Raw genomic sequence first — 55,548 nt, forward strand, 5'->3', positions numbered from 1 at the left:
GTCATGGGCGTGGACGATCCCGGCGCTTTTCAGGTCGCAGAGATGCTCGGCCCGGTCACCGGTCTCGCCGAAGGGGGCGATGCCGCGCTCGTCGCTTTCGTCGAGGGCTACCGCGCCTTTGACGCGGAACAGGCCATGCAATGGCTGCTCGACCGGATGAACCCGCGCGCGCTGGCGGACAAGCTGGCTCTGCTGGACGGCCGATGACAGTCGCGCCCCCCGGCACGGAGCCAATCCTGGCGCGGCTGGACGGCGACGGCCGCATCATCTCGGCCGACGCGCCGCTTGCACGGTTGCAGGCCGATGCAGGCGGCGATCCGCATGGGCCGCTCGCCATTCCTGCGCTGGCCGCGCTCGTCCGCCTCGCCGCGCGGCTGCGCATACCGATTTCCCGCGCGGTGCAGGCTGCACAGGGCGAGGCCGATCTCAGCATGTGGGTGCAGATCCGCCCGGAGGCGGACGGCTATTCCATGTCCATCGTCGACTGGCAGGTGCGCGCTCCGCGTCAATGGCCCGGTGAACTGGGCGTGCTGATGGCGCGCCGTCTGGCGCCCGCCGAGCCGGGCTGGCCGTGGCAAGTGGATACGCAACTGCGCTTCCGGCAGGTCGCTGCCGAGGCTGCCGCCATCGGGCATGAGCCGCCCCGCGATGGCGAGCCGCTGACGGCCTATTTCCGCCTCGATGCGATCATTGCGGACGATGTGTCGCCGATGCCGCTGGTCGAGGCGTTGGCGCTGCGCATGCCGTTTACAGACCAGCATGCGCGCCTGCGGGCCGACGGTGCGGTTTCCTATCGCATATCCGGCGAGCCGCTGTTCGATGAGCATGGCGCGCTGATGGGCTATCGCGGCCGCGCCGTGCCGCAGGAGAGCCAGCCCGCACAGGAACCCCGCGTCGAGGCAGAGGCGCCGTCGGCGGAGATCCACGATCTCTTTGGCGATGGCATGTTCGATGCCGGCTTCGCCCCCCGGCTGGACCGCGCCCTGCGCCAGCCGATCGGGCGGATCATCGCCAATGCTGGCAGCATTGCCGCGCAGGCCCATGGTGAACTGCGCGAGGAATATGCAGGCTATGGCGCGGACATCGCCCAGGCCAGCCGCCATCTGCTAGATCTGGTCGATGACTTGTCCGATCTTCACGCCATCGAGCGCCCTGATTTCCGGGTGGCGAAAGAGCGCGTCGATCTGGCCGATCTGGCGCGCCGCGCGGCCGGTCTGCTGCATGTCCGCGCTGGCGAGCGCGGCATCCGTATCCAGACCCCGCCGCTGGGCGAGAGCGCCATGGCTTGCGGTGAGTATCGCCGTGTGCTGCAGATCCTCGTCAATCTCATCGGCAATGCGGTGAGGCACACGCCGCGCGACAGCACCATCTGGGTGCGCGTCGATAGCGAGGGCGGGCGCGCCCGCGTCGTCGTTGCGGATCAGGGAGGCGGGATCGACCCCGCCGATCACCAGCGCATTTTCGAGCGGTTCGAGCGGCTGGGCCTCTCCGGCGGGGATGGCAGCGGGCTGGGGCTCTATATCTCCCGCCGTCTCGCACGCGCCATGAACGGCGATCTGACGGTGGAAAGCGCGCTGGGGCAGGGCGCCCGCTTCACGCTCGATCTGCCGGTCTGGGCTGACGCCTGAGCGGAGACGGCCTGCTCAGGGCACCCGCAGCCCGCGCAATTCGTAGCCGATCGACTGTTCGATCTCACAGGTCTTGCGCACGGCTGGCAGCGCCATCACTCGGTCGTAATGGGCGGTGAGGCCCGGCCAGTTCTCCACCGGCAGGGCGAGCGTGTGTCGCATCCGCCAGAATAGACGGAAAAGGTGGATGTCGGCCACCGAAAGCCTGCCGCCTACCGCCCATTTCTGACCCGCAAGCCGATGCTCCGCCTGTTCGAGCGCGGCCTCCGCGCGCTCTTGCCCGGCAATGAAGGAGGGATGCAGCGTTGCCGCCGCGAACGACATCCAGGACAGAGCCTGCGCGGTGCCCATGGGATCATCCGGCAGCAGCGCGGCCTCGGGAAAACGCCGCGCGAGATAGAAGAGGATGGCCGCCACTTCGGTCAACGTGCCCTCCTCGGTCACCAAGGTCGGCACCTTGCCCTCGGGGTTGATCGCGAGATAGGCCGGCTCAGCCTGTTCGCGCTTGGCGAAGGAGAGCGAACGTAGCTCGAACGGCGCCCCGATGTGCACGAGGGCGATGTGCGGGGCCATCGAACTGGCGCCGGGGGCGATGTAGAGTGTGAGCATGGGTTGTCCTCCCTGATGCCGGCAAAGGCTGTGACAAGCTTAATCCTTCTCCCCTTGAGGGAGAAGGATACGAAGCCTTGCCGCTATGAGCGGCTAGGCGCAGTTGGATGAGGGGTGGCGGATCTATGGTCCGCGCGATCCCGTGGATCGCGTACCCTTCTCCCAGCTTCGGCTAGGCAGCACGCTGCCAAGCCTTCGCATCCCTCTCCCTCAAGGGGAGAGGGTATAGGGCGATCCTTGCTGCTTAACGGCAGCCTATTATCATCTCAGGCCGCCTCCACCTGCGCGCGGTCATAATAGCCATGGCCGCTCGCTGCCATCTCCCGCAACTGCTCAGGCGGCGCGAAGCGTTCGCCATGTGCGGCTGTCAGCCGATCCAGCACCTCGACCACCTTCGCAGGGCCGATCGTGTCGATCGCGCTGAACGGGCCGCCGGTATAGGGCGCGAAGCCCCAGCCGAAGATCGCGCCGATGTCGCCGTCCTGCGGCGTCACCAGCACGCCCTCGGCAAAGCAGCGAGCACATTCGACCAACTGGCGATAAAGCAGCCGCTCACGCACCTTGGCCGGCGTCGGCTGTTTGAGCGCGCGCGGGAACTCCGCCGCAAGACCGGACCAGAGCGCCTTTTTCCCGCCGTCCGCCGGATAATCATAATAGCCCTTGCCGTTCTTGCGGCCGAGGCGGCCGATCTCGACCATATGCGCGACGACATCGTCGGCCTTGGCGGGCACATAGGCATCGCCCAGCGCGGCCTTCGCGGCGAGCGTCACCTTGTGGGCCAGCTCAATGGAGACCTCGTCCGAGACGGCGAGCGGGCCGACCGGCATGCCGAGCTGGCGCCCGACATTCTCGATGAGCGCTGGATTGATGCCCTCGGCCAGCATCTGCGCGCCTTCCTGCACATAGGTGCCGAAGCAGCGCGAGGTGTAGAAACCGCGCGAGTCATTGACGACGATGGGCGTCTTGCGGATCTGCGCGACGAAATCGAGCGCCTTGGCGACGGCGGCATCGCCGGTCCCCTTGCCGAGGATGATCTCGACCAGCGGCATCTTTTCCACCGGCGAGAAGAAATGCACGCCAATGAAGTTCTCGGGCTTCGACCACGCCTTGGCGAGGCCGGAGATCGGCAGGGTGGAGGTATTGGAGCCGAAGATCACGTCCGGCCCCAGCACGGATTCGACCCGTTGGGTGATCTCCGCCTTGATCGCAGGATCTTCGAACACGGCCTCGATCACGAAATCGCAGCCCTGCAGCGCATCCACGCTGTCCGCCGGGGTGATGCGGGCGAGGGCTTGTTCCATCTTATCCGGCGTCATGCCCCGGCCGATGCGCTTTTGCATCTGCGCCTGCGCATGGGCCTTGCCCTTGTCCGCTGAGGCGAGATCGCGGTCGAGCAGCACCACGTCGATACCGGCCTGCGCCGCGACATTGGCAATGCCCGCGCCCATCATCCCGGCGCCGAGCACGGCCAGCTTTCTCGTCGGGGCCTTCTCGACACCGACAGGGCGCCGCGCACCGCGTTCGGCGGCCTGCTTGGAGACGAACAGCGTGCGGACCATGTTGCCCGCCTGCGGATCGGCCACCACCTTGGCGAAATATTTGCTCTCGACCCGGATCGCCCGGTCCATCGGCAACTGGATACCCTCATAGACCGCGCTGAGCAGCGCATGCGGCGCATGGATGTTCCGCTGGGTCTGCTTGGTGGTCATCACCGTCGCGGCCATCATCGTCTGGATGAAGCCGGGGTTGAACTGCCCCGATCCGCCGGGGACCTTGAAGCCCTTGATGTCCCATGGCTGGGTGTGGGCATCGGGATTGGCCTTCACCCAAGCCTTGGCGACATCGACGGTCTGGCCGGGGTCGGCCAGTTCATCGACGACCTTCATCGCCGCCGCTTCGGCGGGACGCCAGCTTTTCCCCTGCAGCATGTACATGAGGGCGCCTTGGATGCCGATCAGGCGGGGCAGGCGCTGTGAGCCGCCACCGCCGGGGAACAGGCCGACGAGGATTTCCGGAAGGCCGATCTGCACCTTGGGATTGTTGCTGAGCACGCGGTGATGGCAGGCGAGCGCCAGTTCCAGACCGCCGCCCATGGCCGTACCTTCGATGGCAATGGCGACCGGCTTTCCGCAAGTCTCAACTTTGCGCAGCAAGTCGTTGAGGGTGAAGACATTGTCGAACAGGGCGGCCATGTCGACATCGCCGGTTGTCGCCTCGCGCAGCATGGCCGAGAGATATTTGAGGTCCATGCCCGCCATGAAGCCACTGTCCTTGCCGGAGCAGACGACGGCGCCCTTGATGGCCTCCTCGCTACCGATCCGTGCGATGGCGGCGGCGAAGTCGGTCAGGAAGTCAGGCGTGATGACATTCATCGACTGCCCCGGCACGTCGATGGTGAGAAGGGCGATGCCGTCGCCGTCGATCTCGGTCGTGATGGTCGTAGCCATGTGTGCCTCCTGACTAGTTCAATTTTTTCCTCCGTTCATCCTGAGTAGCCACTGAGCTTGTCGAAGTGGCGTATCGAAGGATCGAGCCACTGAATGCCCCTTCGATACGGGTGTTCGGCAGGCTCAGCCCCTACTCAGGACGAACGGACTTCTGGATTCAAACCCGCTCGATAATAATCCCGGTGCCCATGCCCGCGCCGACGCACAGATTGACCAGCGCCGTGCCCTTGCCGGAGCGTTCCAGCTCATCGAGCGCGGTGCCCAGCACCATGGCCCCGGTCGCGCCGAGCGGATGGCCCATGGCGATGGCGCCGCCGTTCACGTTGATCTGGCTGTGATCGAGCCCCATCGCCTGCATGTAGCGCAGCACGACGCTGGCGAAGGCTTCGTTCAGCTCCCACAAGTCGATATCGCCGACCGACATTCCAGCCTTTTTCAGGAGCTTGTCGGCAATGTTTTCCGGGCCCGTGAGCATGATCATCGGCTCGGAGCCGACCGACGCCATGGCCTTCATCCGGGCACGCGGCTTGAGCCCATATTTCTCGCCCATGGCCTTGCTGCCCACCAGCACAGCCGCCGCGCCATCGACAATGCCGGAGCTGTTGCCGGCATGGTGGACATGGTTGACGCGCTCCAGCTCCGGGTAGCGGAGCAGGGCAATGGTGTCGAAGCCCGGCATCTCCTCGCCCATGGCCAGAAAGCTGGGCTTGAGGCTGGCGAGGCTCTGCATCGTCGTTTCCGGGCGCATATGTTCGTCATGGTCGAGCAGGATCTGGCCGATCATGTCCTTGACCGGGATGATCGACTTGCCGAAGCGCTTGTCGTCCCAGGCGGCCTTGGCCCGCTTCTGGCTCTCGACTGCATAGGCATCCACATCGTCGCGGGAGAAGCCGAACTTGGTCGCGATCACGTCCGCGCCAATGCCTTGCGGCGCGAAATAGCTGGCATAGGCCACATTGGGATCGGAAGCCCAGGCGCCACCGTCCGCGCCCATCGGCACGCGGCTCATGCTCTCCACGCCACCGCCAATGGCCAGCTCCGCCTCGCCGCTGATCACCTTGGCCAGGGCCATGTTCACGGCTTCCAGTCCCGAGGCGCAGAAGCGATTGATCTGCACGCCCGGCACGGTTTCGGCATAGCCGGCCGTCAGCACCGCCATGCGGGCAATGTCCGTCCCTTGCTCGCCGACCGGGGCGACGCAGCCGAGGATCACGTCGTCCACGTCCGCCGTGTCGATGGCGTTGCGATCGCGCACCGCCTGGAGAACCTGGACCGCTAGCTGTACCGGCGTCACCTCATGGAGCGACCCGTCCGGCTTGCCGCGTCCCCGCGGTGTGCGCACGGCATCATAGATGAAGGCTTCCATGGTCGCTCTCCTGTAGGTCTGGCGGGGCCTTTGGTGCGGCCAATATGGGCCATGCCATCGCCTTCGCGCAAGGGCTCGCTGCCGGCTTCGCCACTTGCGTGGTCCATGCAAGCCCAAGAAATCCGCCAATCCTCGGCCTTACCCTAACGTCAACGGAAGGTGCGCGGGCGGGGCATAATTTCCCTATCTTTAGCGCCAAGGCGAGCCGTGCATGCCAAGTCCGCGCTGCCCTTTTGGGCGCAAGCGGCCCGACTCGGGCGTCTGCGGTTGAATAGAAAGTTCCAACGGCCTATCTGCGCCGCATCAGCATATCGACATGCACACCCGCGTGTCTTCTTGTCCTTTTCCCGGGGGTAGGCATGGCCAGCCAGAACGAACTCAGTCCCAAGCCGGCAAAGCCGGACGTTCCCAAGGATGTCGAGGAGGCGATCCGCACCCTCATCCGCTGGGCCGGCGACGATCCAGAGCGGGAAGGCCTCATTGAAACGCCCAAGCGCGTCGCGCGCGCCTGGCGGGAATATTGCGAGGGCTATGCCGAAGACCCGGCCTATCATCTCTCGCGCATCTTTCACGAGGTTGGCGGCTATGACGAGATCGTGCTGCTGACTGACATCCCGTTCCAGTCGCATTGCGAGCACCATATGGCCCCGATCGTCGGCAAGGCGCACATCGCCTATCTGCCGCAGGATTATGTCGTCGGCATCTCCAAGCTGGCTCGCGTGCTGGAGGCGTTCGCCCGCCGCCTGCAGGTGCAGGAGCGGCTGACAGCGCAGGTCGCCGACTGCATCTGGGAGAATCTCAAGCCGCTCGGCGTGGCCGTGGTGATCGAGGCGACCCATGGCTGCATGACCGGGCGGGGCGTCCGCACCCATGGCACGATCATGCGCACCAGCCGGATGATGGGCGTGTTCAAGCGCGACGAAAAGAGCCGAGAGGAAGTGCTGCGCCTCATGGGCGTAAAATGACGGCGCAGGCCCCGCTCGCGCTCGTCACCGGGGGGCACCGCCGCCTCGGCGCGCGCATCGCCATGCATCTGGCACGTGCCGGCTATGCGCTCGCGATCCATGGCCGGCACGACGCGGAGCCGCATCGCTTCCTGTCCGAATGCCTCGCCGAAACAGGCGTGCGGTGGCATGGTTTCGTCGCGGATTTCCTGACGCCGGGGGCAGCCGAAGGGCTGATGCCGGCGGTGATAGATCATTTCGGCCGTGCGCCAGATCTGCTGGTCAACAGCGCCTCGCTGTTCGGCGAGAGCGAACTGGCCAATGTCAGCGCCGGCCAGCTGGCCGATTATCATCAGGTCAACACGGTTGCGCCGGTGTTGCTGACCCAGGCCTTTGCCGCCGCGGCCCGGCCCGATGATGCTGGCGCCTCGATCGTCAATATTCTCGACCAGCGCCTGGCCCAGCCGCATGGCGACCAGCTCGCCTATACGCTGGGCAAGGCGGGGCTGGAGGCTTTCACGCGGATCGCGGCGCGCACGCTGGCGCCTGCCGTTCGGGTCAACGCCGTCTCGCCGGGGCTGACGCTCGCGACCTATGATTATACGCCCGAGCAACTGGAGCGGCTCGCCAGCCACGCGCCGCTCGGCGTGTTGCCGACGCCGGAGGCGGTGGGCGAGGCGGTGCTGTACCTGGCGCGGGCGGAGTCGGTGACCGGCCAGACAATCATCGTCGATGGCGGTGCCCATATGCGCAGCTACGAGCGGGACTTCCTGCATCTGGAGACCTGAACCGCCCGGCAGCGCCCGGTGACGGCCGATCCGATCTCCCACAAAGCAAAACCCCGCCGGACGATCTGTCCGGCGGGGTTTCTAAAGCTTGCCGAGGGAAGGGGCTCAGGCCTCTTCCGTATCCTCGTTGGCAGCCGGCTCGGCAGCCTCGGTCGCGATTTCGCCCGGCTCGGCATTGGGATCGTAATCCTCGGTGAAGCCGGCTTCGTCCTTCTCGAACATGGAGGCCATGACGTCCACGCCGTCCTTCTGCAGGTCGGCTTCCTCAGGCGAACGTGCGACGTTGGCCTGAACGGTGACGGAGACTTCCGGGTGCAGCGAGACGCGCACGTCGAACAGGCCGAGCGTCTTGATCGGGCGTTCCAGCACGACCATCGACTTGCTCACATTGGTGTGGCCGGCTTCGTGGAGTGCTTCCACGATGTCACGGACCGAGACCGATCCGTAGAGCTGGCCGCTGTTCGACGACTGACGGATCAGGACGACCTGAACGCCATCGACCTTCTCGGCCGCCTTGGCAGCGTCGTCACGACGGGCTGCGTTGTCGGCCTCGATCTTGGCGCGGTTGGCCTCGAACACCTTCTTGTTGGCGTTGTTGGAGCGAAGCGCCTTCTTGTTGGGCAGCAGATAGTTGCGCGCATAGCCGTCCTTGACGGTTACGACGTCGCCGATTGCACCCAGCTTTTCGATACGCTCGAGCAGAATGATTTCCATGGGTCCGCCCTCCTTACTTCACGATGTAGGGCAGCAGGCCCAGATGGCGGGCGCGCTTGATTGCCTGGGAAAGCTCGCGCTGCTTCTTGGCCGAGACGGCCGTGATGCGCGAGGGAACGATCTTGCCGCGCTCAGAGACGAAGCCCTGCAGCAGGCGCACATCTTTGTAATCGATGCGCGGTGCGTCCTTTGCGGAGAACGGGCAGGTCTTGCGACGGCGGAAAAATGGGCGTGCCATGTGTCAGGTCTCCTTATTCGCCGTCCGAGGCTTCTTCGCGGTCCCGGCGGGGCGCGCGATCGCCGCGATCCGGGCGGTCACCACGGTCGCCGCGCTCACCACGACGCTCACGGTCACGCTCGTTCTTGCGCATCATCACCGAAGGACCACCCTCCAGCTCTTCGACGCGGACGGTCATGAAGCGGATCACGTCTTCGTTGATCTGCGTCTGACGCTCCAGCTCGGCGACCACGCCAGCCGGCGCGTCGATGTTGAGCATCACGTAGTGAGCCTTGCGGTTCTTGGCGATCTTGTAGGCGAGGTTGCGGAGACCCCAGCTTTCCACCTTCGTCACCTTGCCTTCATTGGCCTCGATGATCTTGGTGGCATTTTCCGCGAGCGCATCGACCTGGGCCTGTGCCAGATCCTGACGCGCAAGGAAGACATGCTCATAATAGGGCATGGTTCATGCGTCCTGTCTTTTGGCCGATTGCTGACATACGCCCCATGCGCATGCCCCTCCGGCTGTCGTCTCAAACAAAGCTTCGCGGCGGGCGCAGCGAGAGCCTGCCCGGCGAAGGGGCGGCCTATGGCTGAAAAGTGCCCGCAAGGCAAGTGCGCAATGCCCGCTCTCGCCGATAAGCGATCAGGGCCGGAACTGCCGGGCCAGCGCGTGATAGAGCTTGGGCTTGCAGATCTGCCCGCTGACCCAGTTGGCGAAGATCGCCGTGGCGAACAGCGGCAGGATCATGGTGCGGTCTGCGGTCATTTCCATCATGATGATTGCGGCGGTGAGCGGCGCCCGCACCACACCCGCGAAATAGCCGATCATGCCGAGCAAGACGATGGCGCCGTGCGGCTGGTCCGGCATCAGCAGTCCCAGAAGCTGGCCAAGGCCGGCGCCGACGGAGAGCGATGGCGCGAAGATGCCGCCGGGCGCTCCGCTCAGCGCCGTGGCCAGCGTGGCAACAAGCTTGGCGGGGCCGAAGCTCCAGGACACCTCTTCACCGGCGAGCAGCGCGCGGGTCGTCTCATAGCCGGTGCCCCAGCTGATTCCGGCGGTGAGAATGCCCGTGATGGCGACGACGAGCCCGCAAATGCCCGCGACGAGCAGCGGCTTGGCCCGCATCGCGCGGGTGAGCGGGCTGCGGGACCAGGCAAGAGCGATCAGCGCGCGGGAGAACAGGCCGCCCGCCACGCCGCCGACCAGCCCGGCGACCGGCGTCAGCAGCAGCATGGAGGAGATCGGCATCGATTGATGCATGGCGCCAAAGTAGATGTAATCGCCCGAGAGCCACAGGCTCGTAATGCCCGCCATCATCACGGCGGCCATCACCACGATCGCAATCTTTTGCTCGAAGGCAGCGGCCAGTTCCTCGATGGCGAAGGCGACCCCGGCGAGCGGGGTATTGAACGCAGCGGCAACGCCTGCCGCACCGCCGGCAATGATAATCCCGGCCGAAACCGGCACGCGCAGCCAGCGCTGCACCGCGGCCATGATGGCGGCGCTGATCTGCACGGTCGGTCCTTCGCGACCGACTGAGCCACCCGCGAGCAGCATCCCCAGCGTGCCGAACAGCTTGAACAGCGCGGTCCGCAGCGAGAGCAGGCGGCGGGATTGTGGATGATCCGGCATACGCGCCGCCGCCATTGTCTGCGGAATGCCCGATCCGCGCGCCTCCGGGCACCAATGCCGCGTGACATAGGTCACCGCGACGAACAGGCCGGGCGTGATGACCAGCGGCGCATAAGGAAAGGCATCGGCCACGCCGGTAAACACGCCTTGTGCGGCCTCGCCCAGCTTGGCGAACAGCACCGCGACGAGGCTGAGCAGCAAGGCGCCACCGATCGCGCCGATGCGGCCCCGCATCACGCGGGCGTCCACGCGACCGATCGCGTTGGAGAACCGTGGCTTTAACATCCTGGCTTCCCCTATGCCCCATGAGCAGGGCGCACAATGGCGAATGTCCATCCAGGCGCGCCGTCGTGCCGGTCAAGCCAACAGGACTTGCCCGGGGCGCCCCCCCGGACTAGGGCGCAGGCCTTCACAGACCAAGCAGGGATCAGGGCCGTGCGTGCATTCATCTTTCCGGGGCAGGGCAGTCAGGCCGTGGGCATGGGGTCGGCGCTGGCCGCTGCATCGCCCGTGGCGCGCGAGATTTTCCAGGAAGTCGACGAGGCGCTGGGCCAGCATCTCTTTCGCATCATGACCGAAGGGCCGGAAGCGGACCTGACCCTGACCGAAAATGCCCAGCCGGCGATCATGGCCAATGCGCTTGCCACCTTGCGCGTGCTGGAGAAGGAAGGCGGCGTCGTGCTCCGCGACAAGGCGGATGCGCTGGCCGGCCACAGCCTCGGCGAATATAGCGCCCTGTGCGCCGCCGGTGCCTTCGATCTCGCGACAACGGCCCGTCTGCTCAAGACGCGCGGCCGGGCGATGCAGGCCGCCGTGCCGGTAGGGGAGGGCGCCATGGCCGCGCTGCTCGGCGCCGACATCGAGAAGGCCGAGGCGCTCGCGGCTGCTGCGGCCGAGGGCGAAGTTTGCGCCGTCGCCAACGACAATGATCCCAGCCAGGTCGTCATTTCCGGCCATGTCGGCGCCATCGAGCGCGCGATCGGGCTGGTGAAGGATTATGGCATCAAGCGTGGCGTGCTGCTGCCGGTCTCCGCGCCCTTCCATTGCCCGCTGATGCAGCCGGCTGCCGATGCGATGGCGGCTGCGCTAGCGGACACGCAGTCGCCCGGCGCCTTCATTCCCGTCTATGCCAATGTCACGGCCGCGCCGGTGAGTGACGCGGCAACGATCCGCGATCTGCTGGTCCAGCAGGTCACTGGCCGGGTGCGCTGGCGCGAGAGCATCGCGGCCATGTGGGCGGCGGGTATTACCGATTTCGTCGAGCTGGGCGGCAAGGTGCTCGGCCCGATGGTCAAGCGCATCGCGCCGGATGCGACCGTGACCAGCGTGATCTCGATGGATGACATCGAGGCGCTGCTGGGCCGCGTGTGAGAGACAGGAGGGACTGCATCATGTTCGATCTCAATGGAATGACGGCGCTGGTCACCGGCGCGAGCGGTGGCATCGGCTCTGCCGTGGCCCGGGCGCTGGCCGCGCAGGGCGCGCGACTGGCGCTCTCCGGCAGCAATGTCGCCAAGCTGGAGGCCTTTGCCGCCGAGCTGGGCGGCGATCACGTCTGCGTGCCGTGCGATCTGAGCGATGCGGCTTCGGTGGACGCCCTGGTGCCCGCCGCGATCGAGGCGCTCGGCGGCAAGCTGGATATCCTCATCAACAATGCCGGCGTCACGCGCGACAACCTCATCCTGCGCATGAAGGACGAGGAGTGGGACACCGTCCAGAAGATCAATCTGGAGGCGGCCTTTCGCCTGATCCGCGCGGCTTCCAAGCCGATGATGAAGGCCCGCACGGGGCGGATCATCTCGATCACCAGCGTGGTGGGCGTGACCGGTAATCCGGGGCAGGCCAACTACGCTGCCTCCAAGGCTGGGCTGATCGGCATGAGCAAGAGCCTGGCGCAGGAACTTGCCAGCCGGGGCATCACCGTGAACTGCGTCGCGCCCGGCTTCATCCGCTCGGCCATGACCGACGCGCTCAACGACGCCCAGAAGGACGCCATCCTGTCACGCATTCCAGCCGGCGCGCTCGGCACCGGCGAGGATATCGGCGCGGCGGTGGTCTACCTCGCCAGCCGCGAGGCGGGCTATGTCACGGGCCAGACCCTGCATGTGAATGGCGGCATGGCGATGATCTGAGTTTGGCCGGTCTCTGGCGAGGTCGGCTGATCCCGGGCTCATCATCACGGCAGAGCGAGATTTTTTATCGGCAGGCGGAACCCGATGCCGCGCCGATCATTCCCTCACTGACTGGCTCCCGCCGGTCAGCGGACCCCCTTAACGGCGACCTTTCAGAGGTCGCCGTTTTTTTTGTGGTGAGGGGGGGTGGGCTGGCCGTGTAAGGTGGTCTCAGTCGACGCTGGCGCGCTATCCAGTTCTGAACCCACAAATCCGTGGCGGCTGATCCTACCAGGCCATACCAATATCGAAAACACGGTCCGATATTTTGGCGTGAATATCGCCGATGCACCGACGCTGTCGGAGAAGACAGAAAGCGAGGCATAACCGGCTGCGCGATCTCTACATAGACCCGGCTACGCTAGCGGGAGCTCGCGACGCAATCCACGATGTGTGCGATCCGGTCAAACTCTGGTGGCGCTTGCGAACCACCATTTGGCGACAATCCGCAGCGATCCTATCTCTGTTAGACCGACCTGCATTCAGGCTGCGCAAGACCCGCTAGCTTATGGGAGGCACGATTATGTCGGAACAAGAGTGGCATGGTGCAGGTATCCCGTCGAAACCCGGCGGGCCCCTGGTATGGCTGGCAGTCCCTTCCGTCCATCGGGCGCGACGCGTGCTTAGCGTAGGTGCGCTTCGGGCTGAAATCGTTCGCACATGAACTCCATCAACGCTTCGACGTGCGAATTTTCCAGCCGGTAATAGATCGTCTGCGCATCGCGGCGCGTCTGCAAAATGCCCCCTTCGCGCATCTTGGCGAGATGTTGCGATACGCTCGATTGCGACAGGCCGCAAAGGTCTGTCAGCTCAGTCACAGAAGCTTCAGCATCCCTGAGGCGACAAAGCAGGACTAGTCGCTGCGGATTCGCCAAGAGTTTAAGCATCGCTGCCACTTCCGTCGCGTGCTCGCATAGGAGGCTCAGCTCCATCTCTTTCATCTTCACTGGGTCGCCAGCCTTTCATCGTCCCTGAGCACTACGTAGATCGCTGGAATAACGAGCACCGTCAGCAGCGTCGAGGAGGCAAGGCCAAAGAGCAGCGAAATCGCAAGACCCTGAAAGATCGGGTCCGTGAGGATCACTGCCGCGCCGATCATGGCCGCCGCGGCTGTAAGGGCGATCGGTTTAACCCGGATCGTGCCGGCTTCGATCAGCACATCGCGCAGCGGCCTGCCCGATTCAGCACTGTGACGGATGAAATCGACCAACAGGATGGAGTTGCGCACGATGATTCCGGCAAGGGCGATGAAGCCGATCATCGAGGTCGCCGTAAACGGGGCCTGAAACAGCATATGGCCGATGACGATGCCGATCAGCGTCAACGGGACCGGTGTCAGGATGACGAGCGGGAGCTTGAAGCTGCGGAACTGTGCGACCACAAGAATATAGATACCGAGTAGCGCGACCATGAAAGCGCCGCCCATGTCGCGGAACGTCACCCAGGTGATCTCCCATTCACCGTCCCAGAGCATGCTGACTTTCGACTCATCCTCGGGCTGGCCGTTGAGGCGAATCTGCGGCTTGACGAGGCCCTTGGCTGCCCAATCATGGTCGTCGACGGCGCGATCAACAGCGAGCATGCCGTAGATCGGTGCTTCATAGGCGCCCGCCAGCTCGGCCGTGACCATGTCGGCATAGCGGCCGTCGCGACGGAATATGGCGGGGCTGCCGGTCTCGTTGCGCGCATCGACCACGGCGCCGAGGTCGATGAGTTGACCGGCTGGCGTCTGGGCGACGGGTGTTGCGGCGAGCGCTTGGGTCCAACTCCGGTCTTTCTGAGCAAGCGCAATCGTAATCGGCAGCGGTGTGCGCCCGTCGCCGCGCGGTGCATAGCCGACCGTTTGGCTGCCCATCAGCATGCCTATGCTGTCGGACACCTGTCGCTCGGACAGGCTGTAATAGTCGATCCGATCGCGCTGCGGCACCAGACGCAGGCGAGGGCGCGGCTCGCCGACGCTGTTGTCGACATCGACGATGAACGGCACGGACTTGAAGATTTTTTCCAGCTCGGCGGCCGTCTTCTGGCGCGTCGCGGCGTCGGGCCCGTAGACCTCGGCCAGCAGCGTCGCGAGCACCGGCGGCCCCGGCGGTGTCTCGACGACTTTAATCGAAGCGGTCACCGGCAGCTTGAGCGCTTTCAGCCGCTCGCGCAGATCGAGCGCGATCTGATGACTGGAACGACTGCGGTCGCCTTTGGGGAGCAGGGTTACCATGACATCGCCCTGATCGGGTTGCGCGCGCAGGAAATAATGGCGAACAAGGCCGTTGAAATTGAAGGGTGCCGAAGTGCCCACATAGGCTTCCATCGCCGTCGCCTCCGGCAGCTGGCGCACGATGGTGGCGACGTCTTCCAGCACGCGGCCGGTATTCTCAAGTGATGTGCCCTCCGGCATATCAACCACCACCTGCACCTCGGATTTGTTGTCGAAGGGAAGCAGCTTCACCGTCACGGCCTTGAAATAGAACATCGAGCAGGCGACCAGCGTCGCAATCCCGATGCCGATGAGGAAGCGCCGGGCGGATTTGCGCGTGTCGATGATCCGACGGGCAACTTTCGCGTAGAGACGGCCAAGCCTTCCGCCGCTCTCGTCATGCCCGCCAGCCCCATGCGCCAGCGTCTTGCGGGCAAAGCGGATCATCAACCAGGGGGCGAGCACGACCGCGACGAAGAACGAGAAAATCATCGCCGCCGAGGCATTGACCGGGATCGGCGCCATATACGGCCCCATCAGTCCCGAGACGAACAGCATCGGCAGCAGCGCCGCTACCACCGTCAGGGTGGCGACGACGGTCGGGTTGCCGACCTCGGCGACCGCCTCGATGGCCGCCTGCGTCCGGGTCCGATTGTCGTCTATGGCCCAGTGTCGGGCGATATTCTCGATCATGACGATGGCGTCGTCTACGAGAATACCGATTGAGAAAATGAGCGCGAACAGGCTGACGCGGTTGATCGTGTAGCCCATGAGATTCGAGGCGAACAAGGTAAGCAGGATCGTCGTCGGGATGACCACTGCTGTCACGGCAGCCTCGCGCCAGCCGATGGCAAAACCGATCAGGACGACGATGGAGATCGTTGCCAGGCCGAGATGGAAGAGCAGTTCATTGGCCTTCTCGTTCGCGGTCTCGCCATAGTTGCGGGTGACCGCGCCTGCGACGCTATCCGGGATGAGCTTGCCCTCGAGTGTCTCGACACGCTTGAGGATCGCATCCGAGACGACGACGGCGTTGGCGCCCGCGCGCTTGGCGATGGCGATGCTGACGGCTGGCGCGCTGGTCCATGTGTCGCCGGCCTTCGCCCATCGCCAGGCGCGTGCCTGATCTTCCCGCGGCCCCTGCGTCACCGTGGCGACATCCCGCAGATAGACCGGTGCGCCCGAGGCGGATCGCACCGTGAGGAGACCGACTTCCTGCGCCGAAGAAAGGGTGCGTCCGGCTGTCACTGCCACGGCCTTGCCGTCCTCGCGGATGTTGCCGAGCGGGAAGCTCCGATTGGCTTGGCTCGCAGCCTCTATGACGTTGGCGAGTGGTACGCCATATTGGCGCAGCCGAGCCGGATCGGGAGCAATGCGGATTTCTTCGGGTCTGCCACCAACGAGGAACGTGAGGCCGACATTGTCGACCTTGGCGATTTCGGTGCGCAGCTTGGCGGCCAGTTCGTAGAGGCTGGCGTCGTTCCACTGACCTGCCGCGCCGGGCTTTGGGGTGAGCGTCAACACGACAGCCGGCACGTCGTTGATGCCGCGCACGGTCACCTTGGGATCTGGAATGCCGACCGGCTTCCGGTCCCAGTTGGCGCGCAGCTTTTCCTCGACACGAATGGCCGCGTCTTCCGGGTTCGAGCCGACGAGGAACCGGGCGGTGACCATCACCCCGTCGTCCTGCGCCTGCGTATAGACATGCTCGACCCCGTCGATGCTCTTGACGATTGTCTCAAGCGGGATGCCGACCAGTTCGATTGCGTCTCCAGCCGAAAGCCCAGGCGCCGTCACTTCAATGTCGACCATCGGCACGCTGATCTGCGGCTCCTCCTCCCGGGGGATGGAGAAGAGAGCCAGCAGACCAACGGCCAGCGCCGCCAACAAGAATAGCGGCGTCAGGGGAGAAGAGATCGTGGCGCGCGTGAGCCGGCCGGAAATTCCGAGGTTCATTTCGTGCCTTTCGGCAGGAACAGCGTGTCGCCGGCGGCGACGCCCGCCAGAATTTCAACCTTGGCAGGGTCGTCCGTCGGCGCGATTTGCACCGGCACAACCCCCACTGCTTTGTCGCTGCCAACGATCTGTACCTGATCGATCCCATATTGTGTCGTCACGAAGCTGCGCGGAACGACCAGCGCCTTGCGCGTGCCGACAGAGACCGAAGCGCTGACGCGCCGTCCTACCAAATCAGTGGAGAGGCCAGGAAGCGTGGCATCGACACGGATCTGTCCGCCACTGACGCCCGGATAGACCTGGACGACGCGGCCTTCGCGGACGCCAGAATAGCGCGCATCCGTCACCAGCACGCGCGAGCCGGCCTGAACTGCGCCTGCGGCCGACTCCGGCAGCATGAGGCGCAGAACGGGTGGGCCGGCGGTGACAGTGGCAATCGACATGCCCGGCGCCACGACCGACCCGGCCGGAATGTCGGCGCGCAGCACGCGGCCACTGGCCGGGGCCAGCACGGCGCCTTGCTCCGCGATGCTCGCGCTTGCGCCTCGCTGGGCCTGTGCGGCCGCTACCATTGCATTGGCGGCCTTGGCAGCCGCGACTGCCTGATCAAGTCGAGCCTTGGCGTAGACGCCATTGCTGTAGAGATCCTGGATCCGGGCGAGATCGCTATTTGCACGAGCAGCCTCGGCCTGCGCCGCTGCGACGTTTGCACCAGAGGCGCTGGTTTCGTAGCCGAGGCGCGCATCGACGATCATGCCGATGCGCTGCCCCTTGCTGACCACGTCGCCAGCGCGGACGGAGAGGCTGCTGAGCGTGCCGGGGATGCGCGCGAGGGCCTCGGCTTGGTCGCGGGTTGCGATTTCAGCGCCAACAGCTTTCATGTCGGCAATGTCGCTCAGGGCAAGGCGCAGCGTATCGCCAGCGGGCAAGCTGGAAGACCGTTGCTCCTGCGCTGGTTCGCCGCCGCATGACGACAGAACCAGCAACGCGCCATAAAGCCAAGACGCTTTCGCTTTTTTCGCCATCATGTGCTCCCCAGTCGTCGCTTCAGTCCATCACCACGGGAAGGCCGCTAGATTTCCAGGCTGCAATGCCGCCGGCCAGATGGGTATCGATGGTCGATTGCGCCTGGCCGCACTTTTCAAGCGCCATGCCCGAGCGCTTTCCACCAGCACATTGCAGCACGACAGTCCGGCCTTGGGCATCCGGAACATTAAGCGGTGAAAAGGTCGACAGGGGCATATTTACTGCACCGGCAATGTGGCCTGCAGCGAACTCGTCCGGCTCGCGCACGTCGACCAGCAGAACAGCGTCTGCTTTCAGCAGGGCGTCGAGTTCCATCGGCTCGATTTCGCGATGGGTCTTGGCTTTTCCGAATCCGAACATGGATGCCTCCTCCAATTTCCCCATTGCGCATATCGTGATATGCTTATATTAGTCAATAACGATTGACGAAGCGGAGATGGGGCGATGGGCAAGCCGAAGATCGTGGTTCTAGGTGCGGGTCTGGGCGGAACGATCGCCGCCTACGAGATCAAGGCCGCCGTCAAGGACAAGGCCGACATCCTGACGGTCTCCGACTCGGAGACCTATAGTTTCGTTCCGTCTAACCCTTGGGTTGCCGTGCGATGGCGCCAGCCTGAAGCCATTCAGGTCCATCTTCCGCCCGTCTTCGCCAGGAAGGAGATCGGCTTCACATCGGTCGGCGCAAAGCGGGTTCATCCAGTCGAGAAGCGCATCGAGCTGAACGACGGCACCTCCATCGATTATGACTATCTGATCATTGCCACCGGCCCTGATCTTGCCTTCGACGAGATTGAGGGGCTGGGGCCTCATGACGGCCATACCGTGTCGGTCTGCCAGACGGCGCATGCTGCTGCGGCTGCTGACCAGTTCGACGCATTCTGCGAGAAACCCGGACCTATCGTGGTCGGCGCGGTGCAGGCCGCATCCTGCTTCGGTCCAGCCTACGAGTTCGCGCTCATTCTCGACACCGAGCTGCGCAAGCGCAAGATTCGCGACAAGGTACCCATGACCTTCGTTACCTCCGAGCCCTATATCGGTCATCTCGGCCTCGACGGTGTGGGCGACACCAAGGGGCTGCTCGAGAGCGAGATGCGCAACCGCCACATCAAGTGGATCACCAATGCCAAGGTCTCCAAGGTCGAGGCCGGCATGATGCATGTCGATGAGCTTGACGAGGGCGGCACCGTCAAGAAGTCGCACGACCTGCCGTTCGGCTTCTCGATGATGCTTCCTGCCTTCCGCGGGGTAGCAGCAGTGCGCGGGATCGAGGGACTCACCAATCCGCGCGGTTTCATCCTGGTTGACAAGCATCAGCGCAATCCTGCCTTCCTGGAGATTTTTGCGCTCGGGGTTTGTGTTGCCATCCCGCCAACGGGACCGACCCCGGTTCCGGTAGGCGTGCCCAAGACCGGCTTCATGATCGAGAGCATGGTAACGGCGATTGCCGCCAATCTCGCGGCGATCATCGACGGCAAGGAAGCAACTGCCGAGGCCACTTGGAACGCTGTTTGCCTCGCCGACTTCGGTGACGGTGGTGTCGCCTTCGTCGCCCAGCCACAGATTCCGCCGCGCAACGTCAACTGGTCGTCCAGTGGCAAATGGGTCCATCTCGCCAAGGTCGGCTTCGAGAAATATTTCCTGCGCAAGGTCCGCAGGGGCGAGAGCGAGCCCTTTTACGAGAAGCTGGCCCTACATGTAATGGGCATCCGCAAGCTTCGCTTCTGACCACCATTACCAAGGGGAAAATGCCATGAATATCGATCGCGCCGTCCTGATGTTCGCCGGCTTCGTCGTGCTGCTCGGTGTCACCTTGGCGCTGACAGTCCACCCGTGGTGGATAGCCCTTACGATCTTCGCCGGCGTCAACATGATCCAGGCAGGCATTACCGGTTTCTGTCCGGCAGCGATGATCTTCAAGGCGATGGGCGTGCGTCCGGGAAATGCTTTCAGATGAAGGTTGCCCGGATCATCATGATTGGTCTGTTTGCGGGCACTTCCATGCCTGCGGCGGCGGTGACGCTCGAGGAGGCGATCGCTGCAGCGGTGGCGCATACGCCCGAGATCGTGGCGGCGCGCGCTGACAGCAACGCCGCAGCCGCGCGTTTGCGCGAAGCCAAGGCTGGCAGCCTGCCGACTGCAACCTTGACCGGGACCATCGGTGTCGGCCGTCTCGACCCGCAAAATTTCTTTGGTCTGGGGGCGGCCAATGTGACGCCGCGCGCGGGGCAGGTGACGATCGAGCAGCCGCTCTATGCCGGCGGACGCGTCAGCGCAGGGATAGCGCAGGCGAACGCCGGCAATGATGCTGCCCGGGCGGGCGAAGACGCCACCCGCAGCCAGATGGTCGCCACCGTCGCGCAGGCCTATGGCGACGTGTTGACCAGCCGCCGCCTGATGGTGCTCAGTAACGAACTCGTCGCGCAGATGCAGGAGATCGAGCAGCAGGCCCAGCTGCGCTACAAGGCGGGCGAGAGTCCCAGCACCGAGGTCGCGCAGGCTGCGGCGCGACTTGCTGAAGCACAGGCGGGTCTCGCTCAGGCCCAGGGATTTGTGGTCTCGGCAAATGCCCGCTTTTCCATTTTGACGGGGCTCTCGCCCGAAGCGCTCGAACCACTCCCCGCCAATCCCGCGCTTCCCGCGACGTTGGACGAGGCCATGGATGCCGCGCTTCAGCACAATCCCTGGCTTGCGGGTGCCGAGGCGGGTGTGCGCGCGGCACGCGCCGCTGCATGGGGCGCACGTGCCGAACGACTGCCGACGGTCGGCGCCTTCGCCGAGGGCGCGATGGTCCGCGATCAGTTCTTCCCAGGCTATCGGGCAGATAGCGCCACCGTTGGCGTGCGGGCTCGTTGGCAGATATTCAATGCCGGCGCATCGGCAAAAGTGGCCGAGAGCGACAGCAGCGTTCGGGCCGCCGAGGCGCGGTTCGAAGCGGCCCGAAATCAGGTGAGAGAGCAGGTCATTGCTGCCTTTCAGGCCGCTCAGACCGCCTTGCTGGTCGAAGAAGCATCTGCCAGGCAGGCCGAATCTGCGAGGCAGGCACGCGACAGCGTTGCGCATGAAGTGCGCGTCGGCCTGAAACCCCAGCTCGATCTTTTGAACGCCGAGCGTGAGGCTACGGGTGCCGCTGCGGCGCTCGCCAAGGCTCAGACTGATAGGGTCGTCGCGGCGTACCGATTGCGCAGCCTGATCGGCTGATAGGCATCCGAGAGAGACGGAAAGCCATGAACGAGGATTGGCCCGAAATGGCCCGCGAACTCAGCCACGCGATCAAGGAAGTGCGGCTCGGTACGCCCGAGGTGATGCAGTCATTCTCGGCAATGGCAAAGGCGGCGACGGAAGGCGGAGCGCTGGACGTTAAGACCAAGGAATTGATGGCCTCTCCATCGCCGTTGCCATTCGCTGTGACGGCTGTGCGGCCTTTCACGCGCAGGCTGCACTCAAGCATGGCGCTGCACATGGGGGCAGGGCCCAGCCTCATATATGCTGCGCAGGCGGTCGAGGCCTATGACCAGTTTGCAAAGGGGAGCGTGGCGGCCTGAATAGGCCGCGCCGCACAGCCCCTTCAGGTTTCACCAAATAGCTCCCGTTGCGAAGCTTCGATCTCTTCGAAATAGCGACGGCGTGCATGCTTTTCGCTCACTACACCGAGCACCTGTCCTCGCTCATCGACCACGGCCATTTCGTCTGCGGCATGGTCGTCGAACATGTGCAGCATCGCCTGTATGCCAGTTGCTGGCGTCAGGCTCGTGTCGGCAAGCGTGGCCAATGCCTTGAGAGGAGAAGCCACTGGCAGATCGGGCCGATACGCTGACGTCGTTGCCACAATCCCACAATAGTGCCCCTGTGCATCGGTCATCACAGCCTTGCTAGCCGAACCAAGCGGAACCTGCATGCGAAAGTCAGCAACAGTCATATCCTCGCGAACTGTGACCCAATCCTTGCGCATGATACGGCCGGCCGTGAGCGTCATCGTCCAGCCGATGTCGCGCGGGCTGCGGATTGTCGCGCCGCGCAAATGAAGGCGCCAGGTGGAGAAGGAATATCCGAACGTCTCACGCGTGAATGCGCTTGAGATTAAGGTCGCTGTCAGCACGACACCCATCAGGGCAAAATCGTGGGTGGTCTCGAGCATTAGGATCGCGAGCGTCATCGGGCCACCGACGATCGAGACGCTGAGCGCAGCCATGCCGATCAGCGCCGCGTCATTCACGTTCAGTGTCACCGCCAGGGGGCTCATGTTGACTAAGCCAGCGAAAATCTGTCCCACAAGCGAGCCCAGAAACAGGGAGGCAAAAAATAGTCCGCCCCGAAAACCGAAACTGAGGGAAATCACCGATGCCGCAATCTTCATCAGAAGGATGGCGATGAGGACGCTCAGGGCAGGGCGAAGAAGCAGGTCGAGATGCAGGGCGCCATGGCCTGCCGAGAGCGACTGCGGCGAGATCCACGCGATCGGTATCAGCAGCATTCCGCCGATCAATGGCCGCCATCGCCCTAGCCTAGACCATGACTGCACATTCAATTCGGCGGAGGTGACGAGGCGCATGATAGCAATGCCGAGCAGGGCGCAGACCAAGCCCAAGCCGGCATAAGCCAGATAGTCGGCGATCGCGAGATGACGGTCTGCCGTGGTTGCGACCAGATAAGGCTGCACGCCGAGCGCTCGCGTGACGGAACTCGCGGTTAGCGCTGCGGCCATAACTGGCGCGATGGCTTCGGGCGTGTAGTTGCCGATCACGATCTCGAAGGCATAGAAGGCGCCGGTAAGCGGCGCCCCAAAGGCAGCACCCACGGCCGCTCCGGCGCCCGCGCCAACCAGAGTTCGCAAGTCGTTCCGTCGAAGCTTGAACCACTGCCCCAGAACCGAAGCGACCCCGCCACCCATCTGGGCATAGGCCGCCTCCAGGCCGACCGACGCGCCTGCACCGTTGGAGATGATGGTCTGGGCTGAAATGACCACATTGTCAGCAAACGGAATGCGGCCCCCGTGCAGCGCATTGGCCTCGACCACGTCGATCGGCGGGCGTTTGCGGCGGCGTAGCGCGCGGGCAAGCATCATCAGCATCAGCCCGCCGGCGGGGAGGGCGAGCAGACGCCAGGGATGATGGATGGATCCAAGGGCGCTCAGTCTGTTGATGGTCACACCGTAAAAGAGGTGCTGGATGCCGTGCGAAAGAAACTGCTGAAAATTGGTCAATAACCCGGCGGCAAGGCCTGCGATCGTTGCCAGCAGGATGAAGGCCGCCTCGCTTTCGCGCAGGGCGCGGCGTTGCCGGAGTGCAACCGACAGCAGGATGTCTTTCCACGAGCGGCTCATGCCGCCCTCCAATCCTTCAAAGGTGGAAGAGTCAATGTCACCCGCAACATTGATTTCGACGACAACACTGCCGCCGCCGAGCGGAATGGAGAGGACGACGCCGGCCCCACGCTCGACGCCGCGCGCTCGGAGAAGAGGCGAATGCCTAAACGGGGTCGGCTATCTTTTCAAGCCGCGCGCGCTCGGCGATGCTCGCCATGCGTTGGGCCTCGGCCTCTGCTGCCGTGATCTCATGACTCTCGGACAAAACGAGGTCCCGAAACCGCTCGAATCCGCCTTCTGGAACCGCGGTTCCGGCACCTCGGGCGCCTCCCTCGGGAGGGCAAGCAGCGGGAAATGCGCCGCAAGCCGCGTGCGGGCGAGGGCCTTCCGGCCTGAAGATTGCGCTGCCAGAACACGCGCCGAACCCAGCGCGGCTCCGATTTGGTCGAGCTCAAGTGCACTGGCATCGTGTAGCGAGAGGTTGGGCCCCTCGGCGGCGCGGGACAATGGGGGCACGGCACGCCGCCAACAACGATGCCTGCACGCGCTCCTTCGACGTCGGCGCACATCATGTCTTGCAGATCGCTGATTGGCATGTCGAGGGCGACCGTCGGCGACCCGATCGATGTCGAACCGCGAATAATCGACCCTGACATCAGCTACCGTCAGTGTTTCGCCCGTCCCGTGGATTGTCTGCAGCGGCGCGCCGGTCTCGCCGGCGATGCGGGCGAGGTCATGAAGGTCCTGCCATCACTTATGGCTTCATCCGCCAGAGCCGACTGGCGAGAATGTCGATTTCCTCATTGCCACATACCAGGCTGAGGTCGACAGGTTGGTTGACAACTTCATGAGGGAATTGACCATGTGGCTATTTGTGCTCGCAGCGCTGCTTACTGGCGACGGACATTGGAATTATCAGCTTCGGCCTCAGCCCGCTACGTCACTTAGCCCAGGCGATCGCACGGCTGCGCGGGCGCGGCGGACCAGCTTGAGGGTCGCTATCCCACCGAGATCGCGCCGCTGGTGGACGACCTCAATGCCCATATCCACCAGATGCGCGACTTGATCGCTCGAGGGCGCGTGCCGGCTGGCAATCTCGCCCATCCGCTGCGTACACCGCTGGCCGTCGTGACGGACGAAGCGGATCGGCTGGCCGAGGGTGGCGATCCGGCCGCCTCGTCTCGCGTCCTGCTCGACCAGGCGCACATGATGGAGCAGCAGATCGGCTATCAGATTGCTCGCGCCGACTTTTCCGGCGGCGCGCCTGGCAGGCATAACGAGCCGCCTGCCCGACCTCCTCTTGCCGGTCCTCGCAGCGATGCGCCGGCTGTATCCCGGCGTCGCGTTCGAGCTTTAGGCCCGGCAATGCGAAGAGGCCGTTCCTCCGCACGATGGGGAGGCGTTTTCATCTCATCCCCTTACCGGGCGGCCCTCTGCGGCCTACATGAGGGGCATGATGGTTTTGCCCAGATCAGGTCCGTTGCCGGATGACTTCACCGTGCCGGACCTGTTGGGGCCGGGCTTGCGGCTGGTCTTCTGCGGAACGGCGCTCGGGCGCCAGTCGGCGCAGGGGCGCGCTTATTATGCCAATCCGACCAATTTGTTCTGGCGCACGCTGCATCAGGTCGGGCTGACACCGGAGCGGTTCTCGCCGAGCGATTATCCGCGATTGCTGGATCTGGGCATCGGCCTCACCGATCTTTCCAAAGGTCATTTCGGCAATGACGCCGAGCTGCCGGCCGACGCGCTGGATGGGGCGGTGCTGCGCCAAAAAATGCTGCGTTATCAGCCCGCAGTCCTCGCCTTCACCAGCAAGACCGGCGCCAGCCGTCTGCTCGATCGCCCGACGGGCCGGATCGCGCTGGGCGAACAGAGTGAGCGCATTGGGACGACGCGGCTGTTCGTGCTGCCTTCGCCATCCGGTTCGGCGCGGCGTTACTGGGACATCGCGCCATGGCAGGCGCTGGCCGATCTGGTGAAGGACAGCGCGTAACAGAAAGGGCGGCGAACCAACGGTCCGCCGCCCCATATCTGGACTAATGCCGGAAAAGGCTCAGTTCTTGGCCTGATCCACCAGCTTGTTGGCGCCGATCCAGGGCATCATGGCGCGCAGCTGCGCACCGGTCTGCTCGATCGGGTGGGCGGCAGCGGCCTTGCGGCTGGCCTTCAGCTCCGGCTGGCCGGCGCGGTTGTCGAGCACGAAGTTCTTGACGAAGCGGCCGGACTGGATGTCTTCCAGCACCTTCTTCATCTCCCACTTGGTCTCTTCGGTGATGATGCGCGGACCGGTGGTGATGTCGCCATATTCGGCGGTGTTCGAGATCGAGTAGCGCATGTTGGCGATGCCTCCCTCATACATCAGGTCAACGATCAGCTTCACCTCGTGGAGGCACTCGAAATAGGCCATCTCCGGCGCGTAACCGGCTTCCACCAGCGTTTCGAACCCAGCCTGGATGAGGTGGGTCAAGCCACCGCACAGCACAGCCTGCTCGCCGAAAAGGTCGGTCTCGCACTCTTCCTTGAAGTTGGTTTCGATGATGCCCGAGCGACCGCCGCCAACGCCCGAGGCGTAGGAGAGGGCGATGTCATGGGCATTGCCGGTCGCGTCCTGATGAACGGCGATGAGGCACGGCACGCCGCCGCCCTTCACATATTCGCCGCGCACGGTGTGACCCGGGCCCTTGGGCGCGATCATGATGACGTCGACATCTGCCGGCGGCTCGATGAGGCCGAAGTGGACGTTGAGGCCATGCGCGAACGCCAGCGCGGCGCCGGGGCGCAGATTGCCCTTGATGTCGTTCTCGTAGATCGCGGCCTGATGCTCGTCGGGCGCGAGGATCATCAGCACGTCGGCCCACTTGGCAGCATCCGCATTCGCGAGCACCTTGAAGCCGGCGCCTTCCGCCTTGGTAGCCGAGGGCGAGCCGGGACGCAGCGCGATCGCGACTTCAGCAACGCCCGAATCGCGCAGGTTCTGCGCATGGGCATGGCCCTGGCTGCCATAGCCGAGGATGGCGACCTTCTTGCCCTTGATGAGGCCGATATCGGCATCGCGATCGTAATAAACACGCATTTCCCAGAACCCTTCTCTTTCAGTTCGTCGGGCCGACCTGTGTCGGCATCCATGTAAAAATCTCGTGTCGGCCCCCGCCGGCGGACCGCTCCTGCACCTTTCAGCCGGCAAAGCCAAGCCGGTGTCGCGGTTTTCTGCGGGGTGGACTGGCTAAATTCAGGCGGCGGCGCCCCGCAGCATCCCGACAACGCCGGTGCGGCCCACTTCCACCAGCCCCAGCTCGCGCATCAGGCCGACGAACGTATCGACCTTGCTGCTCGGCCCGGTGATCTCGAAAACGAAGCTCTCCAGCGTGGTATCGACCACCTTGGCGCGGAACACGTCCGCCAGCCGCAGCGCCTCGATGCGCGCCTCGCCAGTGCCGGCGACCTTCACCAGCGCAAGTTCGCGCTCCACGAAGGGGCCGATTTCGGTGAGGTCGGTCACCTTGTGCACCGGCACAAGTCGCTCCAGCTGGGCAATGATCTGGTCGATCACGCGCGGGGGGCCATTGGTCACGATGGTGATGCGGCTGACGTTATGGTCCGCGCTCACGTCCGCGACGGTCAGGCTCTCGATATTATAGCCGCGTGCCGAAAACAGACCCGCGATCCGCGCGAGAATGCCTGCCTCGTTGGTGACCGTGACGGACAGCACATGGCGTTCGCTGTCCTCCTGGCGGATGTGCATCACTCTTCGTCCTCGTCAAGAAATCGCAATGGGTTCAAAATCGGTTCGGTCAGAGACCGGTTGGATCGTCTGGCGTCCCGGCCGGGCCGTCACTGAGGGGCGGCGCGACCGAGAGCATGCCGGTCATGGCATAATGCCAACCCTCGGGCGTGCGGTGGGCGATACGCACCGGTTCGCCCAGCATCGCATCGAACACCCGGCGCAGCGGCTCTCCAACATAGCGGGGCGATACCAGAACGCTGTCATAATCCTGCTCGTTGAAGTGAAACCGGCTTTCCAGCGTGATCACCCACTCGCCCGCATCCTCGTCGCCATGGTCGCGCGTGGTGCCGAACAGGTCGGCACTCTCATTGTGCCGCTCGAAATCGAACGGCTCGCTGACATGGAGGCGAAGGCGGACGGGCTGGGTCATCAGACCAGTGCCCTGGCCTCGTCGTCCATCGTCCCGGAGACCTGGCTGGGGTCGAGCAGCATGTCGGTATGCGCCGCGCCAGACGGGATCATCGGGAAGCAGTTGGAGAGCTTGGCTACCCGGCAATCGACAATGACCGGGCCCGGCGTGTCGATCATCCGGCGGATGCCGGGGATCAGCTCGTCCATCGTCTCGATGCGAATGCCGGTGGCGCCGTAGGCTTCCGCCAGTTTCACAAAATCGGGCAGGCTGTCCGAATAGCTGTGCGAATAGCGGCTCTCATAGGTCAGTTCCTGCCACTGGCGGACCATGCCCATATATTCGTTGTTCAGGATGAAGATCTTGATCGGCAGGCGATACTGGATCGCCGTACCAAGCTCCTGGATGTTCATCTGGATCGAGGCGTCACCGGCCACGTCGATCACCAGCGAATCGGGATTGCCGAGCTGGGCGCCGATCGCGGCCGGGAAGCCATAACCCATGGTGCCGAGCCCACCCGAGGTGAGCCACTTGTTCGGCTCCTCGAAATGATAGTGCTGGGCCGCCCACATCTGGTGCTGGCCGACTTCCGTGGTGATGATCGTGTCGCGGTCGCGGGTCGCGTTGTAAAGCTCGGCGATGGCCCGCTGCGGCATGATCTCCTCGCCGGTCTCGACATAATCGAGGCTCTTGCGTGCGCGCCACTCGTCGATCTGCGACCACCAGCCGCTGTAATCGGGCTTCTTGAACCCGCGCGCCTTGAGGCCAGCGATGATCGCCTCGATCGCGCGGCCGACATCGGCGACAACGGGCACGTCCACCGGCACGATCTTGTTGATCGAGCCGCGGTCGATATCGACATGGATCTTCTTGCTGAGCGGGGCGAACGCATCCAGCCGGCCGGTCACGCGGTCATCGAACCGCGAACCCAGCGCCAGAATGAGATCAGCCTTGTTCATCGCGAAATTGGCTTCGTATGTGCCATGCATCCCCAGCATGCCCAGCCATTGCGACGATGAGGCGGGGTAGGCGCCCAGCCCCATCAGCGTCGAGGTGACCGGTGCGCCGAGCATGTCGGCCAGCGCCCGCAGCGCTTCGCTGGCGGCAGGGCCGGAGTTGATGACGCCACCACCCGTATAGAGGACAGGCTGCTTGGCATCGAGAATGAGCGCGACGGCCTTGTCGATCATCTCCGCGTCCGGCTCGGTCTGCGGCCGGTAGCTGGGATGGGCGTTGAGCGACGGCTTCTCATAGGCGGCGGTGGCAACCTGCACGTCCTTGGGAATATCGATCACGACCGGGCCGGGGCGGCCGGAGGTGGCGATATAGAAGGCTTCGTGCACCGTACCGGCCAGATCGGCCGGGCTCTTCACCAGGTAATTATGCTTGGTGCAGTGGCGCGTGAGGCCGACCGTATCGGCTTCCTGAAATGCGTCCGTGCCGATCAGCGACGTGGGCACCTGCCCCGTGATGACGACCATCGGAATGGAGTCCATCAGCGCATCGGTTATGCCGGTGATCGCGTTGGTCGCGCCGGGGCCGGATGTGACGAGCACGACGCCGGGCTTGCCGGTCGAACGGGCATAGCCCTCGGCGGCGTGCGCCGCAGCCTGCTCGTGGCGGACGAGAATGTGCTGGATCTTCGGGTGATCGTAGATCGTATCATAGATCGGCAGCACCGCGCCGCCGGGATAGCCGAACACGGTGTCGACCCCCAGATCGAGCAGGCATTGAACCAGAATGTCGGCGCCGCTTCTCTCGGCCACGGGAAACTCCTTGAAAACCATTAGCAGCGCCCTTGGTCGAAAGGAGCTGCCCTGACAAGGTTGGTGTCTCTATTGATTATAAAATGCCGTGTCAAATCAACATTGAGTAATAAAATTACAATAACGGAAAAATTTGCAACATTTTATTGGACGGGCATGCTCTCGCCAGCGGCCCAAATGGAAACGGCGCCGACCGAAGTCAGCGCCGTTCCAGCTTTTCAAGGATGATGAAGATCGTGGCCGTCAGGCGAAGGCGACGGTCTTGGCGCGGCGACGCATCGCCAGACCGGTCAGGCCCAGGCCCATGATCATCATCGCCCAGGTGGAAGGCTCGGGCACGGGCACCAGATTGAGGTTGCCGTTGAAGGTGCCGAGGTGGATCTCGCCGCCATTGCCATCAGTATAGCGCCCGACCACGACCGAACCTTCGATCGGGGTGTGGATCAGCAGGCTGGCGCTGGGCGCCAGGACCGAGCCATGAAAAATGTTGCCGGAGAAGTTGAGCGTCTCTGCGTTCACGAAGTTCCAGATGACCTGCTGGTTGTTCGCCTGATTTGCGCCGTTGGAGTTGAAGCCTAGGTTCACATCGGTGCCGAACACATTGATGATGACCGGCGTCGTGCCCGAGAAGTTGTACTTCAGGCTGTTGATCGATGCGAAGTCGGCCGCATTGAAGGAGAACAGCGCATAGCCGGCGCCATTGTCTACGGCGTTCAGCGTCATGGCCGTGCCGGTAATATCGAAGCCGCTCGGGTTGCTCGCCATGTTGAGCGAGGCGAGCGCGGTGGAGAGCGCGCGCACATCGTCGGAGACCTTGGTCACGGTCGCCGTGATGGGTGCCGAGACTGAAGCCGCATAGCCGGAATTGCCGGAGGCGAGATTGAAGTTGCGCGTGCCGCCGTTGAAATTGCCCGACGCCGTGCCGCCGACATTCAGCGTACCGCCACTCTGGTTGATCGTCCCGCCGGAGAAGCTGCCGCCGATCGTATAGACGTCGCCATTGCCGATGTTGGGATTGCTGCCGGTGAAGTTGCCGCCGACCGTCACGGTGCGGGGCGTCGAGTTCATCGTCAGCCAGCTGTTGCTGACATTGCCGGCGACCGAGGCACTGCCGCCGCTGGCGATGGTGCCGACGCCGCCATTGGATCCGTTATGCACCTTGATATCGGCATTGGAGATATTGCCGCCTACTGTCAGAACGGGAATACCGGCATTCTTTGTCTGGCCCTGGCTCGAATTGCCGATGCCGACTTGGCTCGCGCCGGTCAGGTTGCCGCCGACCAGCATCTTGCCCTCGACATCATGCTTCAGGTTCACGTCACCCAGCACGATGAGATTATAGTTCTTGAGCGCTTCAAGGCCCGCAGCGGCATCGCCGGATGCGAGGGCGGGGGCGCTGGCAAACGCGGCGAGGCCGAGCGCGATGGCAAGGGACGAACGCTTGAGCATGAAACAGGTCTCCGTCGGTGCGGGATGGCGAAAGATGAACGGCCTTTATACCATTTGTCAGAGCGTTGAAGCGTTCATCTCGCACGTCGAAAGCCGTGTCCGGTTTTGGCACAGGCGAGCAGGCGGCCGTTAATGGACCTCCGGCGCGATGCTGTTGAGGTCTTCGATGGTCACCTCAGCCTGTGGATCGATGGTCGTCCAGCCGGCTTGCCGGCCCCGAGCCCATGTCCGCTGCCGCTTCTGATAGGCGATGGTCTGCTGGAGGATGGCCGCCCGCGCTGTCGCCAGGTCGATTTGGCCCGCCAACATTGCGGCGAGTTCGCGGACCCCGAGTGCGCGCAGCACCGGTCGATCAGGCGGAATGTCCCGGCGAACGAGCGCTTCGACCTCCTCGATGGCGCCATGCGCCAGCATGAGGTCCAGCCGTTGCTCGGCGCGTTCGGCGAGCACCTCGCGCGGCAACATCACCACCGCACCGTGAATGCGCATGTGTCCCGCAAGGCCGCCTTCGCGCCGGGCCTGCCATTGGGGGAGCGGCGTCCCGGTCGAGCGGACGACCTCCAGCGCGCGCGCGACGCGCGAGGTGTCCGCCGGATTGAGCCGGGCCGCGCTGACCGGGTCTTCCAGTTCCAGCGCGGCATAGCTTTGCGCCACCGGCAGCGCGCGCACGGCCTCGCGGATCGCAGGATCGATGGCCGGGACCGGCGCGATGCCGTGCAGCAGCGTGTGCAGATAAAGCCCGGTGCCGCCCACGAGAATAGCCGGGACGCCCTGTGCATGGGTGGCATAGATTTCTGCCTTGGCCTCCTGCGCCCAGCGCGCGGCTGAGCAATCTTCCATGCCGTCGATATGGCCAAAGAGGCGGTGCGGGGCCTGCGCGAGGTCCTCCTCGGGCGGGCGGGCAGTCAGCACATTGAGGTCCGCATAGACCTGGCTGGCATCGGCATTGATGATGATGCCGCCCGTCGCCAGCGCGAGCCGCATTGCGACTGCGCTCTTGCCGCTGGCGGTCGGCCCGGCAATAAGCGCCACCGGCGGCCGCTCCCGGTCGCGCATTTCGGGCAGGGAATCAGGATCAGGCATGGCTGGCGGCATTTCGGACGGACGGGACATGATTGCGACCTTAGTCGCGCATGACGGACTTGGGCAGGGGGACGTGACCGCCGCGCGCGATGCACTGGCCCAGGCGGGTCTCGATGTCGCCGCGCCGGTCTGGATCGAGGCCGGTGAGGCTGTGGACCTGCCCTTCGCCGGTGACCGGGCCGTCGCACGCGCCGCGCTGGAAGCGCTGGCGCCGCCCGCCGACCTGTTCGTGCTCGCGGCGGCGAACCGCGACTGCCGTCTGTTCGTGGCGGATATGGATTCGACGATGATCACCGTCGAGTGCATCGACGAGCTGGCCGATTATGCCGGCCTCAAGGAAGAAATCGCGGCGGTGACCGAGCGGGCGATGCGCGGGGAACTGGATTTCGCGCAGGCGCTGACCGGCCGTGTCGCGCTGCTCAAGGGTCTGGACGCGACCATGATCGATCGCTGCCGCGCCGAGCGGGTGCGGCTGATGCCCGGCGCGCGGGCGCTGGTGCAGACCCTGCGGTCACGCGGCGCGCGCACGATCCTGGTGTCCGGTGGCTTCGTGCCGTTTGCCCAGCCGGTGGCGCAGGAGATCGGGTTCGATGTCGCCATTGCCAACACCCTGCACATCGCGGGCGGCAAGCTCGCCGGCACGGTCGGCGAACCGATTGTCGATGCGGCACGCAAGCGCGCCGAACTGCTCAGGGCGGTGGAGCAGGACGGATTGGCGCCCGCGCAGTCCATCGCCATCGGTGACGGCGCGAACGATATTCCGATGATCGAGGCGGCCGGGCTAGGCGTTGCCTATCATGCCAAGCCCAAGACACGCGCTGCTGCCGATGCCGCCATCGAGCGGGGTGACCTCAGCGTCCTGCTGCATGCCCTGGGTATCGCTCGGGCGCAGTGGGTAACGGGCTAGCCAGCTGGCGGCCTATGCCGGCCGGGCAGTGCACTTAACCGAATCTTAGAGGGAAGCGTGAGATTTCCTTGCCCGATCCATGATCGAGCGGGGGAATGTCGTGCGGATATTGGCGCTAGCATCTCAGAAGGGCGGTTCGGGAAAGACCACGCTGTCTGGCCATCTTGCGGTTCAGGCGCAGCGCGCTGGCGCGGGGCCGGTCGTCCTCATCGATATCGATCCGCAGGGTTCGCTCTCCGATTGGTGGAACGAGCGCAGCGACGATTATCCCGCCTTTGCCCAGACAAGTGTCGCGCGTCTCGCCGGCGATCTTGAGGCGCTGCGCCAGCAGGGCTTCAAGCTGGCCGTCATCGATACGCCGCCGGCGATCACCATGGCCATTCAGAGCGTCATCGGCGTCGCCGAACTGATTGTGGTGCCGACCCGGCCCAGCCCGCACGATCTGCGTGCCGTGGGCGCGACGGTCGACCTGTGCGAGCGCGCCGGCAAGCCACTCATCTTCGTGGTCAATGCGGCAACGCCGCGGGCGCGTATCACCTCGGAAGCCGCGATTGCGCTGTCGCAGCATGGCACGGTGGCACCCGTCACCATTCACCAGCGCACCGATTTTGCCTCTTCCATGATCGACGGGCGCACGGTGATGGACTTCGATCCCAAGGGGCGCTCGGCGCAGGAAGTCGAACAGCTGTGGAGCTATGTGGCCGATCGGCTCGAGCGGAATTTCCGGCGGACAGTGTTCTCGCCCACGCATGTCGCAGCGGCCATGTCGCGCCAGACGGGCTTCGGGCGTCGGGTGGTGCAGGGATGAATCGCGATAATTCCATGACCGAGCCGCGCCCTGCGGCATCGCTGACGGCGAGCCTACTCGCGCGGCGGGGCACTGCGCGCCCGGCCATGCGTCGCCCGGCGCTGCCGGGTCTTTCGAGCGCCCCGACCGTCCATGATGACCTTGGCTGGAATGACATGGGGGAGGGCGCTGCCCCTCACATGACAGCGCTGGCCACCGGGACGGACGCTGCGGTGCCGATCAACGCCAATGTGTCCGTGGCTGAGAGCGATCCGGCGCCGATCTCCCCGGCCAAGCAGCAGATGCTGGCCCTCGCCGAGCAAATCAGCCTGCGCGTCACGCCGCCGAAGGTTCCGTCCAAGCGCCCGGCCAGTCTGGCGGGCGTCGGGCGCAAGGCGGCGTTCACGCTGCGGATCGATAGCGAGAGGCACCTGCGCCTGCGCTTGCTGAGCGCGGTCTCGAAGCGCTCTGCCCAGCAGCTTCTCATCGAGGCGCTGGACCAGATGATTGCCGCCGACGCGCATGTGCAGGCGCTCGCCGAAGAGATTGAAGCCAGCTCGGGACCGGAGGCGTGAGGCATATGGCACGCTCGGTAAAAATGCCTTTGCTGCTGGTGACGGTGGCGCTCTCCAGTGTGGCGCTGGGCGGCTGCGCGCAACTCGGCCTCCAGTCCCATAGCGCGCGCGCAATGCCCTCGGTTGTGCAACTTTCGCCCAAGATCGAGTTAGCGCTCGCGGATCGCAAGTTCGCCCATGCGCTCGACCTAGCCGAGGCGCTGGTCGCCGCCGAACCGGCTACTGCAGACCATCGCGTCTTGCTGGGCCGTGCCTATCTTGCCAATGGCCGCTATCGCTCGGCACAGGCGGCGTTCACGGACGCCATGGCGCTGGGCAACAGCGATGTCCGCACGATCATCAGTCTGGCCCTGTGCGAGACCGCGCTGGGCAACGACAGCACGGCGCAGGCTTTGCTCGCCGACAACGCTGCCACGCTGCCGGCCTCGGACTACGGTCTCGCCATGGCCATGGCTGGCGACGTGCAGGAGGGCGTGCGCGCGCTCGTTTACGCCGCGCGCCAACCTGACGCCTCGGCACAGACGCGGCAGAACCTCGCCTTTGCCTTGGCGCTGGGTGGCGCCTGGGGGCAGGCACGGCTGATCGCCGGGCAGGATCTGTCCGCCAAAGAGGCCGAGCAGCGCATCGGGCGCTGGTCTCAGGCCGTGGCGCAGGCTGAACCCGGCGCGCGGGTGGCTGCCCTGACTGGGGTTGCGCCCCGTGCCGACGATGCCGGGATGCCGTCTCGCCTCGCGCTGCGCAGCTTCGAGCTTCCCGCCGTTGCGGAACTGGCACCTCCAAAGGCTGTCGTCCCGTCGCTAGCGAAGGTGGCTGAAGGGGCTGAAGGGGCTGAACCTGCGGTAGCGGCCGATACTGAGCGCGCAGCACCCGCCGTTCAATCGGTCGCGATCCCGCCCTCGAGCCGGTCCTCAGACCCGGCTGCCCCGGCAAAAGCCAATCCTCCCGTCGCGTCCTCGGCGAACCCAACCTTTGGCGGGCCGTCCGCTGAGATTCTCTCAGCAGCGCCTTTGCTGGTCCTGCAGCCAGCGCCAAGGGCGCCCAACATCGCTCAGATTGCCTTTGCGCCTGCTGCATCCAGCCCGTCGATGGGGGTGAAGATCGCCGCCGCGTCTCGCGCGGTGCCGATCCTGGCGGCCAGGCCAGGCCGTGCTTCGGGTGACTGGGTGATCCAGCTCGGCGCCTTTGACAGCGCAACGATGGCGCGAGTGAAGTGGCAGGACATGCGCCGCAACCCGCGTCTGGCTGGCTATCGCGAGATCGTCACCGCCGCGAGCGTCAATGGGCGCACTTTCCATCGCGTGGCGGTGGGTGGCTTTGCCAGCCGGGGCGCGGCCGGTTCCCTGTGCCAGACTTTGCGCGGCGAGGGGCAGGCTTGTTACGTGCGCCGCGATGACAGCAATGCATCGCGCACGGCGCGCGCCGGCGCCTCGGCCGGCGGGTCGCAATTCGCATCGCGGTGATGGGGCGGTGGGCGATCCGCTCAGCGGATCACGCCGCCTTTCATGATCATCCGCGCACGGCCCTGAACCGGGAGCTTGTCGAACGGCGTATTGCCGGCCGCTGCTGCCATTTTGGCCGAATCGACGATCCAGGGTGTGTCAGGTGCGATGAGGATGAGGTCCGCCGGCGCGCCCGGCGCCAGCCGTCCCGCGTCGAGGCCGAGGATTGCGGCGGGATTGGCCGCGAGCAGGGCCATCATCCGCGTCTCAGTGATCTTGCCTTCACGCACCAGATTGAGGGCAAGCGGCAGCAGCGTCTCGGCGCCGGCGATGCCGGGCAGGGCGTCCGCAAAGGGCAGGCGCTTGTCTTCCGGGCCGCGCGGATCGTGGCCCGAGCATAGCACGTCGACAGTGCCATCCGCGACCGCCTCGATCGTCGCAAGCCGATCCCGCTCATCGCGCAGGGGCGGGGAGAGCCGCGCGAAGGTGCGGAAATCGCTCACCGCCGCATCGTTGAGGAAGAGGTAGGAGGGGCTGGTGCCGCAGGTCACCTTCAACCCTTCAGCCTTGGCCGCGCGAATGAGCGCGAAGCCGGCCGCAGTGGTGACGAGGCGGACATGCAGGCGTGCGCCCGCCTCCCGCGCCAGCGCGATATCCCGCGCAATGGCCATCGCTTCGGCGCTGGCGGGGGCGCTGGGCAGGCCGAGGCGCGAGGCCGTTTCGCCATCCGTCGCCACGGCATTGGCCGTCAGGCCGCCATCCTCGGAATGGGTAATGACCACCAGGTCGAGCGCAGCGGCATAATGCAGGACGCGCAGCATCACGCCCGAGTCGGCTATCCAGCGCCGGCCGGTCGCGATGGCGCGGGCGCCAGCAGACTTCATCAGCGCCATTTCCGCCAGTTCGCGCCCCTCCAGCCCGCGCGTCGCGGCGCCGAGCGGATGTACCCAGAAGTCCGGCTTGCCGGCCCGAGCGGCGTGCTGGATCAGCCCCGGCTCATCGAGAACGGGCGACTGGTCCGGCATCAGCGCGGCGCGGGTGATGCCGGCGAAGTGGAAGGCCGGCTTGTCGGTGCGGAACACGCCCAGATCGATGATGCCCGGCGCGAGGATCATGCCCTTGGCATCGACGATTTCGGCGCCGTCAGGCACCTTTACCACGCCGACCGCTGCGATCGCCGCGTCTTCAACGAGCAGCGTGCCTTCGGAGAGGGCGCTGGCGGTCGGATCGCACAGGCGTGCGTTGATGATCGCGGTCAGGCCCATCCTTCGACTCCCCGGGCTGTGCGGGTGAGGACATCGAGGCAGGCCATGCGCATAGCGACCCCCATCTCGACCTGCTCGGTGATCGCCGAGCGATCCGGATCGTCCGCCACGCTGCTCACGATTTCCACGCCCCGGTTCATCGGGCCGGGGTGCATGATGATCGCGTCCGGCTTGGCGCGCTTCAGCCGCTCGGGCGTGAGGCCATAGAGCGCGTGAAATTCGCGGGCCGAGGGGATGAAGGCCCCGTCCATCCGCTCATTCTGAATGCGCAGCATCATCACCACATCCGCGCCATCCAGCGCGGCGTTGAAATCATGGAACGGCGTGACCCGATAGCGCTCCACCGCCGGGGGCATCAGCGTCGGCGGCGCGCAGACACGCACTTGCGCGCCCAAGGCCGTGAGGCAGAGCATGTTGGAGCGGGCGACGCGGCTGTGGAGAATATCGCCACAGATGGTGACGATCAGCCCCTCGAAGCTGCCCTTGCGCCGCCTTATGGTCAGCGCATCGAGCAGCGCCTGCGTCGGATGCTCGTGGCGGCCATCGCCGGCGTTGAGCACCGGGCAATCCACCATGTCGGCGATCAGTTGCACGGCGCCCGAGCTCATATGGCGGATCACCATAACGTCGGCGCGCATCGAGTTGAGCGTCACGGCGGTGTCGATCAGCGTCTCGCCCTTTTTCACGCTCGATTGGGCGGCGTGCATGTTCACCACGTCCGCGCCCAGCCGCTTGCCTGCCACCTCGAAGGAGAGCAGCGTGCGCGTGCTGTTCTCGAAAAAGGCGTTCATCTGCGTGAGGCCGGCGAGGCGCCCGTCATGCTTGCGGCTGCCGGCGCGGTTGAGCGAGGCCCATTGCTCGGCTTCATCCAGCAAGAAGCGGATTTCATGCGGCGCCAGATTGGCGATTCCCACCAGATGCCGGTGCGGGAAATTGTCCCGGCCGATGAGGCCGGTGACGGGAGAGGGCGATAGTGTCATTAAAGCGCCTCGTTAGTGGAGCGGCGGGGCGGACTCAAGCGCTGATGTGTCAGGCGGAGGGCGTCCAGACGTTGAGATCGAGCAGGATGATCAGCGCGCACTGCGCGGCGGCGATGAGGAACAGCGCGCGGGAGAAGTCCCGCTTGCGCGTCTTGTGCCGGAAGATGCGCATCGCGAGCCAGGCGCCGATCGTCCCGCCGATCGCGGCCAGAGTCAGAAGATCGCGCTCGCGGACGCGCGGGCCACCGGCAATCGCGCGCTGCTTGTCATGGCGAAAGGCGGCGAGGGTGATGAGGTTGATCAGCACCAGCCAGCCCCAGACGATGTGCGTTTCCGTCATGCGCCGGTCAGCCCATCGTCAGGCCGTCAATGGCCCCTTGCAGGATGAGGGCGGCGGCGTGCGCATCGATCTTCTCGGCGCGCTTGGCCCGGCTCATGTCCTGCGCGATCATCGCTCGCTCGGCGGCGATGGTGGACCAGCGCTCGTCCCACAGCAGCACCGGCAGGCCGAGCACGGCGATGTTGCGGGCAAAGGCGCGTGCAGCCTGGCTGCGCGGGCTCTCGCTGCCATCCATATTGAGCGGCAGGCCGATGACGAGGCCCTTGACCGACTGCTGGGCGATGAACTGGGCGAGCACGTCCCGGTCCTTGCTGAACTTGCCGCGCTTGTGCGTATGGGCGGGGCTGGCAATGCTCCAGCCGGCATCGCACAGGGCAAGGCCGATGGTCTGGGTGCCAAGGTCCATGCCGAGCAGGCGTCCGCCAGCCGGTAGCGCCTGCGCGAAGGACGCCTTGTCGAGCGTGATCAGCGTTTCCCCGACCATCAGCGGTGCCATGCCGCCAGTCGGCCGAGCGCATCGGCACGGATGTTCGCCCAGAACAGGGGATAGTCGTAGACGTGGTAATTGTTGCCCGGGAGCACGAAGGTGCCGAGCTTGGGCGCGCTGTCCAGCATCAGGAAGCCACGGCCAGCGCAGCGCGCGCCGATCTCGCCGGGCGTGAGCAGCACGGTCGACGCCGCCTCGCCATCGCCGCGCAACACGCCCAGATTGGTATCACCAGGCGCATCGGGCGCCGCGCCGCCATTGAGCGGATTGGTGCACAGCATTGCCGACACGGCGCGCGATTGGCCGTCCAGTCCGCGCTCGCGGTCGAACGTGGCTTCCACAGCGGAGGTGTCTGCCGGCGCAGCGAAGCTTTGCCAGCTTAGCACGCAGCCGGTCGTACCGGGTCCGGTGCAAGCCGGCAGGCCCAGCGCTGGCAGATCATGCTCCACGGAGACTGGCCAGCCGACGACATAGGCCGCGACCAGCCGCGCCTTGAGCGCACTGTTGCCGGCCTCCTCATGGAGCAGCCGCAGCAGGTGGCGACTGCCCTGGCTATGGGCGGCGAGAATGATCGGCCGTTGCGGATTGGCGGCGAGGAACTGCGCGAAGGCGGCCTTCACGTCCGCATAGGCTCGCTCAAGCGCCAGCGCGGCGTCTGCCTTTTCGGTGAGGAAGGCACCGAACACGGCCTGCCGGTAGCGCGGCGCCCAGATATCGCCCGCCGCCGCGAAAGCGCTGGCCTGAATGCGCACGAACCGCGCGGCCTGCGCTTTTGCGATGCGGTCGTTGATCGGCGCGTTCCAGTGGAGCGTTTCGAACGAGCTGGTGGGGTGGACGAAGAAGATCGCCGCTTTCTGCGCTGGCGCCGCCTCGGCAAGCTTCGTGGCCGGTTGCCAGCGAGCGGGATCGTCGCGGCGCCCGTCCGGCCGGCTGATCCATCCATCGCTGCCCGCATAGAAATTGGCGGGGAGGGCGGGCGGCTCGCTGAACCCGACATGCGGCACCAGTGCGCTCTGCATCAGCCGGGGGCCGAAGAAGGAGAAGGCGATCATTCCCGCGATTGCCAGGGCTGTGAAAAACGCGACGACATACAGGAACTTCCGGGCCAAAGGGGCACGACTCCATCTCTGTGGCAAGCTGGGTAGTGGCATGGCTCATGCCCGCTTGGGTTCCGCGAGGCAAGCGAAGGCAGCTGGCGAAGGTCCAACAGGCGAAGGTCCAATTTGCCTTGCGGGCGGATCGTGATAGGTCGGACCGGTTCAGGAACGGACGCGGCGGGGAGCAGGATGATGGCCAGCAACGCATCGACGGCGCAGACGGTATGGCCGCTGCGCACCTGGGTGCTGTGTGTGCTCGGCGCGCTTGTCGGTCTGGCCATCGACCGGTTTTCCGATCCCGCGCCCATCGAGCCAGAGTTTCTGCGGCGGGTGATCGCGGCGCTGCCCATGTTCCTTTCGACCGCCGCACTCGCCTTTGGCCTCGGTTGGCGCCGGCGGCGACCGGTCGCGGCTCTTGTCGTGGCACTGATCTGCGGCCTCATTGGCGGCGGCGTCTTTCTGTGGAACGGGGTGCCCGGCCACGGATCGAGCGTCGATCTCTGGCATCTCGTCTGCGGCGCCATCGCGGCGGCTGCGCTGCTGGTGCTGTTTCAGGCAGCGCAGGACCGCAGTCTGGCCGGCGGCGCGCCCTCTGCGCCGGCCGGCGTGTCGCCCCGCGCGGTGCGGGCATGGTCGCGCCAGGCTATTCATTATGAGGATGTTCACGGCCATTTGTGGACGAATGCGCTGCTGATCGGCGCCAGCGCGCTGTTCATGCTGCTCAGCTTCGGCATCGCGCATTTGCTGGCGCAGATGTTCATGCTGGTGAAGCTCCCCTTCCTGCGCGATGCGCTGCGCGAGTCTGCTGTGGTCGCCATGCTGTGCGGGGCGGCTTTCGGCGCGGCGCTCGGGTTGTTGCAGGATCGCGGGGCGATCATCGCCGCCTTGCAGCGCGTGGCCATGCTGGTGCTGCGCGTGCTGGCGCCGGTGGTGGCGCTGGCGATCGGCATCTTTCTGGCGGCCTTGCCTGTCACCGGCCTGGCTCCGCTCTGGGCGACGGGCGGCACGACGCCGATCATGCTGGCCGGAGCGGTGCTGGCGCTGTTTCTCGCCAATGCGGTGGTGGGCGATACGGCGCTTGAGGAAACCCGCTCGGTGTTGCTGGGTGCCAGCGCGGCGGCGCTCGGCCTGTTCCTGCTGCCGATGGTGGGTATTGCGGTCTTCTCCTCGGGACTGCGCATCCATCAACATGGCCTGACGCCGGAACGGCTGTGGGCGCTGGCCTTTCTGGTCGTGGCGAGCATCACCGCCATTGCCTATGCCGTCGCCATCCTCGGTGCACGTGGCTGGTTTGCGCGGCTGCGGCGGACCAATCGCATGCTCGTATTCGTGATCGCCGGTATTGCGCTACTGCTCTCCACGCCGATCTTCGGCTTCGAGCGGATCGCGACTGCGCACCAGCTCCAGCGCCTCGCGGGCGGGCAGGTGGCGCCGGACAAGTTCGATTACCGTGCCTTGTGGTTCGATTTCGGGCCGGAGGGGCGTGCCGCGATTCGACGGCTGGCGAGTGGCTCGGCAGACGCGACGATCCGCCGTCATGCCGCCGAGACGATGAAGCTGACCGACCGCTGGGCCATGCCGCCTATGGTCGTCGCCGCGCGCAGTGGCGAATTGCTGGACGAGCGGCTGACGATCCTGCCCATCCCGGTCGAATTGCCGCCAGCGCTGCGCAAGCGGCTGGTGCAATATGATGCCTGCGAGGAGACCGGCCCGTGCCTGCTGCATTATGTGCCGGGCGAGGATCTGGCGATCGTAGTGAAGCTGCCCGCCCCGGAATGCGGCGATTGTGCCCCAACCGTGCGCCTCATCCGACAGGAGAATGGCGAATGGACCAATGAGAGCCGCTATCTCGCCCAGGGCGATGCCGCCCGCCGGATGGTGGCGCAGATCCGCGCCGGCGCCGTCGACCTCCGCCCCGTGATGGCGCGACAACTCTACATCGGTGGCGAACCGGTCGGCGAACCGCTGTCGACGGCCACCAATGGGGCCGAAACGGCGGAAGCGCCTTGATGACCGCCGGAGCCAGTGCTAGCGCGCGCTCCCATGAGCGTAGACCTGACAACCGTAAAAAAGATCGCCAGCCTCGCGCGCCTCGCTGTCAGCGAGGATGAAGCGCAGGCGCTGGTGCCCGAACTCAACGGCATTCTCCACTGGGTGGAGCAGCTGGGCGAGGTGGACGTGACCGGCGTCGAGCCGATGACCGCCGTCATCCCCAACACGCTGCGCCTGCGCGAGGACGCCGTGACCGACGGCAATGTCCGCGACAAGGTGCTGGCCAATGCGCCTCAGGCCGAACATGGCTTTTTCGCGGTGCCGAAGGTGATCGAATAATGACCGATCTGACCAACCTCACTGTCGCGCAGATCCGCGATGGCTTCCGTGCTGGTGACTTCTCCGCGCGGGAAGTCGCCGAGGCGTTCAACGCCAACGTCGCCGCCGCCAAGGCGCTCAACGCCTTCATCGTCGAGACGCCCGAGCATGCGCTGGCTGCTGCCGATCAGGCGGACAAGGACCGCGCCGCCGGCACGCTCAAGCCGCTTTCCGGCGTGCCCATCGGCATGAAGGACCTGTTCTGCACCGAGGGCGTGCAGACGACCGCCGCCAGCCACATGCTGGAAGGCTTCACGCCGACCTACGAGTCCACCGTCTCGCAGAAGCTGTGGGATGCCGGCGCGGGGATGCTCGGCAAGCTCAATCTCGATCAGTTCGCCATGGGGTCGTCCAACGAGACGAGCTATTTCGGCAATGTGATTTCGCCCTGGCGCCGCAATGATGGCAGCAATGCCTCGCTGGCACCGGGCGGTTCCTCGGGCGGCAGCTCGGCGGCGATTGCCGCGCGGCTCTGCCCGGCGGCGACCGGCACGGATACCGGCGGTTCGATCCGCCAGCCGGCGGCCTTCACCGGCATTTCCGGCATCAAGCCGACCTATGGCCGCTGCTCGCGCTGGGGCATCATCGCCTTTGCCAGCTCGCTCGATCAGGCCGGGCCGATGGCGCAGGACGTGCGCGACTGCGCGATCCTGCTCGAGAATATGGCGGGCTTCGACGCGAAGGACTCCACATCGCTCAACCTGCCGGTGCCGCAGTGGGAAGCTGGATTATCCAGCGATCTCAAGGGCAAGCGCATCGGCATTCCCAAGGAATATCGCGTCGAGGGCCTCGATGCCGATGTGGCGCGGGTGTGGGACGATGGCATTGCCTGGCTGAAGGATGCCGGCGCCGAGATCGTCGAGGTCTCGCTGCCGCACAGCAAATATGCCCTGCCGGCTTATTACATCATCGCCCCAGCGGAAGCCTCGTCTAATCTCGCGCGCTATGATGGCGTGCGCTATGGCCTGCGCGATCTGCCCGATGGCGCGAACCTGCAGGATATGTATGCCGCGACGCGCGCTGCCGGCTTCGGCCCCGAGGTCAAGCGCCGCATCATCATCGGCACCTATGTGCTCTCGGCGGGCTTCTACGATGCCTATTACACGCAGGCGCAGAAGGTGCGGGCGCTGATTGCGCAGGATTTCGCCAAGGCTTTCGAGGCCTGCGACGTCATCCTTGCGCCCACTGCGCCCAGCGCAGCCTTTGGCCTCGGCGAAAATGTCGACGATCCGCTGAAAATGTATCTGAACGACGTGTTCGCGGTGCCGGCCTCGCTGGCGGGTCTCCCCGCCATGTCCGTGCCCGGCGGGCTCAGCAAGGATGGGCTGCCGCTCGGCCTGCAGATCATCGGCCCGGCTTTCGATGAGCAATCCGTGCTGAATGCCGGCTTTGCCATCGAGCAACGGGCGGGCTTTACCGCCCGGCCTGAGGCGTGGTGGTAAGTGTTTCGTGCTCCTGCGCAGGCAGGAGCCCAGGGCAGCCAGGTGCTGCACTCCCCTGGATTCCTGCCTTCGCGGGAATACTGTAAGGACTGAAGAATGACTGAGACGAGCTATCGCATTCGTGGCGCCACCGGGGACTGGGAGGTCGTCATCGGCCTTGAGGTCCATGCCCAGGTGGTGAGCCAGGCCAAGCTGTTCTCCGGCGCGGCGACGGCCTTCGGCGCGGAGCCGAACACGCAGGTGAGCCTTGTCGATGCCGCGATGCCCGGCATGCTGCCGGTGCCCAATCGCGAGTGCATCCGTCAGGCAGTGCGCACCGGCCTTGCGATCAATGCGCAGATCAACAAGTGGAGCCGGTTCGACCGGAAGAATTATTTCTATGCGGACTTGCCGCAGGGCTACCAGATTTCCCAGCTTTATCATCCGCTTGTCGGCGAAGGTTCGCTGACGATCGAAGCCGACGAGAAGGCCGGCATTCCCGCCGACAAGGCCATTGGCATCGAGCGCATCCATGTCGAGCAGGATGCCGGCAAGCTGATGCACGATCAGCATCCGACGCGCTCCTATGTCGATCTCAATCGCTCGGGTGTGGCGCTGATGGAGATCGTCAGCCGCCCGGACATGCGCTCGCCTGCCGAGGCCGGGGCCTATCTGCGCAAGCTGCGCGCGATCCTGCGCTATGTCGGCTCGTGCGATGGCAATATGGAGGAAGGCTCTATGCGCGCGGACGTGAACGTCTCCGTGCGCAAGCCCGGCGAGGAATTCGGGACGCGGACCGAGACGAAGAACGTCAATTCCGTGCGCTTCGTCATGCAGACCATCGAATATGAAGCCCAGCGCCAGGTCGACGTAATCGAAGGCGGCGGGCGGATCGTGCAGGAAACCCGCCTGTTTAACCCGGATACCGGCACGACGCGCTCGATGCGCTCCAAGGAAGACGCGCATGATTATCGCTACTTCCCGGACCCCGACCTGCTCCCGCTGGTGCTGGAGGACAGCTTCATCGAGGATTGCCTGCACTCGCTGCCCGAACTGCCGGATGCCAAGCGCACCCGCTATGTCGAGGTACTGGGGCTCTCCGATTACAATGCCCGCGTGTTGACTGCCGAAGCGGAAACGGCCCGCTGGTTCGAGGCTCTGCTCGCGGAAAGCGCGCGCATCCAGAAGAAGAGCGAAGGTGAGGTGGCCAAGGCCAGCGCCAACTGGCTGCTCTCCGAGCTTTACGGTGCGCTCAATCGCCTCGGCAAGACGCTTGAGGACAGCCCGGTCAACCCGGAGCGCGGCGCGGAATTGCTCGCCCTGGTGGCCGATGGCACGATTTCGGGCAGCATCGCCAAGCAGGTGTTCGAGATTATGCTGGAGACCGGCGAAGCGCCTGCCGAAATTGTCGAGAAGCGCGGCCTCAAGCAGACCACGGATACTGGTGCGATCGAGGCGGTCGTTGCGAAGATTCTCGCCGACAATGCCGATAAGGTCGAACAGTATAAGGCTGGAAAGGAAGCGCTGTTCGGCTTCTTCGTCGGTCAGACGATGAAGGCCATGCAGGGCAAGGCCAATCCGCAGATGGTCAACGAGTTGATCAAGAAGGCATTGGGCTGATCGCCTCCCGGCCGCGCCTCCATTAGGCGGGCCGGGATGCTGAGATCAGTAGCTCAGATCAGTCTGGCGGCGGCGCGATGGACGGCAGTTCGTCGGGGCCGCGGCCGGGTTCATCGATATTGGGCGTTTCCGGCGCGATTTCCGGCGGTTCGCGAAACGGCGTCTCGTCCGGCGATTCCATGGGCGGAAGCTCGTCCGGTGACTGCGGGGTGATGGTATCGGGGGGCGGAATTTCCGGCTGGCTGGCCATGGCTTTGCGTCCTTTCGTTGCCCTTTTCAACGGGCGGGACAGGTGATCGTTCCGGATCGACACGGCAAGGCGCGCACAGCCTTGCCCTTTCCCAGGCTTTGCACTATGGCCCGCCGACCGGCGACCGATGCGGGCGTGGCGAAACTGGTAGACGCGCCAGATTTAGGTTCTGGTATCGCAAGATGTGGGGGTTCGAGTCCCTTCGCCCGCACCAGTTGCGCAGCCTGGCCCCGGTCGTTCCAAGAGATTTCATCCTAGCCTGGAAAGCGTCGAGTTAGAGATATGCAGATTGTCGAGACATTGAATGAGGGCCTCAAGCGCGCCTATACGCTGACCGTCACGGCCAAGGACATCGACGCCCGCGTCGAAGAGGAAGTGAAGTCGATTGCGCCGCAGGTGCGGATGCCCGGTTTCCGGCCCGGCAAGGTGCCTGCCAACCTCGTCCGCAAGATGCACGGCCCGGCCCTGCAGCGCGAGGCGCTGGACAAGTCCATCCGTGAGGGCGTCGAGAAGGTCATCGCCGAGAACAGGCTGCGTCCCGCGATGCAGCCGAGCGTCGAGCTGACCGCCGATTATGAGGACGGCAAGGATGCCGAGGTCAAGGTCGCTCTGGAAATCCTGCCGGAGGTTCCCGCGCCCAAGATCGAGGGCATCAAGCTGGAGCGGCTCGTCGTCGATGTGACCGACGAGCAGATCGACGAGGCGGTTGGCCGTCTCGCCGCGCAGAGCCAGCGTTATGAGGACGCCCCCAAGACCGCCAGGGCGAAGGAAGGCGACCAGGTCGTCATGGATTTCGTCGGCAAGGTCGACGGCGTGCCGTTCGAGGGCGGCACCGGTTCGGACATGGCGATCGCCATCGGCTCGGGCAATCTGATCCCCGGCTTCGAGGATCAGCTGGTCGGCGTGAAGACCGGCGACGAGAAGACCATCAACGTGACCTTCCCCGCCGAATATGGCTCCAAGGAGCTGGCCGGCAAGGATGCGACGTTCGATCTCGTCATCAAGGCGGTCAAGAACCCCGTCGAGAAGCCCGCTGACGACGAGTTCGCCAAGCAGCTCGGTCTCGAGAGCCTCGAGAAGCTGCGCGAGCTGTTCAAGGCGCAGATCGAGCAGGAGCACGGCAATCTGACGCGCACCTACATGAAGCGCCAGTTGCTCGATCAGCTGGCTGCCGGCCATGATTTCGAGGTGCCCCCGGGCATGGTCGAGGCCGAGTTCGGCCAGATCTGGCAGCAGCTTGAGCATGAAGCCGGTCACGAGGAAGATCCCGAGGCGGCGCTCAAGGAAATGGAAGCCGACCGCGACGATTATCGCAAGATCGCCGAGCGTCGCGTCCGTCTGGGCCTGCTCCTCTCGGAAATCGGTCAGGCCAATGGCGTCGAGATCACGCAGGCGGAAATGAACCGCCTCGTGGCCCAGGCCGCGCAGCAATATGCCCCGCAGGACCGCGAGCGGTTCGTCGAATATGTCCGCAACGAGCCGATGGCCGCCGCACAGCTGCGTGCCCCGCTCTATGAGGACAAGGTCGTCGACTATCTCTTCGAGAAGGCCGATGTGAGCGAACGCACGGTTGCGCGCGCCGATCTGGAAGCGGCGATCGAAAGCGAAGAGGGCGGTCACGTCCACGGACCGGATTGCGGCCACGATCACAGCCACGACGCCAAGCCGGCCAAGAAGGCTGCCGCCAAGAAGCCGGCTGCGAAGAAGGCTGATGCCGAGGCTGAGGCTGCTCCGGCAGAAGAGGCCAAGGCCCCTGCCAAGAAGGCTCCGGCCAAGAAGGCCGCTGCTGCCAAGGCCGACGAGGGCGAGGCGGCTGAGAAGCCGGCCAAGAAGCCCGCTGCCAAGAAGGCCAAGACTGCCGAGGCCTGAGACCTGACTGCAGATCGCATGAACTGATCAGAAGCGAGCCGGAGCGGGATGCCGTTCCGGCTCGCTTTTTCTTTGGATGCATGGCGGCGGGCTCGTGCAGAAGGTGCCGCCGGGCGCTGGGGTCGCAAAAGACCATTGCAACCATGCGATCTGTTGCCATAAGCCCGCAGTCCCATGCATCCAGACCCGTCCAGCCCGATGACAGGCGTGCGCATCGCCGTCCTGCTGCCTTGTTATAACGAGGCGGTCGCCATCGGGCAGACCGTTACCGCGTTCGCGCAGGCCTTGCCGCAGGCAGCCATCTACGTGTTCGACAATAACAGTTCCGATGATAGCGTCGCCGTGGCGCGCGCCGCCGGGGCGATCGTCTACAGCGTGCGGCAGCAAGGGAAGGGCCATGTCGTGCGGCGGATGTTCGCGGACGTCGATGCGGACATCTACGTGCTCGCCGATGGCGATGCGACCTATGATGCGAGCGCGGCGCCGGCGCTGGTCAGCGCGATGCTGGACGGGCCGCTCGACATGGTCGTCGGCGCCCGCAAGTCGGAGGTGGAGGCGGCTTACCGTCCGGGGCACCGGCTCGGCAATCTGCTGCTCACCGGGCTGCTGCGGCAGCTTTTCGGGCGCAGTTTCACCGATATCCTCTCAGGCTATCGGGTGTTCTCCCGGCGGTTCGTCAAGAGCTTTCCGATCCTATCGGAGGGCTTCGAGATCGAAACGGAGATGTCTGTCCACGCCCTCGAACTACGCATGCCGGTGGGCGAGGTGATGACGGCCTATGCGGCGCGGGCGGAAGGTTCGCTCTCCAAGCTCAACACCTTCCGCGACGGCTGGCGCATCCTGCGCACGATGATCCAGCTCTATCGCGTGGAGCGGCCCTTGTGGTTCTTCGGTTTCATTGCGCTGGTGATCGCGCTGGTTGCCGGGCTGATGGGCGTGCCGGTCATCCTGACCTATCTGGAGACGGGGCTTGTGCCCCGCTTCCCGACCCTCATCACCATTGTGGGGATGGGCGTCCTGTCCGCCCTGTGCCTGCTCACCGGTCTCATTCTCGACACAGTGACGCGCGGCCGGCAGGAAATGAAGCGCCTTGCCTATCTGGCGCATACCGCGCCGGGGATGGCGCGTTAAATTTCATTAACCCAGTTGATCATGAATAATTGAGTCCATAAACTTTCCCGACAGGCTCGGGGGGGCAGGTATGGAGGGGGTTGGTTCAGCGCCGCATCGCTATGAGGTGCTTGATAGCTTGCGCGGCATTTGCGCGTGCATGGTCCTCCTTCTGCATGTGAAGACGCAGGGAAGGATTTCGAACGCAGCGCTGGTTGAGCATGCGTCTCTTTTTGTCGATTTCTTTTTCGTGCTGTCCGGCTTTGTCATCGGCGCGAGCTACGGGAAGAGGCTCGTGGGCGGCTATTCCGTCGGTCATTTCATGCGCAAGCGGATCGCCCGCGTCTATCCACTGCATTTTGCCATGCTGGCCTGCTTCGTCTTGTTCGAGCTTTGTCTCCTCATCTTCGGTGGGGATAGGTTAGGCAGGCCGGCCTTCGAGGGCTTACAGTCGCCCAAGAATCTGATCGACGCCCTGCTGTTGATCCAGATTTTCCCGGGCGGCGATCCGACAGCGTGGAATTTCCCCAGCTGGTCGATCGCAGCGGAAGTCTGGATTTATCTGGTCTTTGCGTTGGTTCTGCGAACCGCTGGGCGTCACTTGGTGCCAATTTGTCTGGGCATTGCGGTCGCCGTTCCGTTGCTGCTCCTTAGCCAGCCGGATTTCAGTCCGGTCATGTACCAGAACGCGCTGCTGCGTTGCGCGATGGGCTTTGCGCTCGGCCTCGTCGGTTGGCGCTGCATGAATCGGATCAAGGCGATGCAGCTTCCAGCTTGGACTGATCATGGACTTGAGCTGGTGACGGCGATTGCGCTGGTAGCATTCATATCCTGCCTGGGAGGAGGGAGGCTGTCCGTTCTGTCACCCTTTCTCTTTTTAATCGCGGTACTCGTGTTCGGGCGTGAGAAAGGCGTGGTGAGCGACTGCTTGAAAAGGCCCAAGGTGGTAGAGATCGGAGCACTCTCCTATTCGATCTACCTTATCCACATCTTTCTATATTACCGCCTGCTCAACTTGTTATCGGTCATCGAGCGTCATGTCGCTGTCGATCTGGTGGTCGATACGCAGACCGGGAAAGCCATCGGCGGCGGGGTCTGGATCGGCGATGGGATCAGCATCCTCTTTCTGATCTTCGTCATGGGCTGTGCCTCTCTGAGCCGGCGACTGATCGAAGGGCCTGGGCGCGCGCTTTTCGAAACGTACCTGTCCGCACCCGGTGCCCAGCCTGCGCATCTTGAAGTCAGTGCCCAAACGTCCGATGTAGTGGCCGCAGACGGCCAGTAAGAAAGAGAATCATGACCGATAATTTTGATCCGCTCGGGGCACTTGTTCCTATCGTTATCGAACAGTCCAATCGCGGCGAGCGCAGCTTCGATATCTACTCGCGCCTGTTGCGGGAGCGGATCATTTTCGTGACCGGCCAGGTCGAGGATCACATGGCCTCGCTGATCGTTGCCCAGCTGCTGTTTCTGGAATCGGAAAATCCGAAGAAGGACATCTGGATGTACATCAACTCGCCGGGCGGCGTGGTGACGAGCGGCATGGCGATCCACGACACCATGCAATATATCCGCCCCAAGGTCGGCACGGTGTGCATCGGCCAGGCCGCATCGATGGGCAGCTTCCTGCTCGCGGCGGGCGAGCCGGGCATGCGCTTTGCGCTCAGCAACGCGCGGATCATGATCCACCAGCCGTCTGGCGGCGCGCAGGGCATGGCGTCTGATATCGAGATCCAGGCCAAGGAAATCCTTCGTATCCGCCGTCGCCTGAACGATCTGTACGTGAAGTACACCGGCCAGCCGCTGGAGAAGATCGAGGCCGCCATGGATCGCGACACCTTCCTGGAAGCGGAAGAAGCGCTCGCGTTCGGCCTTGTGGACAAGGTGTACGACAAGCGTCCCGGCACCAGCGAAGAAACGCCGGCTTGATAGGGTCGGGCCGGCCGCTCACGCGGTCGGCCTTTGCATCCCGGCGGCGCCGTGCATCGTCGCCGGACTTTGGGCTGTGCCGTGGTCGAGTGAGCGGCCAGCTTGTTTCCGCCGCTAAAATCTCTCTGTTCGCAGCCTGGCCGGGGCTGGCCAGCATCTCCCATTGCAAAGCCGGACCAGCCCTCCCATCTTCTTTCCATTATGGCTTTTGAGCCGGCAATGTCTGGTTTACGCTATTTGGCGACATTTTCGGCACTTGTGATGCTGCAAGAAGCCGGTCTAGGATGACCGACGGAAAGAGCATCTGGGCAATTGGCGCGAGACGGCGCCAGACCAAGGAAGAGATTGAATGACAAAGCTCACAGGATCGGATTCGAAGAGCACGCTCTACTGCTCGTTCTGCGGAAAGTCGCAGCACGAAGTGCGTAAGCTCATCGCCGGCCCAACCGTGTTCATCTGCGATGAATGCGTCGAATTGTGCAACGATATCATTCGTGAAGAGACCAAGGGTGGTTTGGTCGGCCGCAAGGAAGGCGGCGTGCCGACGCCCCAGCAGATTTGCGATGTGCTGAGCGATTATGTGATCGGCCAGCAGCGCGCCAAGCGCGTGCTCTCGGTGGCTGTGCACAATCACTACAAGCGGCTCGAGCATGGCGGCAAGGCTGGCGATGTCGAGCTGGCCAAGTCCAACATCCTGCTGATCGGCCCGACGGGTTGCGGTAAGACGCTGCTCGCGCAGACGCTGGCCAAGACGTTCGACGTGCCGTTCACCATGGCGGATGCGACGACGCTGACCGAAGCCGGCTATGTCGGTGAGGATGTCGAGAACATCATCCTCAAGCTGCTCCAGGCGTCGGACTATAATGTCGAGAAGGCGCAGCGCGGCATCGTGTATATCGACGAGATCGACAAGATCAGCCGCAAGGCGGAGAATCCCTCCATCACCCGCGACGTGTCGGGCGAGGGCGTGCAGCAGGCGCTGCTCAAGCTGATGGAAGGCACGACCGCGTCGGTGCCGCCGCAGGGCGGCCGCAAGCATCCGCAGCAGGAATTCCTGCAGGTGGACACGACGAACATCCTGTTCATCGCGGGCGGTGCCTTTGCAGGGCTGGAAAAGATCATCGGCGACCGGCTTGAGGGCAAGTCGATCGGCTTCGGCGCGCATGTCGCGGCACCGGATGAACGGCGTACCGGTCAGCTGCTGAAGCAGACCGAGCCGGAAGATCTGCTCAAATTCGGCCTTATCCCCGAGTTTGTCGGTCGTCTGCCGGTCATCGCGACGCTGGAAGATCTCGACATCGCCGCGCTGGTGCAGATCCTCACCGAGCCCAAGAACGCGCTGGTGAAGCAGTATCGCAAGCTGTTCGAGCTGGAAGATGTCGAGCTGACGTTCACGGACGAAGCGCTGACGGCGATTGCTCAGCGCGCCATCGAGCGCAAGACCGGCGCGCGTGGTCTGCGGTCGATCATCGAGGCGATCCTGCTCGACACCATGTTCGATCTGCCGACGATGGAAGGCGTGACCGAAGTCGTGGTGGACAAGGATGTGGTGGAGGGCCGTAAGGACCCCGTCCGCGTCTTCGGTGCGGAAAAGCGCCAGGCGGGTGACGCGGCCTGATCGGATAATCTGACCGGCATGAAAAACGCCGCCGCCGGGGCCTGAGGGCTCCAGCGGCGGCGTTTTCGCTTGTTTAGTCAAATGCTCAGTCGAGTGTCTGCTTCACCGCATAATATGTGAAGATGGAGTGATCGGGATTGGACCGGCGGCTGCCGGTGCCGATGATCAGCGTCTTGCCCATCCAGTCATGCGGGCCCTCGGGCACCACGAATGTGGGCGAGAAGCAGAAATAGGCCGGTTGCGGCGTGCCGTCATCCAGTCGCGCCTCGCCCGGCTTGGCCGGGATGAGATAGCCATTGTTGTTGATGTAAATCTTGGTGCCGTCATCGGCCTGCAGCATATAGTGCGACTTGATGACGATGGTGCCGTCGCCCCGCACGGTGGCGTAATCGGCACCGCTGTCCGGGATGATGATGCCGGACAGGCGCGGGCCGTAGATCGTGCCGCTGGCGCAGGGCGTGTAGCCCTGATAGCCGCCGCCCGGCAGCGGGCCGACCGTGCAGCGTTCGGGGCGGAAATTCACCCGCATCTCGAACACATATTCGAGATGGGCGGGGACTTGCGGATCGTTCATCGCATGCTCTCCTCTTGGCTGGATAAGGCACTGCCGCCGCCCTGCGGAAAGTGCAAGGCGGCGGCAGCTGGATTTCTTTGGAAGGCGTCAGCCGTCAGAGCAGCATGAAATAGTGGATGCGGTTGGCCTTCGGGATCTTCTCGGCAACGCCGACGAAGATGTGCTTGCCCAGCCATTCGTGCGGGCCTTCCGGCACGTCGAACTTGGGGCTCACCCGCATATAATATTCTTCCGGTCCCACATCTTCGTTGCGGGCCATGCGCTCCATCGCGTCACCTTCGGCCCAGCGATAGCCGCGGCTCTGCAGATAGATCGGCGTGCCGTCATCGGCTTCCAGCATGTAGCGCGCGTCGAAATCGATCACGCCATTGGGGCGGGACAGCGGATAGTCGCCGCCGCTCATCGGGATGACCCGGCCGCGAATGCGGGGGCCCTCGAAGGTGCCTTGGGCCGCCCACACGGCAGCGCGGGTCGCGCCCATGCTGGTGGGGGAAATCCACACCGCCGGTGTCAGGTCGATCGACACCGTGAAGGCGAATTCGAACTTCGGCGCGAAGGGATGGGGGGCAATCTCGGGCGTTACCATGAAGTGCAATCTCCTTTTTCGATGACTATCAAACAGCAGCTGTGGCAGGCAGCGTCTTGTACCGCGCGCCGAGAATCTGCGCGAACTTGCCGTCGCGCAGATAATAGAAGCCAAGGCTCTCGATGTTGAGGGTCTGGCCCTTCATCAAGGGGCCGGCGATGAAGTCGGGCCAGTCTTCCAGGCCATAGAATTCGGTGCGAACATGGCAGGCGAGGGTGCCCGGACCGGCCGCGACGGCGAGAATGTCGAGCGTTTCGCGGACCTTGGACTTCACGTCGCGGTAGAAATCCAGAATGGCGGAACGTCCTATGATCTGGCGCTTCTCGCCCAGGTTGAACACCACGTCATCGCAATAATAGCGGCCGAAACCTTCGAAATCGTTCGCATTGAAGCGGGCGATGTAGTCGGCATAGTCGTCCTCGGTCATCCTGCGCTCCAAGAAAATTCTTGTTGTTGATTCTTCAACAGCTAAGCGGGTGGCCGCTTGGGTTCAACTGAAAAACGTCGACCCATTCGACCGATATGCTTGCCAAGCCCCGGAATCTGGCCGATTGTTGCGCATGATAACATTGCCCATCACGGGGTCCGCCTGTTTGTGACGATGCCTGCAAAACAAATTGCCATTGCTGCACCTGAGATTGATTGTGCCGTAGAAAGACCGCGTGTTCCGCTCGATCAGGTCATGCGGGTGTTCCTGCGCAAGCCGGGGTTTCTGCTCAACCGCATCGATCAGATCGCCAATGCCCTGTATGGATCGGTGGCCTGCGGGGGCGAGACTTTATCGCAAGCGGAAATGATGCTGGCGATTGCCGAGCGTCCGGGGAGCGACCAGGTTCGCCTCGCGCGGGCCTGCGGCAGCGACACGTCGACCACGGCGATCGTGCTGCAAAACCTTGAACTGACGGGCCTCATTGCCCGCCAACAAGATGAGCGGGATCGGCGGCGCAGCCTGCCGGTGCTGACGGCGGCCGGGGAAGCGCGCATGGACGAAATCCGGTCGTCCTTCGCCCAGCTTCAGGCGTTGCTGCTCGATCCGCTGAGCGATGATGAGCGCGCGGTGGCCATGGCGCAGCTCTCCAGCCTGGTGGAGGCCGGCAATGATGGTGCGCCGCGGTGGGACAGGCAGGACTCCTATCTGACCAATGTGCCCAGCATGTTGTTCCGCCGCGCGCTGCAGATTCTCCATGCGCATTTCAGTGAGCAGGTCGCGCCGATGGCGGTGACCCTGCGCCAGTTCTCCGCGATGGTGATTCTGGATCTGCATGGCGGCCTGAGTCAGGTCGAGTTCGCGCGGGTCTACGGGCTTGATCCCTCGACCTGCGCGATCGTTCTCAAGAAGCTGGCCCAGCGGGGGTGGTTGCAGGCAGTGCCGTCTCCGCAGGATCGTCGCAAGACGCTATATTTCGTCACCGATGAGGGCCGGCACCAGATCGACCGCCTCCAGGCCAGCGCGGATGCGACGGAAGATGCGGTGCGATCCAACATATCGGCGCGCGCCTTCGAAGCGCTGCTCCCGCCCTTGCAATCCGTGGTGCGCGCGCACTCGGCGATCCTGCGCTATCCGGGCTTTTTCCCTTGGGATCATGAACCGCCGCAATCCTGTTGATTGCGCGTTCAACATCGATATACAACGACGTCTGACTAATTGAGGCGAGTCTCTCGCCTTTGGGGAGGACGTTCATGGCGGATATCGAACGGCGCAGCGTGCCCGTGCACAACCCACGCAGCGGCGCGATCGACTTTATGATGGAAATTGCGACGGCGGAGGACGTAGCGGCGAAGGCCGACCGTCTCCGGCGCAACCAGCAGGCTTGGGCTGCCAAGCCGCTCGCCGAGCGCATCGGCGTCATGCAGCGCTGGCTGGGCGAGGTCGCCAAGCGCGCCAGCGCCATCGCCGAGGCTGATGCGATCGATACGGGCGGGTGCCACACCTCCTATCTCCAGGGCTTCATCACCATGGGCAATATCGGCGGCTGGATCGAGGACGCGCAGGCCGCGCTCGATGCGGCGAGCTATACCGGCCCCTCCAAGGCCATGCCGCAGGTGGAGGTGCGCACGCAGTTCGTGCCCTATCCGCTGGTCGGCGTGATCGGCCCCTGGAACGCGCCGATGATGCTGGTGCTGCTCGATGCCATTCCCGCCCTGTTCGCAGGTTGCGCTGTGCTCATCAAACCCTCGGAAGTGACGCCGCGCTGGGTAGAGCCGCTGTTCGAGGCCGTGGCGCAGGTGCCGGAACTGGCCGGCGTGTTCGATTATGTTCAGGGCGATGGCGAGACGGGCCGCGCGATCATCGATGCGGTGGATCTGCTCTGCTTCACCGGCAGCGTGCCGACCGGCCGCAAGATCGCCGTGCAGTGCGCCGAGCGCCTGATCCCCTGCTATCTGGAACTGGGCGGCAAGGACCCTGTGATCGTCACGGAGACCGCCGATCTGGAGCGGGCGACCACAGCCGTCCTGCGCGGCGCGGTTCATGCCAATGGCATGGTCTGCTTCTCGGTCGAGCGCATTTATGTCGCCGAGGCCATCCACGATGCGTTCGTCGCGCTGCTGGTCGAGAAAGCGCAGAAGGTCCGCCTCAACAGCGACGATCCGCGCGCCGGGCATCTCCATCCCTTCACCTTCGCGCCGCAGGCGCAGATCGTCGAACGGCATATCGCGGACGCTGTCGAGAAGGGGGCGAAGGTCCTCACCGGCGGGGCGGTCGAGCAGATCGACGGCGGGCTCTACATGCGCCCGACCGTGCTGACCGGCGTCACCCATGACATGCTAGTCATGCGGGACGAAACCTTCGGGCCGATCCTGCCGGTCATGCCGTTCAAGACGGTAGAAGAGGCGATTGCCCTCGCCAACGACACCATTTTCGGCCTTACGGCGAACGTCGTCGCCGGAAGCCCG

At 64.5% G+C, this 55,548-nt stretch carries 54 protein-coding genes and 1 tRNA gene (2 of these 55 only partly in view); 27 read left to right on the forward strand and 28 right to left on the reverse strand.

Translation table 11 applies throughout. The features are described 5' to 3' along the window. Together M2342_RS07250 and M2342_RS07255 are read left to right on the forward strand one after the other, a co-directional pair. A protein-coding gene (locus tag M2342_RS07250; protein ID WP_264578592.1) for a hypothetical protein crosses the window boundary here: on the forward strand, positions 1–207 show its final stretch. Its footprint begins 876 nt before the window's first position; only the last 207 of its 1,083 coding nucleotides appear in the window; its start codon lies beyond the left edge, outside the window; the stop codon is at positions 205–207. Beyond that, positions 204–1,628: an ATP-binding protein gene (locus M2342_RS07255; protein WP_264578593.1), complete on the forward strand. Its 1,425-nt coding sequence runs from the start codon at positions 204–206 to the stop codon at positions 1,626–1,628. Before M2342_RS07250 ends, M2342_RS07255 begins: the two co-directional genes overlap by 4 nt. 15 nt (positions 1,629–1,643) lie before the next feature. Here the strand turns inward: M2342_RS07255 and M2342_RS07260 are convergent, their stop codons facing one another. The 3 genes from M2342_RS07260 to M2342_RS07270 form a co-directional block, all read right to left on the reverse strand. Next, positions 1,644–2,237 (reverse strand): glutathione S-transferase family protein, encoded by a 594-nt coding sequence (locus tag M2342_RS07260; protein WP_264578594.1) that lies wholly within the window; start codon positions 2,235–2,237, stop codon positions 1,644–1,646. A 266-nt stretch (positions 2,238–2,503) separates the two neighbouring features. Beyond that, positions 2,504–4,684 carry a 3-hydroxyacyl-CoA dehydrogenase NAD-binding domain-containing protein gene (locus tag M2342_RS07265; RefSeq protein ID WP_264578595.1) on the reverse strand — a complete coding sequence of 727 codons (2,181 nt, stop codon included), beginning with the start codon at positions 4,682–4,684 and terminating at the stop codon, positions 2,504–2,506. Between the two features lie 157 nt (positions 4,685–4,841). Then, entirely contained in the window at positions 4,842–6,050 is a 1,209-nt protein-coding gene (locus M2342_RS07270; protein ID WP_264578596.1) for an acetyl-CoA C-acetyltransferase, read from the reverse strand. A gap of 359 nt (positions 6,051–6,409) precedes the next feature. Between M2342_RS07270 and folE the strand changes: the two genes are divergently transcribed. Beyond that, entirely contained in the window at positions 6,410–7,015 is a 606-nt protein-coding gene (gene folE, locus M2342_RS07275) for a GTP cyclohydrolase I FolE (RefSeq protein WP_264578597.1), read from the forward strand. Next, positions 7,012–7,782 (forward strand): SDR family oxidoreductase, encoded by a 771-nt coding sequence (locus M2342_RS07280; protein ID WP_264578598.1) that lies wholly within the window; start codon positions 7,012–7,014, stop codon positions 7,780–7,782. The genes folE and M2342_RS07280 overlap by 4 nt, the downstream gene beginning before the upstream one ends. A 105-nt stretch (positions 7,783–7,887) precedes the next feature. On the opposite strand, the gene rplI is transcribed toward M2342_RS07280, so the two are convergent. The 4 genes from rplI to M2342_RS07300 form a co-directional block, all read right to left on the reverse strand. Continuing rightward, entirely contained in the window at positions 7,888–8,496 is a 609-nt protein-coding gene (rplI, locus tag M2342_RS07285; protein WP_181560057.1) for a 50S ribosomal protein L9, read from the reverse strand. A 13-nt stretch (positions 8,497–8,509) separates the two neighbouring features. Further along, positions 8,510–8,734, reverse strand: coding sequence for a 30S ribosomal protein S18 (gene rpsR / locus M2342_RS07290; protein WP_181560056.1), 225 nt, complete (start codon positions 8,732–8,734; stop codon positions 8,510–8,512). Positions 8,735–8,747: 13 nt separating this feature from the next. Then, a complete protein-coding gene (gene rpsF, locus M2342_RS07295) occupies positions 8,748–9,176 on the reverse strand; it encodes a 30S ribosomal protein S6 (protein ID WP_181560055.1) in 429 nt (142 codons plus the stop codon). Positions 9,177–9,359: 183 nt separating this feature from the next. Continuing rightward, a complete protein-coding gene (locus M2342_RS07300; protein ID WP_264578599.1) occupies positions 9,360–10,634 on the reverse strand; it encodes a chloride channel protein in 1,275 nt (424 codons plus the stop codon). Between the two features lie 150 nt (positions 10,635–10,784). Here M2342_RS07300 and fabD point away from each other — a divergent pair, with 150 nt between their 5' ends. Next, positions 10,785–11,720 (forward strand): ACP S-malonyltransferase, encoded by a 936-nt coding sequence (gene fabD, locus M2342_RS07305; protein ID WP_264578600.1) that lies wholly within the window; start codon positions 10,785–10,787, stop codon positions 11,718–11,720. 20 nt (positions 11,721–11,740) lie between these two features. Continuing rightward, positions 11,741–12,481: a 3-oxoacyl-[acyl-carrier-protein] reductase gene (gene fabG, locus M2342_RS07310; RefSeq protein WP_264578601.1), complete on the forward strand. Its 741-nt coding sequence runs from the start codon at positions 11,741–11,743 to the stop codon at positions 12,479–12,481. 662 nt (positions 12,482–13,143) lie between these two features. On the opposite strand, the gene M2342_RS07315 is transcribed toward fabG, so the two are convergent. Genes M2342_RS07315 through M2342_RS07330 form a run of 4 tightly spaced genes read right to left on the reverse strand, consistent with a single transcriptional unit; the run spans position 13,144 to position 18,056 of the window. Continuing rightward, positions 13,144–13,452 carry an ArsR/SmtB family transcription factor gene (locus M2342_RS07315; protein WP_264578602.1) on the reverse strand — a complete coding sequence of 103 codons (309 nt, stop codon included), beginning with the start codon at positions 13,450–13,452 and terminating at the stop codon, positions 13,144–13,146. 11 nt (positions 13,453–13,463) lie between these two features. Continuing rightward, the gene (locus M2342_RS07320) at positions 13,464–16,670 is read right to left on the reverse strand and encodes an efflux RND transporter permease subunit (protein ID WP_264578603.1); all 3,207 of its coding nucleotides are present in this window, start codon (positions 16,668–16,670) and stop codon (positions 13,464–13,466) included. Then, complete coding sequence (locus M2342_RS07325; RefSeq protein WP_264578604.1) at positions 16,667–17,698, reverse strand: efflux RND transporter periplasmic adaptor subunit; 1,032 nt, start codon at positions 17,696–17,698, stop codon at positions 16,667–16,669. The genes M2342_RS07320 and M2342_RS07325 overlap by 4 nt, the downstream gene beginning before the upstream one ends. 19 nt (positions 17,699–17,717) lie before the next feature. Further along, positions 17,718–18,056, reverse strand: coding sequence for a rhodanese-like domain-containing protein (locus M2342_RS07330; RefSeq protein WP_264578605.1), 339 nt, complete (start codon positions 18,054–18,056; stop codon positions 17,718–17,720). Between the two features lie 84 nt (positions 18,057–18,140). On the opposite strand from M2342_RS07330, the gene M2342_RS07335 reads away from it, so the two are divergent. Genes M2342_RS07335 through M2342_RS07350 form a run of 4 tightly spaced genes read left to right on the forward strand, consistent with a single transcriptional unit; the run spans position 18,141 to position 21,238 of the window. Beyond that, positions 18,141–19,421 carry an NAD(P)/FAD-dependent oxidoreductase gene (locus M2342_RS07335; RefSeq protein ID WP_264578606.1) on the forward strand — a complete coding sequence of 427 codons (1,281 nt, stop codon included), beginning with the start codon at positions 18,141–18,143 and terminating at the stop codon, positions 19,419–19,421. 25 nt (positions 19,422–19,446) lie between these two features. Beyond that, positions 19,447–19,650, forward strand: a complete 204-nt coding sequence (locus M2342_RS07340) for a DUF2892 domain-containing protein (RefSeq protein ID WP_264578607.1) — start codon at positions 19,447–19,449, stop codon at positions 19,648–19,650. After that, positions 19,647–20,894: a TolC family protein gene (locus M2342_RS07345; protein WP_264578608.1), complete on the forward strand. Its 1,248-nt coding sequence runs from the start codon at positions 19,647–19,649 to the stop codon at positions 20,892–20,894. Before M2342_RS07340 ends, M2342_RS07345 begins: the two co-directional genes overlap by 4 nt. 26 nt (positions 20,895–20,920) lie before the next feature. After that, positions 20,921–21,238 (forward strand): carboxymuconolactone decarboxylase family protein, encoded by a 318-nt coding sequence (locus M2342_RS07350; RefSeq protein ID WP_264578609.1) that lies wholly within the window; start codon positions 20,921–20,923, stop codon positions 21,236–21,238. 23 nt (positions 21,239–21,261) lie between these two features. Here the strand turns inward: M2342_RS07350 and M2342_RS07355 are convergent, their stop codons facing one another. Together M2342_RS07355 and M2342_RS07360 are read right to left on the reverse strand one after the other, a co-directional pair. Next, on the reverse strand, positions 21,262–23,016 hold the full coding sequence (locus tag M2342_RS07355) for a chloride channel protein (RefSeq protein ID WP_264578610.1): 1,755 nt from the start codon (positions 23,014–23,016) through the stop codon (positions 21,262–21,264). 909 nt (positions 23,017–23,925) lie between these two features. Beyond that, positions 23,926–24,273, reverse strand: coding sequence for a hypothetical protein (locus M2342_RS07360; RefSeq protein ID WP_264578611.1), 348 nt, complete (start codon positions 24,271–24,273; stop codon positions 23,926–23,928). A gap of 178 nt (positions 24,274–24,451) precedes the next feature. Between M2342_RS07360 and M2342_RS07365 the strand changes: the two genes are divergently transcribed. Beyond that, positions 24,452–24,991, forward strand: coding sequence for a mismatch-specific DNA-glycosylase (locus M2342_RS07365; RefSeq protein ID WP_264578612.1), 540 nt, complete (start codon positions 24,452–24,454; stop codon positions 24,989–24,991). Positions 24,992–25,051: 60 nt separating this feature from the next. On the opposite strand, the gene ilvC is transcribed toward M2342_RS07365, so the two are convergent. The 6 genes from ilvC to miaA form a co-directional block, all read right to left on the reverse strand. After that, the gene (gene ilvC, locus M2342_RS07370) at positions 25,052–26,071 is read right to left on the reverse strand and encodes a ketol-acid reductoisomerase (RefSeq protein ID WP_181559289.1); all 1,020 of its coding nucleotides are present in this window, start codon (positions 26,069–26,071) and stop codon (positions 25,052–25,054) included. Between the two features lie 156 nt (positions 26,072–26,227). Beyond that, positions 26,228–26,740: an acetolactate synthase small subunit gene (gene ilvN / locus M2342_RS07375; RefSeq protein WP_264578613.1), complete on the reverse strand. Its 513-nt coding sequence runs from the start codon at positions 26,738–26,740 to the stop codon at positions 26,228–26,230. Positions 26,741–26,789: 49 nt separating this feature from the next. Further along, the gene (locus M2342_RS07380; protein WP_264572513.1) at positions 26,790–27,152 is read right to left on the reverse strand and encodes a hypothetical protein; all 363 of its coding nucleotides are present in this window, start codon (positions 27,150–27,152) and stop codon (positions 26,790–26,792) included. Continuing rightward, entirely contained in the window at positions 27,152–28,897 is a 1,746-nt protein-coding gene (locus M2342_RS07385; protein WP_264578614.1) for an acetolactate synthase 3 large subunit, read from the reverse strand. The genes M2342_RS07380 and M2342_RS07385 overlap by 1 nt, the downstream gene beginning before the upstream one ends. A gap of 243 nt (positions 28,898–29,140) precedes the next feature. Then, entirely contained in the window at positions 29,141–30,346 is a 1,206-nt protein-coding gene (locus tag M2342_RS07390) for a collagen-binding domain-containing protein (protein ID WP_264578615.1), read from the reverse strand. 129 nt (positions 30,347–30,475) lie between these two features. Next, complete coding sequence (gene miaA / locus M2342_RS07395; RefSeq protein WP_264578616.1) at positions 30,476–31,429, reverse strand: tRNA (adenosine(37)-N6)-dimethylallyltransferase MiaA; 954 nt, start codon at positions 31,427–31,429, stop codon at positions 30,476–30,478. Between miaA and serB the strand changes: the two genes are divergently transcribed. From serB to M2342_RS07415, 4 genes are all read left to right on the forward strand, one after another. Next, entirely contained in the window at positions 31,428–32,336 is a 909-nt protein-coding gene (gene serB, locus M2342_RS07400) for a phosphoserine phosphatase SerB (RefSeq protein WP_264578617.1), read from the forward strand. The genes miaA and serB overlap by 2 nt on opposite strands. A gap of 100 nt (positions 32,337–32,436) precedes the next feature. Next, positions 32,437–33,144 (forward strand): ParA family protein, encoded by a 708-nt coding sequence (locus M2342_RS07405; RefSeq protein ID WP_181561377.1) that lies wholly within the window; start codon positions 32,437–32,439, stop codon positions 33,142–33,144. Continuing rightward, positions 33,141–33,698, forward strand: a complete 558-nt coding sequence (locus M2342_RS07410) for a hypothetical protein (RefSeq protein ID WP_264578618.1) — start codon at positions 33,141–33,143, stop codon at positions 33,696–33,698. Before M2342_RS07405 ends, M2342_RS07410 begins: the two co-directional genes overlap by 4 nt. Positions 33,699–33,703: 5 nt before the next feature. Then, on the forward strand, positions 33,704–35,158 hold the full coding sequence (locus tag M2342_RS07415) for an SPOR domain-containing protein (RefSeq protein ID WP_264578619.1): 1,455 nt from the start codon (positions 33,704–33,706) through the stop codon (positions 35,156–35,158). 20 nt (positions 35,159–35,178) lie between these two features. Here the strand turns inward: M2342_RS07415 and M2342_RS07420 are convergent, their stop codons facing one another. Genes M2342_RS07420 through M2342_RS07440 form a run of 5 tightly spaced genes read right to left on the reverse strand, consistent with a single transcriptional unit; the run spans position 35,179 to position 39,318 of the window. Then, positions 35,179–36,402: a dihydroorotase gene (locus M2342_RS07420; RefSeq protein WP_264578620.1), complete on the reverse strand. Its 1,224-nt coding sequence runs from the start codon at positions 36,400–36,402 to the stop codon at positions 35,179–35,181. Beyond that, a complete protein-coding gene (locus tag M2342_RS07425) occupies positions 36,393–37,382 on the reverse strand; it encodes an aspartate carbamoyltransferase catalytic subunit (RefSeq protein ID WP_264578621.1) in 990 nt (329 codons plus the stop codon). Before M2342_RS07425 ends, M2342_RS07420 begins: the two co-directional genes overlap by 10 nt. Positions 37,383–37,431: 49 nt before the next feature. After that, on the reverse strand, positions 37,432–37,722 hold the full coding sequence (locus tag M2342_RS07430) for a DUF1294 domain-containing protein (RefSeq protein ID WP_264578622.1): 291 nt from the start codon (positions 37,720–37,722) through the stop codon (positions 37,432–37,434). A gap of 7 nt (positions 37,723–37,729) precedes the next feature. After that, a complete protein-coding gene (gene ruvX / locus M2342_RS07435; RefSeq protein ID WP_264588521.1) occupies positions 37,730–38,206 on the reverse strand; it encodes a Holliday junction resolvase RuvX in 477 nt (158 codons plus the stop codon). Further along, a complete protein-coding gene (locus M2342_RS07440) occupies positions 38,206–39,318 on the reverse strand; it encodes a DUF3089 domain-containing protein (RefSeq protein ID WP_264578624.1) in 1,113 nt (370 codons plus the stop codon). The genes ruvX and M2342_RS07440 overlap by 1 nt, the downstream gene beginning before the upstream one ends. 177 nt (positions 39,319–39,495) lie before the next feature. On the opposite strand from M2342_RS07440, the gene M2342_RS07445 reads away from it, so the two are divergent. The 4 genes from M2342_RS07445 (at position 39,496) to gatB (ending at position 44,717) form a co-directional block, all read left to right on the forward strand. Beyond that, positions 39,496–41,316, forward strand: coding sequence for a DUF4153 domain-containing protein (locus M2342_RS07445; protein ID WP_264578625.1), 1,821 nt, complete (start codon positions 39,496–39,498; stop codon positions 41,314–41,316). A 33-nt stretch (positions 41,317–41,349) separates the two neighbouring features. Continuing rightward, the gene (gene gatC / locus M2342_RS07450; protein ID WP_264572525.1) at positions 41,350–41,637 is read left to right on the forward strand and encodes an Asp-tRNA(Asn)/Glu-tRNA(Gln) amidotransferase subunit GatC; all 288 of its coding nucleotides are present in this window, start codon (positions 41,350–41,352) and stop codon (positions 41,635–41,637) included. Beyond that, complete coding sequence (gene gatA, locus M2342_RS07455) at positions 41,637–43,118, forward strand: Asp-tRNA(Asn)/Glu-tRNA(Gln) amidotransferase subunit GatA (protein ID WP_264578626.1); 1,482 nt, start codon at positions 41,637–41,639, stop codon at positions 43,116–43,118. Before gatC ends, gatA begins: the two co-directional genes overlap by 1 nt. Before the next feature lie 96 nt (positions 43,119–43,214). Further along, on the forward strand, positions 43,215–44,717 hold the full coding sequence (gatB, locus tag M2342_RS07460) for an Asp-tRNA(Asn)/Glu-tRNA(Gln) amidotransferase subunit GatB (protein WP_264578627.1): 1,503 nt from the start codon (positions 43,215–43,217) through the stop codon (positions 44,715–44,717). Between the two features lie 58 nt (positions 44,718–44,775). Here the strand turns inward: gatB and M2342_RS07465 are convergent, their stop codons facing one another. After that, positions 44,776–44,967 carry a hypothetical protein gene (locus tag M2342_RS07465; protein ID WP_181559302.1) on the reverse strand — a complete coding sequence of 64 codons (192 nt, stop codon included), beginning with the start codon at positions 44,965–44,967 and terminating at the stop codon, positions 44,776–44,778. A gap of 129 nt (positions 44,968–45,096) precedes the next feature. Here M2342_RS07465 and M2342_RS07470 point away from each other — a divergent pair. The 6 genes from M2342_RS07470 (at position 45,097) to clpX (ending at position 51,493) form a co-directional block, all read left to right on the forward strand. Next, a tRNA-Leu gene (locus tag M2342_RS07470) sits at positions 45,097–45,181 on the forward strand. A gap of 68 nt (positions 45,182–45,249) precedes the next feature. Next, positions 45,250–46,836 carry a trigger factor gene (gene tig / locus M2342_RS07475; protein ID WP_264578628.1) on the forward strand — a complete coding sequence of 529 codons (1,587 nt, stop codon included), beginning with the start codon at positions 45,250–45,252 and terminating at the stop codon, positions 46,834–46,836. Positions 46,837–47,010: 174 nt separating this feature from the next. Further along, the gene (locus M2342_RS07480) at positions 47,011–47,967 is read left to right on the forward strand and encodes a glycosyltransferase family 2 protein (RefSeq protein WP_264578629.1); all 957 of its coding nucleotides are present in this window, start codon (positions 47,011–47,013) and stop codon (positions 47,965–47,967) included. A 70-nt stretch (positions 47,968–48,037) separates the two neighbouring features. Continuing rightward, positions 48,038–49,231: an acyltransferase family protein gene (locus M2342_RS07485; RefSeq protein WP_264578630.1), complete on the forward strand. Its 1,194-nt coding sequence runs from the start codon at positions 48,038–48,040 to the stop codon at positions 49,229–49,231. Between the two features lie 11 nt (positions 49,232–49,242). After that, positions 49,243–49,875: an ATP-dependent Clp endopeptidase proteolytic subunit ClpP gene (gene clpP / locus M2342_RS07490; RefSeq protein ID WP_181559305.1), complete on the forward strand. Its 633-nt coding sequence runs from the start codon at positions 49,243–49,245 to the stop codon at positions 49,873–49,875. Positions 49,876–50,224: 349 nt separating this feature from the next. Beyond that, entirely contained in the window at positions 50,225–51,493 is a 1,269-nt protein-coding gene (clpX, locus tag M2342_RS07495) for an ATP-dependent Clp protease ATP-binding subunit ClpX (protein ID WP_181559306.1), read from the forward strand. A gap of 85 nt (positions 51,494–51,578) precedes the next feature. Here the strand turns inward: clpX and M2342_RS07500 are convergent, their stop codons facing one another. The 3 genes from M2342_RS07500 to M2342_RS07510 all read right to left on the reverse strand — a co-directional run bounded on the left by M2342_RS07500 (position 51,579) and on the right by M2342_RS07510 (position 53,080). Further along, on the reverse strand, positions 51,579–52,067 hold the full coding sequence (locus tag M2342_RS07500; protein WP_181559307.1) for a DUF3237 domain-containing protein: 489 nt from the start codon (positions 52,065–52,067) through the stop codon (positions 51,579–51,581). Positions 52,068–52,161: 94 nt separating this feature from the next. Further along, on the reverse strand, positions 52,162–52,653 hold the full coding sequence (locus tag M2342_RS07505; RefSeq protein ID WP_181559308.1) for a DUF3237 domain-containing protein: 492 nt from the start codon (positions 52,651–52,653) through the stop codon (positions 52,162–52,164). A gap of 28 nt (positions 52,654–52,681) precedes the next feature. Then, positions 52,682–53,080, reverse strand: a complete 399-nt coding sequence (locus M2342_RS07510) for a nuclear transport factor 2 family protein (protein WP_181559309.1) — start codon at positions 53,078–53,080, stop codon at positions 52,682–52,684. Between the two features lie 261 nt (positions 53,081–53,341). On the opposite strand from M2342_RS07510, the gene M2342_RS07515 reads away from it, so the two are divergent. Further along, positions 53,342–54,259: a MarR family winged helix-turn-helix transcriptional regulator gene (locus tag M2342_RS07515; protein ID WP_264578631.1), complete on the forward strand. Its 918-nt coding sequence runs from the start codon at positions 53,342–53,344 to the stop codon at positions 54,257–54,259. 74 nt (positions 54,260–54,333) lie between these two features. Then, a protein-coding gene (locus M2342_RS07520; protein WP_264578632.1) for an aldehyde dehydrogenase family protein crosses the window boundary here: on the forward strand, positions 54,334–55,548 show its 5' portion. Its footprint extends 249 nt past the window's final position; 1,215 of the gene's 1,464 nt are visible here — the first part of the coding sequence; the start codon lies at positions 54,334–54,336; its stop codon lies off the right edge, out of view.

The organism is Sphingobium sp. B8D3A, from assembly GCF_025961995.1.
GTDB lineage: Bacteria > Pseudomonadota > Alphaproteobacteria > Sphingomonadales > Sphingomonadaceae > Sphingobium.

What these genes read in the sequence shown, in the direction of transcription:
- M2342_RS07345 (WP_264578608.1), top strand. Translation starts at nt 19,647, where the DNA reads ATGAAGGTTGCCCGGATCATCATGATTGGTCTGTTTGCGGGCACTTCC.
- M2342_RS07500 (WP_181559307.1), bottom strand. Translation starts at nt 52,067, where the DNA reads ATGAACGATCCGCAAGTCCCCGCCCATCTCGAATATGTGTTCGAGATG.
- rpsR (WP_181560056.1), bottom strand. Translation starts at nt 8,734, where the DNA reads ATGGCACGCCCATTTTTCCGCCGTCGCAAGACCTGCCCGTTCTCCGCA.
- M2342_RS07425 (WP_264578621.1), bottom strand. Translation starts at nt 37,382, where the DNA reads ATGACACTATCGCCCTCTCCCGTCACCGGCCTCATCGGCCGGGACAAT.
- M2342_RS07485 (WP_264578630.1), top strand. Translation starts at nt 48,038, where the DNA reads ATGGAGGGGGTTGGTTCAGCGCCGCATCGCTATGAGGTGCTTGATAGC.
- rplI (WP_181560057.1), bottom strand. Translation starts at nt 8,496, where the DNA reads ATGGAAATCATTCTGCTCGAGCGTATCGAAAAGCTGGGTGCAATCGGC.
- M2342_RS07480 (WP_264578629.1), top strand. Translation starts at nt 47,011, where the DNA reads ATGCATCCAGACCCGTCCAGCCCGATGACAGGCGTGCGCATCGCCGTC.
- clpX (WP_181559306.1), top strand. Translation starts at nt 50,225, where the DNA reads ATGACAAAGCTCACAGGATCGGATTCGAAGAGCACGCTCTACTGCTCG.
- M2342_RS07320 (WP_264578603.1), bottom strand. Translation starts at nt 16,670, where the DNA reads ATGAACCTCGGAATTTCCGGCCGGCTCACGCGCGCCACGATCTCTTCT.
- M2342_RS07260 (WP_264578594.1), bottom strand. Translation starts at nt 2,237, where the DNA reads ATGCTCACACTCTACATCGCCCCCGGCGCCAGTTCGATGGCCCCGCAC.
- serB (WP_264578617.1), top strand. Translation starts at nt 31,428, where the DNA reads ATGGCTGGCGGCATTTCGGACGGACGGGACATGATTGCGACCTTAGTC.
- M2342_RS07335 (WP_264578606.1), top strand. Translation starts at nt 18,141, where the DNA reads ATGGGCAAGCCGAAGATCGTGGTTCTAGGTGCGGGTCTGGGCGGAACG.
- rpsF (WP_181560055.1), bottom strand. Translation starts at nt 9,176, where the DNA reads ATGCCCTATTATGAGCATGTCTTCCTTGCGCGTCAGGATCTGGCACAG.
- gatA (WP_264578626.1), top strand. Translation starts at nt 41,637, where the DNA reads ATGACCGATCTGACCAACCTCACTGTCGCGCAGATCCGCGATGGCTTC.
- miaA (WP_264578616.1), bottom strand. Translation starts at nt 31,429, where the DNA reads ATGCCTGATCCTGATTCCCTGCCCGAAATGCGCGACCGGGAGCGGCCG.
- M2342_RS07315 (WP_264578602.1), bottom strand. Translation starts at nt 13,452, where the DNA reads ATGGAGCTGAGCCTCCTATGCGAGCACGCGACGGAAGTGGCAGCGATG.
- tig (WP_264578628.1), top strand. Translation starts at nt 45,250, where the DNA reads ATGCAGATTGTCGAGACATTGAATGAGGGCCTCAAGCGCGCCTATACG.
- M2342_RS07380 (WP_264572513.1), bottom strand. Translation starts at nt 27,152, where the DNA reads ATGACCCAGCCCGTCCGCCTTCGCCTCCATGTCAGCGAGCCGTTCGAT.
- ilvN (WP_264578613.1), bottom strand. Translation starts at nt 26,740, where the DNA reads ATGCACATCCGCCAGGAGGACAGCGAACGCCATGTGCTGTCCGTCACG.
- M2342_RS07325 (WP_264578604.1), bottom strand. Translation starts at nt 17,698, where the DNA reads ATGATGGCGAAAAAAGCGAAAGCGTCTTGGCTTTATGGCGCGTTGCTG.
- M2342_RS07505 (WP_181559308.1), bottom strand. Translation starts at nt 52,653, where the DNA reads ATGGTAACGCCCGAGATTGCCCCCCATCCCTTCGCGCCGAAGTTCGAA.
- M2342_RS07265 (WP_264578595.1), bottom strand. Translation starts at nt 4,684, where the DNA reads ATGGCTACGACCATCACGACCGAGATCGACGGCGACGGCATCGCCCTT.
- M2342_RS07390 (WP_264578615.1), bottom strand. Translation starts at nt 30,346, where the DNA reads ATGCTCAAGCGTTCGTCCCTTGCCATCGCGCTCGGCCTCGCCGCGTTT.
- fabG (WP_264578601.1), top strand. Translation starts at nt 11,741, where the DNA reads ATGTTCGATCTCAATGGAATGACGGCGCTGGTCACCGGCGCGAGCGGT.
- M2342_RS07445 (WP_264578625.1), top strand. Translation starts at nt 39,496, where the DNA reads ATGATGGCCAGCAACGCATCGACGGCGCAGACGGTATGGCCGCTGCGC.
- M2342_RS07465 (WP_181559302.1), bottom strand. Translation starts at nt 44,967, where the DNA reads ATGGCCAGCCAGCCGGAAATTCCGCCCCCCGATACCATCACCCCGCAG.
- M2342_RS07420 (WP_264578620.1), bottom strand. Translation starts at nt 36,402, where the DNA reads ATGGGCCTGACCGCGATCATCAACGCACGCCTGTGCGATCCGACCGCC.
- M2342_RS07280 (WP_264578598.1), top strand. Translation starts at nt 7,012, where the DNA reads ATGACGGCGCAGGCCCCGCTCGCGCTCGTCACCGGGGGGCACCGCCGC.
- ruvX (WP_264588521.1), bottom strand. Translation starts at nt 38,206, where the DNA reads ATGGTCGGGGAAACGCTGATCACGCTCGACAAGGCGTCCTTCGCGCAG.
- M2342_RS07510 (WP_181559309.1), bottom strand. Translation starts at nt 53,080, where the DNA reads ATGACCGAGGACGACTATGCCGACTACATCGCCCGCTTCAATGCGAAC.
- M2342_RS07300 (WP_264578599.1), bottom strand. Translation starts at nt 10,634, where the DNA reads ATGTTAAAGCCACGGTTCTCCAACGCGATCGGTCGCGTGGACGCCCGC.
- folE (WP_264578597.1), top strand. Translation starts at nt 6,410, where the DNA reads ATGGCCAGCCAGAACGAACTCAGTCCCAAGCCGGCAAAGCCGGACGTT.
- gatB (WP_264578627.1), top strand. Translation starts at nt 43,215, where the DNA reads ATGACTGAGACGAGCTATCGCATTCGTGGCGCCACCGGGGACTGGGAG.
- M2342_RS07415 (WP_264578619.1), top strand. Translation starts at nt 33,704, where the DNA reads ATGGCACGCTCGGTAAAAATGCCTTTGCTGCTGGTGACGGTGGCGCTC.
- M2342_RS07330 (WP_264578605.1), bottom strand. Translation starts at nt 18,056, where the DNA reads ATGTTCGGATTCGGAAAAGCCAAGACCCATCGCGAAATCGAGCCGATG.
- M2342_RS07255 (WP_264578593.1), top strand. Translation starts at nt 204, where the DNA reads ATGACAGTCGCGCCCCCCGGCACGGAGCCAATCCTGGCGCGGCTGGAC.
- ilvC (WP_181559289.1), bottom strand. Translation starts at nt 26,071, where the DNA reads ATGCGTGTTTATTACGATCGCGATGCCGATATCGGCCTCATCAAGGGC.
- M2342_RS07430 (WP_264578622.1), bottom strand. Translation starts at nt 37,722, where the DNA reads ATGACGGAAACGCACATCGTCTGGGGCTGGCTGGTGCTGATCAACCTC.
- gatC (WP_264572525.1), top strand. Translation starts at nt 41,350, where the DNA reads ATGAGCGTAGACCTGACAACCGTAAAAAAGATCGCCAGCCTCGCGCGC.
- M2342_RS07365 (WP_264578612.1), top strand. Translation starts at nt 24,452, where the DNA reads ATGATGGTTTTGCCCAGATCAGGTCCGTTGCCGGATGACTTCACCGTG.
- M2342_RS07355 (WP_264578610.1), bottom strand. Translation starts at nt 23,016, where the DNA reads ATGAGCCGCTCGTGGAAAGACATCCTGCTGTCGGTTGCACTCCGGCAA.
- M2342_RS07270 (WP_264578596.1), bottom strand. Translation starts at nt 6,050, where the DNA reads ATGGAAGCCTTCATCTATGATGCCGTGCGCACACCGCGGGGACGCGGC.
- M2342_RS07410 (WP_264578618.1), top strand. Translation starts at nt 33,141, where the DNA reads ATGAATCGCGATAATTCCATGACCGAGCCGCGCCCTGCGGCATCGCTG.
- clpP (WP_181559305.1), top strand. Translation starts at nt 49,243, where the DNA reads ATGACCGATAATTTTGATCCGCTCGGGGCACTTGTTCCTATCGTTATC.
- M2342_RS07360 (WP_264578611.1), bottom strand. Translation starts at nt 24,273, where the DNA reads ATGCCTGCCAGGCGCGCCGCCGGAAAAGTCGGCGCGAGCAATCTGATA.
- M2342_RS07350 (WP_264578609.1), top strand. Translation starts at nt 20,921, where the DNA reads ATGAACGAGGATTGGCCCGAAATGGCCCGCGAACTCAGCCACGCGATC.
- M2342_RS07340 (WP_264578607.1), top strand. Translation starts at nt 19,447, where the DNA reads ATGAATATCGATCGCGCCGTCCTGATGTTCGCCGGCTTCGTCGTGCTG.